39 protein-coding genes and 1 riboswitch are annotated in these 41420 nt (G+C 67.6%); of the genes, 17 read left to right on the top strand and 22 right to left on the bottom strand.

Annotation, left to right across the window (positions count from 1 at the left end):
• Both M503_RS15810 and rfbB read right to left on the bottom strand, forming a co-directional pair.
• Positions 1 to 155 (bottom strand): sugar phosphate nucleotidyltransferase (locus M503_RS15810; protein ID WP_037060662.1); only part of this gene is annotated, 155 nt, incomplete at its 3' end.
• Positions 156 to 178: 23 nt separating this feature from the next.
• A complete protein-coding gene (gene rfbB, locus M503_RS0106275) occupies positions 179 to 1234 on the bottom strand; it encodes a dTDP-glucose 4,6-dehydratase (protein ID WP_028928153.1) in 1056 nt (351 codons plus the stop codon).
• A 201-nt stretch (positions 1235 to 1435) separates the two neighbouring features.
• On the opposite strand from rfbB, the gene M503_RS0106270 reads away from it, so the two are divergent.
• The 8 genes from M503_RS0106270 to M503_RS17320 all read left to right on the top strand — a co-directional run bounded on the left by M503_RS0106270 (position 1436) and on the right by M503_RS17320 (position 9588).
• On the top strand, positions 1436 to 2182 hold the full coding sequence (locus tag M503_RS0106270) for an electron transfer flavoprotein subunit beta/FixA family protein (RefSeq protein WP_028919459.1): 747 nt from the start codon (positions 1436 to 1438) through the stop codon (positions 2180 to 2182).
• 105 nt (positions 2183 to 2287) lie between these two features.
• Positions 2288 to 3226: an electron transfer flavoprotein subunit alpha/FixB family protein gene (locus M503_RS0106265; protein ID WP_028919458.1), complete on the top strand. Its 939-nt coding sequence runs from the start codon at positions 2288 to 2290 to the stop codon at positions 3224 to 3226.
• Positions 3227 to 3639: 413 nt separating this feature from the next.
• Entirely contained in the window at positions 3640 to 5070 is a 1431-nt protein-coding gene (locus tag M503_RS0106260; protein ID WP_081720956.1) for a UbiA family prenyltransferase, read from the top strand.
• The gene (locus M503_RS0106255) at positions 5067 to 6377 is read left to right on the top strand and encodes an FAD-binding oxidoreductase (protein ID WP_028919456.1); all 1311 of its coding nucleotides are present in this window, start codon (positions 5067 to 5069) and stop codon (positions 6375 to 6377) included. The genes M503_RS0106260 and M503_RS0106255 overlap by 4 nt, the downstream gene beginning before the upstream one ends.
• A 2-nt stretch (positions 6378 to 6379) precedes the next feature.
• On the top strand, positions 6380 to 7111 hold the full coding sequence (locus tag M503_RS0106250; RefSeq protein WP_028919455.1) for an SDR family oxidoreductase: 732 nt from the start codon (positions 6380 to 6382) through the stop codon (positions 7109 to 7111).
• Positions 7108 to 7533 carry a GtrA family protein gene (locus M503_RS0106245; RefSeq protein WP_028919454.1) on the top strand — a complete coding sequence of 142 codons (426 nt, stop codon included), beginning with the start codon at positions 7108 to 7110 and terminating at the stop codon, positions 7531 to 7533. Before M503_RS0106250 ends, M503_RS0106245 begins: the two co-directional genes overlap by 4 nt.
• A complete protein-coding gene (locus M503_RS0106240) occupies positions 7530 to 9116 on the top strand; it encodes a hypothetical protein (protein ID WP_028919453.1) in 1587 nt (528 codons plus the stop codon). Before M503_RS0106245 ends, M503_RS0106240 begins: the two co-directional genes overlap by 4 nt.
• 205 nt (positions 9117 to 9321) lie before the next feature.
• Positions 9322 to 9588, top strand: a complete 267-nt coding sequence (locus M503_RS17320) for a hypothetical protein (RefSeq protein WP_155951975.1) — start codon at positions 9322 to 9324, stop codon at positions 9586 to 9588.
• Between the two features lie 374 nt (positions 9589 to 9962).
• Here the strand turns inward: M503_RS17320 and M503_RS15805 are convergent, their stop codons facing one another.
• The 13 genes from M503_RS15805 to M503_RS0106170 all read right to left on the bottom strand — a co-directional run bounded on the left by M503_RS15805 (position 9963) and on the right by M503_RS0106170 (position 24713).
• The gene (locus tag M503_RS15805) at positions 9963 to 10529 is read right to left on the bottom strand and encodes a D-glycero-alpha-D-manno-heptose-1,7-bisphosphate 7-phosphatase (protein WP_197017187.1); all 567 of its coding nucleotides are present in this window, start codon (positions 10527 to 10529) and stop codon (positions 9963 to 9965) included.
• Positions 10530 to 10552: 23 nt separating this feature from the next.
• Positions 10553 to 11257: a sugar phosphate nucleotidyltransferase gene (locus tag M503_RS0106230; protein WP_028919452.1), complete on the bottom strand. Its 705-nt coding sequence runs from the start codon at positions 11255 to 11257 to the stop codon at positions 10553 to 10555.
• Entirely contained in the window at positions 11247 to 11846 is a 600-nt protein-coding gene (locus M503_RS0106225; protein ID WP_028919451.1) for a D-sedoheptulose-7-phosphate isomerase, read from the bottom strand. The genes M503_RS0106230 and M503_RS0106225 overlap by 11 nt, the downstream gene beginning before the upstream one ends.
• The gene (locus M503_RS0106220; RefSeq protein ID WP_028919450.1) at positions 11831 to 12859 is read right to left on the bottom strand and encodes a dehydrogenase; all 1029 of its coding nucleotides are present in this window, start codon (positions 12857 to 12859) and stop codon (positions 11831 to 11833) included. Before M503_RS0106220 ends, M503_RS0106225 begins: the two co-directional genes overlap by 16 nt.
• Positions 12856 to 13815: a GDP-mannose 4,6-dehydratase gene (locus M503_RS0106215; RefSeq protein ID WP_028919449.1), complete on the bottom strand. Its 960-nt coding sequence runs from the start codon at positions 13813 to 13815 to the stop codon at positions 12856 to 12858. The genes M503_RS0106220 and M503_RS0106215 overlap by 4 nt, the downstream gene beginning before the upstream one ends.
• A complete protein-coding gene (locus M503_RS17725) occupies positions 13812 to 17810 on the bottom strand; it encodes a glycosyltransferase (protein ID WP_231472331.1) in 3999 nt (1332 codons plus the stop codon). The genes M503_RS0106215 and M503_RS17725 overlap by 4 nt, the downstream gene beginning before the upstream one ends.
• 3 nt (positions 17811 to 17813) lie before the next feature.
• Positions 17814 to 19196, bottom strand: coding sequence for an ABC transporter ATP-binding protein (locus M503_RS0106205; RefSeq protein ID WP_028919448.1), 1383 nt, complete (start codon positions 19194 to 19196; stop codon positions 17814 to 17816).
• Positions 19186 to 19983, bottom strand: coding sequence for an ABC transporter permease (locus M503_RS0106200; RefSeq protein WP_155951974.1), 798 nt, complete (start codon positions 19981 to 19983; stop codon positions 19186 to 19188). Before M503_RS0106200 ends, M503_RS0106205 begins: the two co-directional genes overlap by 11 nt.
• Before the next feature lie 8 nt (positions 19984 to 19991).
• Positions 19992 to 21176 carry a cystathionine gamma-synthase gene (locus tag M503_RS0106195; RefSeq protein WP_028919446.1) on the bottom strand — a complete coding sequence of 395 codons (1185 nt, stop codon included), beginning with the start codon at positions 21174 to 21176 and terminating at the stop codon, positions 19992 to 19994.
• Between the two features lie 71 nt (positions 21177 to 21247).
• On the bottom strand, positions 21248 to 22624 hold the full coding sequence (locus M503_RS0106190) for a pyridoxal-phosphate dependent enzyme (RefSeq protein ID WP_028919445.1): 1377 nt from the start codon (positions 22622 to 22624) through the stop codon (positions 21248 to 21250).
• 177 nt (positions 22625 to 22801) lie between these two features.
• Positions 22802 to 23017: a YdcH family protein gene (locus tag M503_RS0106185; protein WP_024868659.1), complete on the bottom strand. Its 216-nt coding sequence runs from the start codon at positions 23015 to 23017 to the stop codon at positions 22802 to 22804.
• Between the two features lie 407 nt (positions 23018 to 23424).
• A complete protein-coding gene (locus M503_RS0106175) occupies positions 23425 to 24318 on the bottom strand; it encodes an OmpA family protein (protein ID WP_028919443.1) in 894 nt (297 codons plus the stop codon).
• Positions 24315 to 24713, bottom strand: a complete 399-nt coding sequence (locus M503_RS0106170) for a DUF4398 domain-containing protein (RefSeq protein ID WP_024868662.1) — start codon at positions 24711 to 24713, stop codon at positions 24315 to 24317. Before M503_RS0106170 ends, M503_RS0106175 begins: the two co-directional genes overlap by 4 nt.
• Positions 24714 to 24821: 108 nt before the next feature.
• On the opposite strand from M503_RS0106170, the gene M503_RS0106165 reads away from it, so the two are divergent.
• Positions 24822 to 25958: a PilT/PilU family type 4a pilus ATPase gene (locus M503_RS0106165; protein ID WP_024868663.1), complete on the top strand. Its 1137-nt coding sequence runs from the start codon at positions 24822 to 24824 to the stop codon at positions 25956 to 25958.
• A gap of 39 nt (positions 25959 to 25997) precedes the next feature.
• On the opposite strand, the gene maiA is transcribed toward M503_RS0106165, so the two are convergent.
• Complete coding sequence (maiA, locus tag M503_RS0106160) at positions 25998 to 26675, bottom strand: maleylacetoacetate isomerase (protein WP_037060660.1); 678 nt, start codon at positions 26673 to 26675, stop codon at positions 25998 to 26000.
• 97 nt (positions 26676 to 26772) lie between these two features.
• A complete protein-coding gene (locus M503_RS0106155; protein ID WP_028919441.1) occupies positions 26773 to 27771 on the bottom strand; it encodes a fumarylacetoacetate hydrolase family protein in 999 nt (332 codons plus the stop codon).
• Between the two features lie 501 nt (positions 27772 to 28272).
• On the opposite strand from M503_RS0106155, the gene M503_RS0106150 reads away from it, so the two are divergent.
• The 3 genes from M503_RS0106150 (at position 28273) to M503_RS0106140 (ending at position 30645) form a co-directional block, all read left to right on the top strand.
• On the top strand, positions 28273 to 29661 hold the full coding sequence (locus tag M503_RS0106150; RefSeq protein WP_028919440.1) for a DEAD/DEAH box helicase: 1389 nt from the start codon (positions 28273 to 28275) through the stop codon (positions 29659 to 29661).
• 35 nt (positions 29662 to 29696) lie between these two features.
• The gene (gene queD, locus M503_RS0106145) at positions 29697 to 30050 is read left to right on the top strand and encodes a 6-carboxytetrahydropterin synthase QueD (RefSeq protein ID WP_028919439.1); all 354 of its coding nucleotides are present in this window, start codon (positions 29697 to 29699) and stop codon (positions 30048 to 30050) included.
• Between the two features lie 205 nt (positions 30051 to 30255).
• On the top strand, positions 30256 to 30645 hold the full coding sequence (locus M503_RS0106140) for a phasin family protein (RefSeq protein WP_028919438.1): 390 nt from the start codon (positions 30256 to 30258) through the stop codon (positions 30643 to 30645).
• A 104-nt stretch (positions 30646 to 30749) separates the two neighbouring features.
• Here M503_RS0106140 and bioD read toward each other — a convergent pair whose 3' ends face one another.
• Positions 30750 to 31439: a dethiobiotin synthase gene (bioD, locus tag M503_RS0106135; RefSeq protein WP_028919437.1), complete on the bottom strand. Its 690-nt coding sequence runs from the start codon at positions 31437 to 31439 to the stop codon at positions 30750 to 30752.
• An 88-nt stretch (positions 31440 to 31527) separates the two neighbouring features.
• On the opposite strand from bioD, the gene M503_RS0106130 reads away from it, so the two are divergent.
• From M503_RS0106130 to btuB, 3 genes are all read left to right on the top strand, one after another.
• On the top strand, positions 31528 to 32013 hold the full coding sequence (locus tag M503_RS0106130) for a GAF domain-containing protein (RefSeq protein WP_028919436.1): 486 nt from the start codon (positions 31528 to 31530) through the stop codon (positions 32011 to 32013).
• Complete coding sequence (locus M503_RS0106125; protein ID WP_028919435.1) at positions 32010 to 32402, top strand: TfoX/Sxy family protein; 393 nt, start codon at positions 32010 to 32012, stop codon at positions 32400 to 32402. Before M503_RS0106130 ends, M503_RS0106125 begins: the two co-directional genes overlap by 4 nt.
• Before the next feature lie 45 nt (positions 32403 to 32447).
• A riboswitch (cobalamin riboswitch) is annotated at positions 32448 to 32678 on the top strand.
• A gap of 120 nt (positions 32679 to 32798) precedes the next feature.
• Positions 32799 to 34646, top strand: a complete 1848-nt coding sequence (gene btuB, locus M503_RS0106120) for a TonB-dependent vitamin B12 receptor (RefSeq protein ID WP_028919434.1) — start codon at positions 32799 to 32801, stop codon at positions 34644 to 34646.
• 42 nt (positions 34647 to 34688) lie between these two features.
• Here the strand turns inward: btuB and gph are convergent, their stop codons facing one another.
• The 3 genes from gph to dinB form a co-directional block, all read right to left on the bottom strand.
• Positions 34689 to 35336: a phosphoglycolate phosphatase gene (gene gph / locus M503_RS0106115; RefSeq protein WP_028919433.1), complete on the bottom strand. Its 648-nt coding sequence runs from the start codon at positions 35334 to 35336 to the stop codon at positions 34689 to 34691.
• A 58-nt stretch (positions 35337 to 35394) separates the two neighbouring features.
• Positions 35395 to 35898, bottom strand: coding sequence for a hypothetical protein (locus tag M503_RS0106110; RefSeq protein ID WP_028919432.1), 504 nt, complete (start codon positions 35896 to 35898; stop codon positions 35395 to 35397).
• Between the two features lie 91 nt (positions 35899 to 35989).
• A complete protein-coding gene (gene dinB, locus M503_RS0106105; RefSeq protein ID WP_028919431.1) occupies positions 35990 to 37075 on the bottom strand; it encodes a DNA polymerase IV in 1086 nt (361 codons plus the stop codon).
• A 180-nt stretch (positions 37076 to 37255) separates the two neighbouring features.
• Here dinB and fabA point away from each other — a divergent pair, with 180 nt between their 5' ends.
• Together fabA and fabB are read left to right on the top strand one after the other, a co-directional pair.
• Positions 37256 to 37771 carry a 3-hydroxyacyl-[acyl-carrier-protein] dehydratase FabA gene (fabA, locus tag M503_RS0106100; protein WP_028919430.1) on the top strand — a complete coding sequence of 172 codons (516 nt, stop codon included), beginning with the start codon at positions 37256 to 37258 and terminating at the stop codon, positions 37769 to 37771.
• Position 37772: 1 nt separating this feature from the next.
• Positions 37773 to 38987: a beta-ketoacyl-ACP synthase I gene (gene fabB / locus M503_RS0106095; protein ID WP_037060650.1), complete on the top strand. Its 1215-nt coding sequence runs from the start codon at positions 37773 to 37775 to the stop codon at positions 38985 to 38987.
• 258 nt (positions 38988 to 39245) lie between these two features.
• On the opposite strand, the gene M503_RS0106090 is transcribed toward fabB, so the two are convergent.
• Complete coding sequence (locus M503_RS0106090) at positions 39246 to 41273, bottom strand: M3 family metallopeptidase (RefSeq protein ID WP_037060648.1); 2028 nt, start codon at positions 41271 to 41273, stop codon at positions 39246 to 39248.
• Positions 41274 to 41420 lie beyond the last annotated feature (147 nt).

Below are 41420 nucleotides of genomic sequence, written 5' to 3'. Positions count from 1 at the left end.
AGCACCTCGCGGATGCCGGCCAGCATCAGCACGCTGAGCGGGTAGTAGATCATCGGCTTGTCGTACACCGGCAGCAGCTGCTTGCTGACGCCCTTGGTGATCGGATACAGCCGGGTGCCGGAACCGCCGGCCAGGATGATGCCTTTGCGTGCCATCGTGGGTTCGTCCTTGATGTCGTTTACGCAGCCGTGCCGATGCGTTCGAGGCGGTAGCTGCCGTCGGTNACCCGCCGCACCCAGTCCTGGTGGGCCAGGTACCAGTCCACCGTGGCGGCGATGCCCTGCTCGAAGGTGTACTTCGGCTCCCAGCCCAGCTCGTTCTTCAGCTTGGAGGCGTCGATCGCGTAACGGCGGTCGTGGCCGGGGCGGTCGGCGACGTGGGTGATCTGGCTCTCGCGCGGCTGGCCGTCGGCGCGCGGGCGGCGCTGGTCCAGCAGGCGGCAGATCGTGCGCACCACCTCGATGTTCTGCTTTTCCGAGTTGCCGCCGACGTTGTAGGTCTCGCCCACCCTGCCCTTGGCCAGCACGGTGCGGATCGCCTCGCAGTGGTCGGCCACGTACAGCCAGTCGCGCACCTGCCTGCCGTCGCCATAGACCGGCAGCGGCTCGCCGGCCAGGGCCTTGGCGATCACCAGCGGGATCAGCTTCTCGGGGAAGTGGTACGGCCCGTAGTTGTTGGAGCAGTTGGTGGTCAGCACCGGCAGGCCGTAGGTGTGGTGGAAGGCGCGGACCAGGTGGTCGGAGGCGGCCTTGGAGGCCGAGTACGGGGAGTTGGGCGCGTACGGCGTGGTCTCGGTGAACCTGCCGGTCTCGCCGAGCGTGCCGTAGACCTCGTCGGTGGACACGTGGAGGAAGCGGAAAGCCGACTTCGACTCGCATTCCAGGCCCTTCCAGTAGTCGCGCACGGCCTCCAGCAGGGCCAGGGTGCCGACCACGTTGGTCTGGATGAAGGCCGCCGGGCCGTCGATCGAGCGGTCCACGTGGCTCTCTGCGGCGAAGTTGAGCACCGCATCGGGGCGGTGCTCGGCCAGCAGCTTGGCCACCAGCGCGCGGTCGCCGATGTCGCCGTGGACGAAGACGTGGTCCGGGTTGCCTTCCAGCGAGGCCAGGGTGTCCAGGTTGCCGGCGTAGGTCAGCGCGTCCAGGTTGATCACCCGGACCCCGCGGGCCACTGCATCCAGTACGAAATTGCCGCCGATGAAGCCGGCGCCGCCGGTGACGAGCCAGGTTGCCAAGCGATTCTCCAGTCCGGGGCGTGGGCGCCCGAGGGATGTGGGGGGGCGCCAAGGATAGCGTTCCCCACGGGGTTGCCGGCCGAACGGCGGCCTACCGGAAATCCACCATACCCAATCGCATGGTGGCCCTTTCGCCGGTAGAATCGGGGGTCTTGCCCGGTCGTCGGGCCGATCCGCACCAGCTGAAGGACTCCTTAAACGATGAAGATCCTCGTCGCCTACAAGCGCGTGGTGGACTACAACGTCCGCATCCAGGTCAAGCCGGACGGCTCCGGCGTGGTCACCGAGGGCGTCAAGCTCTCGCCCAATCCGTTCGACGAGATCGCCCTGGAGGAGGCCCTGCGCCTGCGCGACAAGGGCATCGCCACCGAGGTCGTCGTCGCCACGATCGCCCCTGCCGACGCCCAGGCGCACCTGCGCAACGGCCTGGCCATGGGCGCCAACCGCGCCATCCACGTGGTGACCGACCAGCCGGTGCAGCCGCTGGCCGCCGCCCGCACCCTGCTGAAGCTGGTCGAGAAGGAACAGCCGGACCTGGTGATCCTGGGCAAGCAGGCCATCGACGACGACGCTAACCAGACCGGCCAGATGCTGGCCACCCTGTGGGGCCGCCCGCAGGCCACCTTCGCCAGCAAGCTCGAAGTCGCCGGCGGCAAGGCCACGGTGACCCGCGAGGTCGACGCCGGCCTGGAGAGCCTCGAGGTCGACCTGCCGGCGGTGGTCACCACCGACCTGCGCCTCAACGAGCCGCGCTTCATCAAGCTGCCGGACATCATGAAGGCCAAGAGCAAGCCGCTGGAGACCCTGCAGCTGGCCGACCTCGGCGTCGAGGCCGGCCCGGAGCTGAAGACCACCGCCTACGCTCCGCCGCCGAAGCGCAGCAAGGGCGTGATGGTCAAGGACGCGGCCGAACTGGTCGCCGCGCTCAAGGCCAAGGGCCTGCTCTGATCCCGTGACCCGCCGGGACCGGCGCGCCGCTCCCGCCACGCACCCCGGGCCCCGCCAGGCCGACCCATGGTCGCCGCCGGGCCCACCAGACTCCGGAGAACCCGAATGTCCAAGGTCCTCGTCATCGCCGAACACCTCGGCGGCAAGCTCAACGCCTCCACCGCCCGCACCGTCAGCGCCGCGCTGGCGCTGCAGCCGGAAGCCGTCGACGTGGCCGTGCTGGCCGCCGACCCGGCCGCCGTCGCCGCCGAAGCCGCGCAGATCGCCGGCGTCAGCCGCGTCCTCACCGTCGCCAACCCCGCCAACGAGCACGCCGTCGCCCAGGTGCTGGGCCCGCAGGTGGCCGCCCTGGCCGCCGGCTACAGCCACGTGTTCGGCCCCTCCACCACCTTCGGCAAGGACCTGATGCCGGTGGTCGCCGCGCTGCTGGGCGTCAACCAGGTCTCCGACCTGATGGCGGTCGAGGGCGCCTACACCTTCAAGCGCCCGATCTACGCCGGCAACGCGGTGATCACCGTCGAGGCGCCGGAAGGCCAGACCGTGGTCGCCACCGTGCGCACCGCCTCCTGGCCGCAGGCCGCCGCCGGCGGCAACGCCGCGGTCGAAGCCGCCAGCGTCGAAGCCGCCCTGCCGTCGCACACCCGCTACGTCGGCCTGGCCGCCGGTTCGTCCGACCGCCCCGACCTGCAGAGCGCGCGCCGCGTGGTCTCCGGCGGCCGCGGCGTCGGTTCGGAAGAGAACTTCCGCATCGTCTACAGCCTGGCCGACAAGCTGGGCGCGGCGGTGGGCGCCTCGCGCGCGGCGGTGGACGCCGGCTATTGCCCGAACGAGATGCAGGTCGGCCAGACCGGCAAGATCATCGCCCCGGAGCTGTACGTGGCCATCGGCATCAGCGGCGCGATCCAGCACCTGACCGGCATCAAGGACGCCGGCACCATCGTGGCGATCAACAAGGATCCGGAAGCGGCGATCTTCGAGGTGGCAGACATCGGCCTGGTGGGGGATCTGTTCGCGATCCTGCCGGAGCTGGAAGCGGCGTTGTAGTTCGCGTACCGCCGCGCGCGGCTGCTGGCGGGCGTACTCCAGCAAGGCCTTGGCTCGCTTGTCGCCGCAGCGAAACCCGCGCGAATTGCGGCATTCGTACGATCTCGTACGGCGCCTTCTCAACCGCGATCACCCGCGACGCAGACCGCTCTGCAGGAGACGGACCCCGGTCCCGACGCGCGCCGCAACGCCTGACGCGCTGCCCTATCCATCTTCCCCCCAGCGAAGCAAAAATAATAATAGGGGCATGGGCCGCACGCGCTCCCGGTCACGCGAGGGGGCACAGCTCTATCGCCCATCTACCGTCACATCCAGCCGTGCCGCGCCCTAGAATCGGCACAACCGGCAGGAGTCGCGAAAGCGGCTCCGCGGAAGTGCAGGCCGGACCAAAGTCACCACAAGACCTCGTCTATATGCAGCCTTCCACTTCTGAGACTCAACGCGCACTTTGCATCGACCTGGACGGCACGCTGTTGCGCACGGATCTGCTGCATGAGGCCGTGCTGGCCCTGCTATCCCGCAACCTGCTCTATCTGTTCGTACTGCCGTTGTGGCTGTTGAAGGGCAAGGCCCCCTTCAAGCGGGAGATCGCCCGTCGGGTCAGGATAGCCCCGGAAACGCTGCCTTATGACGAGCGCGTTTTGGAATGGCTGCGCACTACGTCGCAGCGCCCGCGCGTACTATGCACGGCATCCGACGTCCTGTTGGCGGAACCCATCGCCCGGCACCTGGGCCTGTTCGAAGAAGTCATGGCCAGCGACGGCCGCACCAACCTCGGCGGCAGTGCCAAAGCGGCGATGCTAGTAGAGCGCTTCGGCACCCGAGGGTTCGATTACGCAGGCAACACTCTGGTAGACATGAAGGTCTGGGCGCACGCGGCTACCGCGATCGTGGTCAACGCCCCCGGACGCTTGGCGCGTGCCGCCTCGAAGGTGACCCAGCTCGCTGGCCACCTTGCGCGTACGCCTCCGACCCTGCGCGCGTGGATCAAGGCCCTTCGACTGCACCAGTGGCTTAAGAATCTGCTGATATTCGTACCGCTGCTGACCGCACACCGTTTCCTGGATCCAGCCGCGATCACGCAGGCGGCAGGTGCGTTCCTCGCCTTCGGACTCTGCGCGTCGGGCACCTACATCCTCAACGACCTGCTCGACCTCAGCGCAGACCGCGTGCATCCACGCAAGCGCCTGCGGCCATTCGCTTCCGGCGCGATCCCGATCAAGTACGGCCTGTTGGCGATCCCGTTGATGATGCTCGCGAGTGTCGCCGTAGCTCTGGCGATAAACCCGGTGTTTTTGCTGGCACTCCTGGGCTATTGCATCATGACCCTGGGCTATTCGTTCCGGCTCAAGCGCATCATAATGGTGGATGTGGTGATGCTAGCTGCGCTTTACACTGTACGCATCATCGCCGGCGCGATGGCCATCGACCAGACGCTGTCGTTCTGGCTGCTGGCCTTCTCCATGTTCATCTTTCTCAGCCTGGCCCTGCTCAAGCGCTATACGGAGCTGGAAGGCTTGCGCACCAGCGGCAAGCAGAAGGCCGTTGGACGCGGCTACGCCACTGCGGACCTGCCGCTGCTCCAGTCGCTCGGTGCGGCCGCAGGCTACATCTCGGTGCTGGTGTTAGCTTTGTACATCAACAGCGAGGAGAGCGTCGCGCTGTATTCGCGCCCGCAGATGCTGTGGCTGCTGTGCCCGCTGCTGCTGTATTGGATCAGTCGCGCCTGGATCATCGCCCACCGCAACCAGATGCACGACGACCCGGTCGTGTTCGCAGCGACTGACCGCGTCAGCCAGGTCATCGGCCTGCTGGTCGTGGTCGTGGCCCTGGCCGCGCTATGAGCGATCACTCCCACTCCTGGGGCCGTTATCCGGACCCTGGCATCCAGCGGCACCGCTGGATCCACGACCGCAACGCACGGCCCGTCCTCCCCGACGAGGGCCGCGTGCTGCCCCGCGGCAACGGCCGCAGCTACGGAGACAGTTGCCTCAATCCGGGCGGGACCCTACTGCACTCACGGTGGCTGGACCGCTTCATCGCCTTCGATCCCGCCACCGGCCTCCTACGCTGCGAGGCCGGGACGACTCTGGCACAGATCGTCGATCTCACCCTGCCGCAGGGCTGGTTCCTGCCGGTGACGCCGGGCACGCGCTTCGCGACGGTAGGCGGGGCCATCGCCAACGACGTACATGGAAAGAACCACCATCGCATGGGCAGCTTCGGCCACCACGTGCGGCGCCTGGAACTTGTCCGCAGCGATGGATCGAGACACGAGCTGATCCAGGGGACCGGCGACGCACTGCTTGCCGCGACCATCGGCGGGCTGGGCCTAACCGGCTGCATTACCTGGGCAGAGCTGCAACTGCGCCGGGTAGCGGGGCCCTGGCTGGAGGGAGAGTCCATCCGTTTCGACAGCTTGGACGACTTCTTCTCGCTTTCGACCGAATCCGCGGGAACCCACGAGTACACCGTAGCCTGGATCGATTGCCTAGCCCGCGGCGAACGCCTGGGACGCGGCCATTTCCTCCGCAGCGACCACGCCCCGACCGCGGTGGACGAACAACCGCGGGTGCGCGACAAGCGTCGGGTGATGCCGCTCACTCCTCCGTTTTCGTTGGTCAATCGCCTGAGCCTGCGCGCCTTCAACACGCTTTACTACTGGCGGCAACCGGCCCGGCGGAGGCGGCTGATAGCGCACTACAAGCCCTATTTCTATCCACTAGACGGTATAGAGCACTGGAATCGCATGTACGGCAGGCGCGGTTTCATGCAGCACCAGTGCGTGCTGCCGCCAGAGCACGCACGCGACGGCGTGGCCGCCCTGTTGCAGGAGATCGCCCGCAGCGGCCACGGCTCGTTCTTGGCGGTGCTGAAAGAGTTCGGCCCAGCGCTCTCCACCGGCATGCTGTCCTTCCCCAGGCCTGGTACGACGCTGGCACTGGACTTCCCCAACACCGGGCCTGAGGTATTGCGGCTGCTGGATCGACTGGACGCCGTCGTCATGGAAGCGGGCGGTGCTATCTATCCTGCCAAGGACGCACGCATGTCCCCGCAGGTATTCCGCCGCGGCTACCCTCGCCTGGATGAGTTCTCCCGCCACATCGACCCGGCTTTCTCTTCCGGCCTCTGGCGCCGGCTCATGGAGTGAAGATGCAGCGCATCCTGATCATTGGTGCCACCTCCGCCATCGCGGAACACGTGGCACGCCGTTACGCCCAACGTGCCGCGCGGCTGATGCTGGTCGGCCGCAACCTGGATCGCCTCCAGGTCATCGCCGACGACCTCCGTGTCCGCGGCGCCGAAAGCGTCCACGTGCACGCCATGGACGTCAACGACCTTCCCGCCCATGAGCCGATGCTGGATGCGGCGCTGCAAGCGCTGGGCAGCATCGACGTGGTCTTGGTCGCCCACGGTACCCTGCCCGACCAGGTCGCTTGTAATGCATCGGTGGAACTGTCGCTGCGCGAGTTCGCCACCAATGGAACCTCCACCATCGCCTTGTGCGCACTGCTGGCTCGGAGGCTGGCTTCCGGCGCGACCCTGGCGGCGATTTCCTCGGTCGCAGGCGACCGCGGCCGCGCCAGCAACTTCCTCTACGGCAGCGCCAAGGCCGCGGTGAGCGCGTACCTGAGCGGCCTCGGCCAGCACCTGCATCCATCCGGGGTCAACGTGCTGACCGTCAAGCCTGGGTTCGTCGATACGCCTATGACCGCAGCCTTCCGCAAAGGGTTGCTATGGGCCAAGCCGGACGTCGTCGCCCGCAGCATCGTGCGTGCCATCGACCGACGCAAGGCCGTGGCCTATGTGCCCGGGTTCTGGTGGGCCATCATGCAGGTCATACGCCACATTCCCGAGCCGGTGTTCCGGAGGATCCGACTGTGACGGGCCCCCGGCTGGCCGCGCTGTATGTATTCTTCGCCGTTCTTTCCACGCTGGCCAACATCGCATCGCAGTGGATCACCGCGCAGCTGGCAGCCGGCCTGCGTCATGAGATCTACCTATCCATGGTCGTCGGCACGATCGTGGGCCTGGTGGTCAAGTACGCGCTCGACAAACGCTGGATATTCCAGTACAGCACCCACGATCGCTTGCACGATGCTCGCACCTTTCTTCTGTACACGGCCATGGGCGGGCTCACCACCGTGGTCTTTTGGGCCATGGAACTGGCATTCGATGCCTTCTTCGAAGATGGCAGGATGCGCTACGTCGGCGCAGCCATCGGGCTGGGCATTGGTTACCTGCTAAAGTATCGATTAGACAAACGGTTCGTTTTCGTCCCCGTCAAGGATCCGTCTTCCCCATGAGCACCGCCCCCACCGCGCTCCGCCAACGCCCGGCCAGGCTCGCATTTGGCGCGCAATTGCCGGCATGGATAGCGTTCGCAGCGGCCTTCGCGTTCTGCGCCCACTATTATTTTGACCTGAAGAAGGGCTTCTTTGACGACGTCTACATCTACTTGGCCATCGCGCGAAACGCCCTCGATTACGGGACCTGGCAGTATTATCCCGGACCTATTGAACGGGAAGCCCTGCTGGCATCTTCGCCGGCTCGCATCTTCGTTCTCGCCATCGCAGCCGCGATCTCCAAATTGCTGGGTTATGGTGACAGGAGCCTCTACGATGCCAAGGTCACGCTGCTGATCAGCGGCTTGGTCACCTGGGCCGTCTTCGCGCCCTTTTGGCGAAACAGAATGGGCGCATACGCATGGATCGGCGCAGCTCTTTCGTTCCTGGCTGTTGCCATGGACACCATCTTCGAGTTCGAAGGCGGCCTGCTGCTGCTTTGGATGGCGACGCTGGCCATGCTCATCACGGACCACCAGAAGAATTTGCGAGCGATCGGCTGGCTATTGCCCATAGGGCCGCTCATTCGTCCCGATCTGACTCTGCCGATACTGATTCTCATCGTAATCCACCTGGCCGCCCAGCAAGGAAGGCTTCTACCCCAGATCAAGGCCATGATCATCCCGGTCGGGGTGCTTGCGACGACATGGATAGTCCTTTGCGCGCTATTGGACGTGTGGCCTATACCGGTCACTTATTGGGGCAAGTCGGCGATCCCGTTCCTTTTCGAAAACGAGTCGATGCTTTCCAAGCTTGCGGAGCGGCTTGGGGCCTCGCTCTTGCTCGATTTCGGACTATCGCCCACGGGATTCGCCGTGGCCGGCTGGACCTGTATCGTCGCCACGTTGATTGGGCTAGGACTGACGCGTCCACGCATTTCCTGGCTGGCCATTGCAGCGATGGCCCTGGTGTACGCTTTGCTCTTCTCCCGGATGCCGGCGAATTTTGCGTGGTACTACCAGAATCTTCTGAGCCTTGTTTTCGGCCTGGTCTTGGGCAGGGCCTTCGCCACTACCCCCTGGACTCCGCAACGCATAATTGCAGCCGCCTCCGCCGCGGTACTGTTGGGCGGCATTGCACTGGGCCGCGTGCCCAATGACGGACCGGGTCAATGGCGCACCGCCAGTCAATCCCGTGCACAAGGCTACCTTTCGCTAGCGATCGCTAGCACTGAGCGTGGTACGTTCTATTTGCCGGAAATTGGGGAGTTCATCCTACGCAATCCAGAGATCGGCATGATCTCTTACTACTCGAAAAAGCCTATCTTCCAGTGGGATTCAGCGGGCTTGGCGCAACCGGTCGATGACCCGAAAGTGGCCAACAGCTCCATGCGTCACTTCTACCCGAAGTCGCTCCGCCGCCTAGCACAAGCCGACGCGCAGCAGATCGTGGACCAAGTCGGGCGGCCTCTGCCGGTGCTGTCGGTCTGGGCGATGGAGGACCGCAACTACGATGCCGCCCGCAAGGCGTGCCGCTGGGTGATCCCTCATCGCGCGTTGTGCATCAATCAAGACATGATCTTGACCCCTTCACGTGAGGACTGACATGCGACCCCTACTGGCGATACTGGCGGTGGCTGCATTCGCCCCAATGCTGTCGGGATGCGAGAAGCCGCCGAGCGACGCACATGCACTGCTTGCACAGAATCCCCCGCCTCCCGACACTTCTTCCACCGCACTGCCACCGCCTCCCGACTTGCCGGCTCCGTCACGTCAAGAGCCCTTGCATCTGGAAGGCTCGAATGGTCTCTTGAAAGCGAAGTTCCCGGCTCCGTCTTGCAACAATCGGGGAGCCGGCCAGGTTACTTGGGACGTCGCACCAGCCCAGCTCGACGCGGCGGAGCTATGGGTAGGTTCGGAGAACGATCGACAGATCGTCAGTGCCGGTGGTGTCACGCACACCACGGATATCCAGGGATGGGCCGGGCCGGGCGAGATCTTCACCTTGCGTGAGCAAGGTGGCGGGAAGGAACTTGATCGAATTACGCTTCCTGGCGAGCCTTGTTTGGACAAGTGATCTCGCCGTTCCAAGTAGCGCGTTGCACGGTGGTGCGGCCGATGACGCAGTTAGCCGCTGCTCGGCGTCGTTCGGGGCAAGGTGAAAACCACGCACAGCGACAAGCCATCGCCGTGTCCGCGCGACCAAGCGAATCGGCCCGGAACGACCTTGTCCTCGATGCGCCGGAGGAGGCCCTGCACGATCGAAGCAAGCTACTATCAGCGGGCCCTGGCTCACCATGGTGGCGTGACTCACCCCAGCAACGAGTATTCGGGATTGCCGGGCTGGTTGACGAATCTGCTGCCATGGTCCCGCCGGCAACCTGTCACCGGCAGAGTACGAACGGCGCTACATGCACAGCACTCCCGAGCGCTTTTGGAAGCTGAGGCGTTTCAGGTAGACGACTGATCCAACAACCACTGCATGGCAGCGTGCATCGTGGCCTGCGGCCTGGTGGGATCCAGTTCGAACGTGCACCCCACTCCTGCAGCCTGCGCGGCTTGCAGGTCCGTCTCGGAATCTCCCAAGAGCAGCGACCCGGCCATGTAGATATCGAAGCGCCGTGCAGCAGCCAGGAGCATGCCCGGCCGTGGCTTGCGGCAATCGCACGCCGCCTTTAGTTCGCCTCGACCCGCCTCGGGATGATGCGGGCAGTAATACGTCGCCAGCAAAGGCGCCCCCTCGGCTTCAAAACGTGCATGCATCCACAAGGTATAGCTCCGGAACTGCTCCTCGTCGTAATACCCCCGAGCAATCCCAGCTTGGTTGGTCACCACCACCAGTACGTAACCGGCGGCACGCGCCGCGCGTGCGAGGTCGAAAATGCCCGGCATCCATTCGGTCTGCTCCGGCGTATGGACGTAGCCATGGTCCACGTTGATCACGCCGTCGCGATCGAGGAACAGTGCTCTGTACGGCCCAGGCCCGACCAGCCCGGCAGCCTCCGGCGTAACGCTCACCACAGGCTCACGTATGGACAAGCTCATCGTGGCGAAAACAAGCGTTGCGCCCGGGCATAGTCCTCTGGCACGCCGATGTCGATGAAGTCCGACGTCTCGTCGAACGCGGCCACTTTCCCAGCTTCGCTCCATGGGCGCAGGACGCACTCTTCGAACGACCAGCCCGCTCCGTCCAAGGACGGCAGTCGTTCGAATCCGTCGGCTGCGAGGAAATAGCTCCCGGCGTTGACCAGGCCCGGCCCATGGCCCCCCTTCTCGCGAAAGCCCATGACTCGGCCGCTGGCGACTTCGATGGCTCCGTATCGTGCTACGTCGTCAACCTCCGCCAAAGCAATGCCCAAGTCGCAACCCTGGTTGCGGGTAGCCGTTTCCAGCGACACGGGATCGTAGCGCAGGAATGTGTCGCCGTTGGCCAGGTGAACGCCATCTCCCTGCACGCGGGCCAGCGCCTGGCGGATGGCCCCCCCCGTCCCGAGCGGGGCCTGCTCTACCGAGTAGATTACCTCCATCCCACGCCACGACGTGCCCATTGCCTGCTCGATTTGCCGGGAACGGTAGCCTGTCGCGAGAATCACCCGGCGCAGACCTGCATCGGCATAAGCGTCCAGTAGCCAAGCCAGGAAGGGCCTTCCTGCCACCGGGGCGAGCGGCTTCGGCAGATCCGGGACGACTTGGCGCAAGCGCGTCCCCAACCCACCCACCAAGACGATGACTTCCTCAGCGGGCATCTTGCGGGAATACTTCCGATTCGATCAGAGCGCACAGCAAGTGGCCGATGAACTCGTGCCCTTCCTGGATGCGCGGCGTCTCCGTGGAGGGGATCTTGAAGCACACCTCGCAACGCGTGGCCATGTCCCCCCCAGTCGCGCCGGTGAAGCCGATCACCTTCATGCCTTTCTGTTCGGCCGCATCCAGCGCCCGCATAACATTCTTCGAGCGCCCGGAAGTGGAGATGGCTACCAGAACATCGCCGGCCTGGCCAAGCGCTTCGATCTGGCGCGCGAAAGTGTAGTCGTAGCCGTAATCGTTACCTATCGCGGTGAGGATCGAGGTGTCGGTGGTCAACGCGATCGCCGGCAGGCCAGGCCGGTCGTAGTAGAAGCGACTGACCAGCTCGCCAGCCCAGTGCTGGGCGTCGGCCGCGCTGCCGCCGTTGCCGCAGAACAGTAGCTTGCGGCCGCCCTGCAGCGCTTCCACGCAAAGCACCACCGCCTTCGAGATTTGCTCGCGCAGGCCGGCGTCGTCCGCCATTGCCTTGAAATTGGCCAGGCTCTTCTCGAACTCTACCTGGACGAACTGGTTTATCCGATTTTCCAAGACGTGGCTCCGTGTGGGGCGAAATGGGCATCGTATACGGTACCACCAGCACCGGCCAGCGCATTGACCAGCCTGACCCGTTCGGCCGGGTCGCACACGAACATCATGAATCCGCCGCCGCCGGCGCCGGACACCTTCGTGGCCTTGGCACCATGCTCGAAGGCCAGCGCCTCGATCCTGTCGATCAACGGATTGGTGATGCTGGATGCGCTCATTTTCTTGGCCTGCCAGCCGGACTGCATGACATCGGCGAACCGACGCAGGTTGCCGCGCAGCAACGCTTCTTTCATCTGTACCGCTTCCTGCTTGAGCCGATGCATGGCTTCCAGGGACTGGCTCTTGCCCTCGCGAACATTGCGGGACTGCTCGTCGATGATAGCCGCCGATGCACGCGACACGCCCGTGAAGTAAAGCACCAGGCTGGCCTCCAGCTCGCACCAGACCCAATCCTTGATCCGCAACGGGTTCACGATGACGCGGTCATCCGCGTAGAACTCCATGAAGTTGAACCCGCCAAATGCCGCGGCATATTGGTCCTGCTTGCCGCCGGACAGCCCGAGGTCATTGCGTTCGATCTCATAGGCGAGGTGGGCAATCTCGTACTCGCCCAAGGCCAACCCGAAGTACTCGTTGAACGCCGTGACCAAAGTTACCACCATGGTCGAGGACGATCCCAGGCCCGATCCCGGAGGCGCATCGGAATGCGCACGAACCCTAACCGCAGGTCGCCGACCACCGAGCAGGCGATCCGCCACGTGCAGATACACGCCCCGCATGAGCTGCTGCGGACCGGCCGAGAGATCGACCTCGTCCGGGTCGAGAACTTGTTCCGACCGTGCGTCCAAGGCGTGGAACTCCGCCTTTCCGGACGGAGATGGATCGATGGTGGCATAGGCGAACTTGTCGATGGTCACGTTCATCACGTAACCGCCGTGCTGTTCGCTGAAGGGCGAAATGTCGGTGCCGCCCCCTGCGAGGCCAAGGCGCAATGGCGCGCGAGACCGGACGATCATGGCTTCACCGCTGCCAGCGTGCGCCGCCAATAGTCCATCATGTCCCCCACCGTCTGTTCCAGGCTCACCTCCTGGCTCCAACCAGTCGCCTGGATCAGCTTCGTCGAGTCCCCGAAGATCACCTTCTCGTCGCTGGGCCGCAGCAGCGCCGGATCGACCCATGGCTTCAGTGGAACCTTGGCGTGCGCTTGAACTAGATCGACGATTTCCCGTACCTGGTAGGTGCGCGAACCGCTGATGTTGTACACCTCTCCCGGCGTGCCTTTTTCGGCAAGCAGTTCGAGCGCGCGGGCGAGGTCGCGGACATCGGTAATGGCGCGCCAGGTATCCAGATTGCCGACCCTCAGCACCGGCTCGTCCAGCCCCATCTCGATGCGCACGGTGCGCTGGGTGAAGTCGGCGCAGACGTCTCCCGTTTTGCGCGGTCCGGTGGTGTTGAAGATACGAGCACAGACGCTGCGGATGCGGTTGTTCGCCCAGTACTGCAGGGCTAGCATCTCCGTCGCCACCTTGCTGATCCCGTACGGATGCAGCGGCCGGAGCGGATGCGACTCCTTCACTGGAATGTCGCCCTCGGCGACGTCGCCATACTCGGCGCTCGAGCAAGCGACGATCACGACTGGATCAGTGCCGGAGGTCTTGATGGCCTCATATACATTGGCCGTGCCCAGCACATTCGTTTCCAGTGTCTCTATGGGGGCGCGCCAAGAAAGGGCGGGATAGCTCTGCGCCGATAGCAGGTAGATGACGTCCGGCCGAGTCGTATCGATGACTTCCTGCACCTGCTCGCGATAGCGGATGTCGCAGCGCACCAACCGATCCTGGAACCCTGCGTAGTCACTGCTCGCAATAGTGGCATTGTAATCAGTCCCGACCACATCGCGGCCGGCGGCCAAGGCCCTTTCCAGCAAATAGCTACCGACGAATCCGGTTGCGCCGAGTATCAATACCTTCATGACACGTTCCCCTTGGGTTTCGCATGTGCAATCCGTGCGCGTCGCGCAGATACCGAAGGATATGGCGCCGGATCCACGTCCTGCTGTACGACGCGCCACAATGCGGCGTCGGAAAACCGGTCCCGCGCAAACCCTTGCGCGGCGCGCGATGCCGCCACCCAGGCGGCATCGTCTTCGAGAAAGCGCAGCACCGCTTCGGCAAAGCCGACCGGGTCCTCGGCCACGGCCAGGAACTCGCCCACTCCGTCGAAACCTTGCGCTCCGGCCGGGGTCGTCACGCACGGCAGCCCGAAACGCATGGCCTCCACCACCTTGCCCTTCATGCCGCCACCATAGCGCAGCGGCGCGACCGCAACCCGCGCGTTGCGGTAACGGTCCGCCAAGACCTCGTCCGATACGAAACCAGTGACCTCGATCACGTCGCTCGCCAACGCACGGACCGCTTCGGTCGGATTGGACCCGATCAGGCTAAGGCGCAGGCCCCTATGGCGCTCCTGGAGCAATGGCCACACTTCATTTACGAACCACACTGCGGCACCCGAATTCGGTGGGTGGCCAAAACCGGCCACGAATACTATGCCGTCGCGGTCAGCGAGATTGCTCCAGGGGGCATCCGGGAAGCTGTCGAACGCGTAAACGGGAATCGTCAGTGCCTTGGCGGCATTACCGTGAGCCTCCAGCCATCGCCGCACCAGACCGGTTTCGACATCCGACGGGTAATAGATGGTATCCACCCGGGCCCAAAGGGCCTGCTCCCACTGCTCGAAACGCTCGATCTCGCGCGCGAGGTTGTCGTCCTGCTCGAGCCTGTGCTGCTCTCGCATGCGAAGGTGATGGATGTCGTGACCGTAATAGAGGATGGTGGCGGCGCTGTGCCGCCGCAGGGCCTCGATGTAGCCGATGGAGATATGTGGGCGGCTTAGCAGCACATAGTCTATGGCCGCACCGTTCTCTCCTATCCATTCCTCGAATCGTCCAGCGTACTCAGGGCCGTAAAACACCTCGACGCCCGCCTGCTGCAGCAGCGGCGTGTATGCCGGATCGCGCCACAGGTTGTCCGGCCAGAACTTCACGGACATGCCGTGCCGCAGGAACATCTGCATGAACTGCCACATCGTCCGCGACCCAGCATCCCGGTCCGGCTGCGGAACGTAATGGTCGATGACCAGGATGGTCTTCTTCAGTTGCGAACGATCCCGCGCCAGGAAGGGCAATTCCGCGTTTGCGAAATGCTCCGCTTGAAGTACATCGGCCCACCGCTCGCGGAACTTGTTCTGGTTGACCACTTGATAGGTCTTGATCCCTTGACTGATGTCGGTGCCGTGCGAGATTCCCTCGTGATGCACCACCACAGACTCGGGCTGGAAATAAACCTTCAACCCCTTCTCGCGCACCCGGAACGCCAAGTCCGTATCCTCGCAGTACGCGGGGACAAAGCTCTCGTCGAAGCCGCCCATCTGCTGGAACAATGCTGTCGGCAGCATGATGGCCGCGCCCGAAATGTAGTCCACTTCCTTGACGTAGTTGAACTGGGACGCAGCTGGATCTTGGAGGCGACCAAAGTTCCAGGCCGAGGCATCGTTCCAGACGATGCCGCCTGCCTCTTGCAGGCGCCCATCCGGGAAGACCAGCTTCGATCCGACCAACCCGGCATCGGCCCTGTCGCGAAACACCGCCACCAAGGCGTCCAGCCAGCCGGGCATCACTTCGGTATCGTTGTTGAGAAAAACCAGATACTGGCCGCGCGCCGCCTCAGCGGCCTTGTTGCAGGAGCGCAGGAAACCCAAGTTATGCGGATGCTGCATATAATGCAGCCCTGGCACATTCTTCAGCGAGGGCATCAATTCGTCGCCGGACGCGTCTTCGGCGACGATCACCTCGAAGTTCGCGGACTCGCCGCTGCGCATCAACGATCGCAGGCAGGCCACCGTGTAGTCGTACTGTCCATATGCGGGAACGATCACCGTAACCAAAGGCTGGGCATGGCGCGGGAACGCCAGTCCTGCGAGTGCATCCTCACGGTTGGCGGCTACGACCTCTAGCTCGGTCGGCATGGGCGCCACGGGCTTGCGAGGCCGCCGCGCAAGCCATCGCGACACCGGCCCGCGCAACGGGGCCAACCAGCTGACGTTCGCCAGCGGCGAGCGGCGCAGCGATTCGCGGACCGCCTCCCAATCACCGCGCAACATACGCCCCGCCACGCGTAAAGGCCGGGTCATCCGCCACGACCGCGAGGAAAGGATCGTTTGCAGCACGTCGCCCATCTCGTCGGTGGCGCGTCGCGCTTCCTCCAGGTTTCTCAGGAGCGCGGCCCGATCAGCCTGCTGCACCGATGGCGGGGACTGGACTCCAGCACCCCAACCGATGGCAACGCGTGCTGCTCCCAAGCGCTGGGATACTCCGCCGTAGAGTCCAGCGAGCAACTCGTGCAACGCCTGTTCCCACAACTGGATGGCGCCGGCCTCGCCGTCGTACTTGGTCTGCAGCGACCGATAAGCCTGTTCGATCTGAGCGATCCGCTGCTCCATGTCCGCCCTGAACTCGATTGCCGCCTGCAGTTCCGACTCCAGGCGGCGATTGGCAGCGTGAGCATCCTCCAGCTGCGCCCGCAGCACCAGCACCTCCTCCTGGTTTTTGTCCTGGATCGCCAAGAAGGACTGCTCCATGCGCATCATCTTTTGCTCCATGTCCGCCCTGGACTCGGTCGCTCCCTCCAGCTGCGACTCCAGCCGCCGATTGGCGGCGTGAGCATCGTCCAGCTGCGCCTGCAGCGCCAGCACCTCCCGGTGGTGCTTGTCTTGCAGCGCCAAATAGGATTGCTCCATCTGGGCCAACCTTTGTTCGGCCTCGGCCCTGTACCCGGTAGCTGCCCTCAGATCCGAGTCCAGCCGGCGATTGTTTCCTCGGGTCTCCTCAAGCTCGGCTTGAAGGTGCTCGAATTGCGTCTTCAGCAGATCCACGACGCCATGCAGGGACTTGACGAAAGCCGAGCGTTCCTGCAACTCACGTTCCAGAAACTCGCGCTCCTTGCGCAGGCCCTGAAGCTCGTTATCCAGTGACAGGCTCCAGGCGCCTCGCTGGTCCAGCTCGGCCTGCAAGCGCGTCACCTCGGAGCGCGCGGCCTGTAGCTCGGCTTCCGACTTCTGCGCCCACAGAGTGCGCTCCTGGGATTCAGCCTCGAGCTTCGCGCACCGCTCGCGCAATGAGGCAATTTCGGCGTCCTGATCCTTGGCCCACTTGGCCACCGCGCGGTGATGTTCGTAGAGGTCTTCGCTTTCCGACAGCAGGATCGAGGGCTGCAAATCCGGCAGCAGGTGCTCGGCCGCCGCCGCGACCGCGATAAAGTACACTGGCTCCTCGCAGACGGCGACACGCTGTTGTACCGAGCCATCGCATTCCGTCAACGCCTGCCACGTGACCAATTCGCGATCGGGGACCAGACCGGTGATGGTCGACGTCACCGACAGCCTCTGCCCTACGTAGCGGACGGCACCGAAGTATTGGCCAAGCAGTGCCGCCAGCTCATCGAAGTCCAGCTCGCGTACGTGGAACTGGTTATGGTGGCCCGCCTTCTCGGAATACACCTTCCTATTGGGCGAGGAAAGGATCAGGCAACCGTCCGGACGCAGTACACGCCGTATCTCGCTGATCATCTCCTGCTGCTCGTGCAGGTGCTCCAAGGTCTCGTAGGAGACGACGACATCCACGGACGCGTCTGGCAGCGGCAATGCCGCAGCCGAACCTTGTTCGAATCGCAGGTTTCCTATGCCGGCGTACTGGCGCCGCGCGTGTTCGATCGCTTCATGGGACACGTCGACGCCGACTACCGAGCGCGCCAACTTGGCGATGGCGGCGCTGCCGTAGCCCTCTCCCGAGGCCACGTCGAGGACATCCTTGTCGGCCACGGCCGGAAGACACCATGCATAGCGATGAAGGTGCTCCTGGCGGATCTCGCCCGCCTCGGTCGGAACGAAGCGCTCACCAGTAAATTTCATCATTCATCGCCCGTGCGTGCGCGTGATCTCTATGGCGGCCATCGGGATGCCCACCAGCCCGTGGCGCATGGTTTCATCGATGGCGCGGAACTCGAGCGCATCGTGCAACCAGTGTTGCTGCGTATGATCCTCCTGGCTACCGGAAGCCACCGCAGCGTCGATCATGTAGCTGCCCGAAGGCAGAATCGGCATACGGAAGCGGAAATTGGCTTCGAGGATATCGCCGGCAGCCATCGATGTATCCGCATCGCGGTAAACCAAGTAGGTGTTGTCGCCGAAAAGCCGCTGTCCCAGGCGGTCTTTTACGTAGAACCCCACTATCGCCGATTCGAGCGGCTGATTGGCCCGCACCTTGATCCTCAGATTGACCAGTTCGCCGCCCGACAGCAGTGGCGCGGCCTTGCCCTCGGCATCGAGCAAGGCGACGTCAACGATCTTCGCGCCGCCCGCGCCGAACTGGGCGCCGGCCAGTTCCGGATCAAATTCGAACACCGCCAATCGGTTGGAGATCCCGAGATCGTCCCACATCTTCTTGCGCAAATCCGCCTCAGCAGCATCCTGCCGACTGTTGGGGTTCTCGGTAGGCGCGATATCCACACGAATGACGTCACCCGTCGCATCCGCACGCCCACGGGCGTGCTGCTGCGCCATGTAGGCCTCTACCACCGCGCGGGCGCTGCCCTGCATGCGTATCACGCCCTCCTCGAGCCAGACGGCCCGGGAACACAGGTTGGTCACGGCCACCGCGTCATGGCTTACGAAAAGCAAGGTGCCGTGCTTCTGGAAATTGCGCAGAAAGCGCATGCATTTCTGGGAAAAGAACGCGTCGCCCACCGACAGCGCCTCGTCCACGATGAGGATGTCCGCGTCCACGTGCGCGATCACCGCGAACGCGAGGCGCACGGCCATGCCGCTGGAGTAGCTGCGCACGGGCTGATCGATGAACTCGCCGATGTCGGCGAAGTCCAGGATGGCTTGCATCCTGTCTTCGATCTGCGCGCGGGTCAGGCCAAGGATGGCGCCGTTCAGGTAGACGTTCTCGCGGCCAGTGAAGTCCGGGTTGAAGCCGCTTCCCAACTCCAGCAACGCGGCTACCTTGCCATTCACCTGGCACGTGCCGGTAGTCGGCTTGAGGGTTCCGGCAATGATCTGCAAGAGGGTCGACTTGCCCGAACCATTGCGGCCGATGATGCCCACGGTCTCGCCACGGCCAATCTGGAACGAAACATCGCGCAGCGCATGGAACTCGCGATGTTCGGTTTCGCGCCCGATCAGCGCCTGCCACAGGCGGTGAGAGGGCTTTTCATACATCCGATAGCTCTTGCCCACGCCGTCGACCCGGATGATCGGGTCGTCGGTCCTGGGGCCGAGGCGTTCAGAGGACATCGCCGAACCCCCCTCGCATCCTGCGAAAGAGGCCCAACGCCAGTATCGCCAGCACCGTCACGCAAACGGTGTAAAGACCCAGCGCCCCCCAGTCCGGCATCCGCCCCCAGATCACCACTTCGCGCGCCTGGTCGATGATGAGCGTCAGTGGATTGGCGTAGAACACCCAGCGGTAATTTTCGGGGACGCTTTGCACCGGCACGATCGCCGAGGAGAGGAACAGCATCGCCGTCGCCAAGACCCCCACGATCTGGCCGATGTCGCGCAAATAGACCCCGAGCGCCGAGAGGAACCAGCCCACGGCGATGGCGAGGATGACCAGCGGCGCGACTACTATCGGCAGCAACAGGACATGCCAGGACAGGTCACCGTGCCAGAACCACTTCAACGCAACCAGCACCAGCGAGTTCATGCCGAAATGGAACAGCGCCGTCAGCGCCATGCTGCAGGTCAGCAACTCCAAGGGAAACACGACGCGCTTCACGTAGCTGGGATTGGACAGTACCAATTGTGGCGCCCGGATAAGACATTCGGCGAAAAACCCATGGATGATCAAGCCCACGAAAAGAATCAGGGCAAAGTCCGTAGTCGAGCCCGAGGTCCCGGGCCATCGGCTCCTCAATATGTACCCGAAGGCCAGGGTGTAGACCATCAGCATCAAGAACGGGCTGATCAGCGACCAGAACATGCCGATCGTGGCGCCTCTGTATCTGCCCAAGATCTCGCGCTTGGTCAGCTCGACCAGCAACGACCGGTACTGAAAGAATGCAGGCGGGAATGGACTCATCGTGCCCATTATTGCAGCGCGCCTTGCAAATCGTCACGCAGGTCCTCCACCCCCTCGACCCCTACGCTCAGCCGCACCAGCGCGTCCGAGATCCCCAGCCGCGCCCGCCGCTCGGGCGGGACCGACGCATGGGTCATCACCGCGGGGTGGTTGACCAGGCTCTCCACGCCGCCGAGGGACTCGGCCAGGGTGAACAGGCGGGTGCGTTCGCAGAATCGCCGCGCTGCCTCGAACCCGCCCTTGAGCACGACCGAGACGATGCCGCCGTAACCCTGCGGCATCTGGCGCGCGGCGAGCGCGTGCTGCGGGTGCGATTCCAGCCCCGGGTAGATGACCTTCTCCACCGCCGGGTGCGACTGCAACCATTGCGCCAGGGCCAGCGCGTTGTCGCAGTGCGCGCGCATGCGCAGCGGCAGGGTCTTCAGCCCGCGCAGGGCCAGGAAGCTGTCGAACGGCCCCTGCACCGCCCCGACCGAGTTCTGCAGGAAGGCCATCCGCTCGGCCAGTGCCTCGTCGCCGACCACCACCATGCCGCCGACCATGTCCGAGTGCCCGTTGAGGTACTTGGTGGCCGAGTGCAGCACCAAGTGCGCGCCCAGTTCCAGCGGGCGCTGCAGGATCGGCGAGGCGAAGGTGTTGTCCACCGCCACGATCAGGCCGTGGCGCCGCGCGATGGCCGCGACCGCGGCGATGTCCACGATCTTCAGCATCGGGTTGGTGGGCGTTTCGATCCACACCATCTTCGTCTTCGGCGTGATCGCCGCTTCGAATGCGGCCGGGTCGGTCAGGTCGACGAAGCTGAAATCCAGGCCGGCGGTGCGGCGGCGCACGCGCTCGAACAGGCGGAAACTACCGCCGTAGATGTCGTCCATCGCCACCACGTGGCTGCCGGCGTCGAGCAGTTCGATCACCGTCGAGGTCGCGGCCATGCCGGAGGCGAATGCAAAGCCGCGGCTGCCGCCTTCCAGCGCGGCCACGCAGCGCTCATAGGCGAACCGGGTCGGATTGTGGGTGCGCGAATACTCGAAGCCCTGGTGCACGCCGGGGCTGGACTGCGCATAGGTCGAGGTCGCGTAGATCGGCGGCATCACCGCGCCGGTGCTCGGGTCCGGCGACTGGCCGCCGTGGATGGCCAGGGTGGCAAGCGACAGGCTGCGCCCGCCTTCCTGGCTGCGTGAATGCTGGTCCGTCATGGTGCTTTCCGGCTCAAAGGGGGGGGGAATTCTACCGGGCCGGGCTGAACCGGCCGTTCCGGCGTCCGCAATCACTGCACCCGCCGGCGCAGGAAGTTCAGCAGGTCGATCCGGGTGATCAGTCCCAGGAAGCCGTCGCCGTCGGTGATGATCGCCACCTGGCCGCGGTCGAACACCGGCAGCAGCGCCTCGATCGGCGACTTCACGTCCAGCTTCTCCAGCTTGCTGACCATGGCCACCGACACCGGGTCGCGGAAGCGGGCCTCGTCGCCGTACACGTGCAGCAGCACGTCGCTCTCGTCGATGATGCCGACCAGCTGGTCGCCGTCCATCACCGGCAGCTGCGAGACGTCGTACAGCTTCATCCGCTGGTAGGCGGTGGTGAGCAGGTCGGCCGGGCCGACCACGACGGTGTCGCGCTGGCTGTACGGACGCAGGATCAGGTCGCGCAGGTCGCCGTGCTGCGGCCGCTCGAGGAAGCCGTTGTCCAGCATCCAGTAGTCGTTGTACATCTTCGACAGGTACTTGTTGCCGGTGTCCGGCACCAGCACCACGACCTTCTTCGGTTCGGTCTGTTCGCGGCAGTACTTCAGCGCCGCGGCGAGCAGGGTGCCGGTGGACGAACCGCCGAGGATGCCCTCCTTCGCCAGCAGCTCGCGCGCGGTGTGGAAGCTTTCCGCGTCGGAGATCGCGTAGGCCTTCTTCACCCGCGAGAAATCGGAGATCGACGGCAGGAAGTCCTCGCCGATGCCCTCCACCAGCCAGCTGCCGGACTTGTCGCTGAGCACGCCCTCGTTGATGTACTGGGCGAGGATCGAGCCGACCGGGTCGGCCAGCACCAGTTCCACGTCCGGCGCCTTCGCGGCGAAGCAGCGCGACAGGCCGGTCATGGTGCCGGAGCTGCCGCAGCCGAACACGATCGCGTCGAAGCCGCCGACCTCGGCCATCTGCTCGATGATCTCCGGGCCGGTGCCGGTCTCGTGCGCCTTCGGGTTGTCCGGGTTGCCGAACTGGTTGATGAAGTACGCGCCCGGGGTGCGGTCGGCGATCGCCTTGGCCAGGTCCTGGTAGTACTCCGGGTGGCCCTTGCCCACGTCCGAACGGGTCAGCACCACCTCGGCGCCCATCGCCTTGAGGTTGAAGATCTTCTCCCGGCTCATCTTGTCCGGGACCACCAGGATCAGGCGGTAGCCCTTCTGCTGGGCGACCAGGGCCAGGCCGATGCCGGTGTTGCCGGCGGTGCCTTCGACCAGGGTGGCGCCGGGTTTGATGTCGCCGCGGGCCTCGGCCGCCTCGATCATCGACAGGCCGATGCGGTCCTTGATCGAGCCGCCGGGATTGGCGTTCTCCAGCTTGAGGTAGAGCTCGCAGACGCCGGTGTCCAGGCGCTGCGCCTTCACCATGGGCGTGCGCCCGATCAGTTCGAGCACGGAATCGTGCGGGGCCATGTCAATCCGGTACTGGGGCCGCACTGCGCGGCGGAACCGGGATTATCGACGGTATTGGCCGGGCCGGGAAACGGCGGTTGCGCCGCGCCGGCGGGGGATTGCGTGGGCGGTGGCGGGCCGACGAGGAAACCCGCCACCGCCCACGGCGTGAACCTTGAAGGTCCAGGAACGACCGGGTCAGTGGGCCCGGTCGTAGATGCGCAGCAGCTTTTCCTTGGCCGCCAGCTTCTCGCGCTTCATCTGCCCGAGCGTGACGTCATCGATCGGCAGGACCCCGAGCTCCGCGTCCGCCACCTTCTTGTCCAGCGTCCGGTGTCGCTGGTAGAGCTGCTTGAACTCGGGGTCGCGCTTCATCAGCGCTTCGATCTCGGCCTGCGGTTGCCCTTCGAACATGTCTGCACCTCCTGGGGGTCAACTGGCGTCCCTGCCGGAAACGGACCGGCCCGCCTGGCCGGCCCCTGAAAAGCAGACGCCCCGGACCTGCGCGGACCGGGGCGTCGCATTGTCGGAGCACGGGAACTGCGCGGCGGCGGCCGTGCCACCGGACATCTCCCGGCGGGCCACCCTCGGCCCGTCGGCGATCTCCAGTGGTACGTACAGCGACTGCATCGGCAGGGTGCTCCGGTCAGCCGGATGGTGGAAAACCACCCGGGTATCCGACCCTACTCCTGCCTTCCGGAGGCGGCAAGCCACCTGCCAAGCCATTGATCCGGCAAGGAAAACCGGTTGTCGGCGGAAGCGGCGGACGGCGCCGCGAAAGCCTCGCGGCACCGTGTAAGCGCCTGATGTAACTGCAGTTTCTACTGCGCAACGACCACTTCGGCGGCCTTTTTCGCGGTCGCGGCAGTGGCCTTGCCGGTGGCGGTGATCTGGGCGGCCGGCACGCCACCGGCGACCAGCGCCGCCTTGATCGCCTCGGCCCGCGCCCTGGCGAGCTTGGCGTCCTTCTCGAAGGCCTCGACCCGGACCTTGCCGCGCTTGCCGATCTGCAGGTACGTGGCCAGCGCGCCGGCCGCGGCCTTGCCGTCCTCGGCCAGGGCCGGCTTGCCGGAGGCGAAGCTCGCCGCCGGCAGCACGAACACCTCGCCGCGCGACTCGAAGCTCGACGGCGGCAGCTTGGCCCCGCTCACCAGCTCGGCCTCCTGGCGCGCCAGCGCCGCTTCCTTGCGCCGCGCCGCGCTCAGCTGCGCGGTCTGCTTGCCAGCCACGCTGGTGAGCGCCTGCTCGGCTTCGGTGCGGGCGGCTGCCTCGGCCTCGGCGGCCAGGCGCAGGCGCTCGGCCTCCTCGGCCTGGATCTGCGACTGGATGCGCAGGCGCTCGGCTTCCTGGCGGGCGCGCTCGGCGTCGCGCCGGCTGGCCTGCAGCAGGAGTTCGGTGCGCTGCAGGTCCAGCGCGCCCAGCTCGCGGCGGGCGGCCTCGGTGATCGCCGCGCTCTCGGCGATCTCGACCCGGCGCTCGGCGATGTACAGCGCGCCGGGGCGGTCGTTGCGGCGGGCCTGGGCCAGGGCGTCGATCGCCTGGCGGGCCTCCATCTGTTCGAACGCGGCCAGGCGCCCGATCAGCGGGTCGTTGCGCAGGGCGGACAGGCGCGCCTGCAGGCGCACCACGTCCGGGTCGTCCGCGGCCAGGGCCAGGGACGGGAAGGCGATGGCCGCCAGCAGGCAGGCCGGGAGGAACTTCGAACGCAGGCTCATGGGGTGCCCTCCGCCGGCAGGCCCAGCGACTGGCGCAGCTCGGCCACCTCGGCGCGGCGCTGCTGCAGCGCCGCCTCGGCCTGGGCGCGTTCGCTGCGGGCGCGGGCCAGGTCGGCGTCCACCGCCACCCGGCGGGCCAGCTCCTCGGCCTCGCGGCGCTCGCTGCGGCTGCGCGACATGGCCCCGGCCTGGGCCTGGACCAGCCCGGCGCGGGCGGCGTCCATCAGCTCGGGGGCCCACTGGTCGGCATCGGCCTGCTGGGCCTGCAGCACGGCCTCCTCGGCCCGCTGCACGTCCGGGGAGGCGACCTGGGCATGGGCTGTGACCGCCAACCCGGTTGCGACGAACAGCGCGTACAGGCGCCGGCGGAAGTGTGCGAAGCTAGGCTCGTTCATCGGGGAAGGTCGTGTCCTTAAGCGGCGCGGCCATTGTCTGAAGCCCGCGCCGCGCATGCAACGCCGGCCCGGGGCCACGTAAATCGAGCAGTTGGGGATCGTTGCGTAATGGATATCGGCTACTTCCTGAAGCTGATGACCGAGAAGAATGCCTCGGACATGTTCCTGACCACCGGGGCACCGGTGTACATCAAGATCGAAGGCAAGCTGTATCCACTGGGCAATACCGGCCTGCCCCCAGGCATGGTCAAGAAGATCGCCTACTCGCTGATGGACGAGGGCCAGGTGCCCCAGTTCGAGCGCGACCTGGAACTGAACATGGCCATCGCGGTGGCCGACGCCGGCCGCTTCCGCGTCAACGTGTTCAAGCAGCGCGGCGAGGTCGGCATGGTGATCCGCGCGATCCGCAGCGTGATCCCCTCGATCGAGGAGCTGAACCTGCCGGAAGTGCTGAAGGACATCATCAGCACGCCGCGCGGCCTGGTCCTGATCGTCGGCTCCACCGGCTCGGGCAAGTCGACCTCGCTGGCGTCGATGATCGACTACCGCAACAGCAACATGACCGGGCACATCCTCACCATCGAGGACCCGATCGAGTACCTGCACAAGCACAAGAAGTCGATCGTCAACCAGCGCGAGGTCGGCCTGGACACCCACGCCTTCCACAACGCGCTGAAGAACGCGATGCGAGAGGCGCCGGACGTGATCCTGATCGGCGAGATCCTCGACGCCGAGACCATGGAGGCGGCGATCGCCTTCGCCGAGACCGGCCACCTGTGCCTGGCGACGCTGCACTCCAACAACGCCGACCAGACCATCGAGCGCATCCTCAACTTCTTCCCCGAGAGCGCGCACAAGAACGTGCTGATGAACCTGGCGCTGAACCTGCGCGCGGTGGTGTCGCTGCGCCTGGTCAAGGGCGTCGACGGCCGCCGCCTGCCGGCGACCGAGGTGCTGCTCAACACGCCGATGATCCGCGACCTGCTGCGCCGCGGCCAGGTGCACGAGATCAAGCAGGCGATGGAAAGCTCGCTGGAGGAAGGCATGCAGAGCTTCGACCAGTGCCTGTTCCGGCTGGTCAAGCAGGGCAAGATCGAGCAGGAGGAGGCGCTGCGCGCGGCCGACTCGCGCGATGGCCTGGCGCTGAAGTTCCGCCTGTCCGAAGGCGCCGACGGCGAGCACGATCCCTACGCCGACCTCAGCGGCGGCGGCGGCTCGGCCACCATCAGCCACGGCTTCGGCTGACCGGCGGCGCCCCTCGCGGGCGCCGCTTCGTCTGATCGCTCAAGACTGGCGCGGCGCGTCCGGCTGCGCTTCGGGCGCGGCCGCGCGGAACGCCGGCAGTTCCATGCAGGCGCGCTCGATCCGCGCCAGGGTCGGCCAGCGCGCCAGGTCGATGCCGAAGCGGCGCGCGTTGTACAGCTGCGGCACCAGGCAGCAGTCGGCCAGGCCAGGCAGGTCGCCGTGACAGAAGCCGCCGGTGGACGGGTCGTCGGCGACCAGCGCCTCGAACGCGTCCAGCCCGTCGACGATCCAGTGCCGCACCCAGTCCTCGCGCTCGGCCTGCGGCACGTTCCACTGGTGCTCGAAGAACTGCAGCACGCGCAGGTTGTTGAGCGGGTGGATGTCGCAGGCCACCAGCAGCGCCAGCGCGCGTAACCGTGCGCGTTCGCGCGCGGTGTCCGGCAGCAGCGGCTCGGCGTCGGGCCAGGTCTCGTCGATGTATTCGAGGATCGCCAGCGACTGGCGCACGGCGCGGCGGCCGTGCATCAGCAGCGGCACCAGCTGCTGCGGGTTGAGCGCGGCGTAGGCGGGCGAATGCTGCTGGCCGCCGCCCTCGAGCAGGTGCACCGGCTGGATCTCGTACGGCAGGCCCTTGAGGCCCAGGCCGATGCGCACGCGGTAAGCGGCGCTGGAGCGCCAGTACGAGTACAGCCGCAGGGTTTCCTCGTTCGTCGCCATCGCCTCCCCTCCCGATGCGTGCCGGCGCGACGCACGATAGCGCGCGCCACAGCCGTCGTGGCGGCCGCCCATCGCGGGCGCCGCGCCGCCTGCCGGCTCAGCCCTGGCCGGGCAGCGGCTGGCGCTCGATCTTCTGCTCGATCGCGCCGAACAGGCTGCGGCCCTCGCGGTCCAGCATCTCGATCCGCACGCGGTCGCCGAACTTGAGGAACGGGGTGCTCGGCTTGCCGTCGCGCAGCGCCTCGACGGTGCGCTTCTCGGCGAAGCAGGAGGCGCCGCGGGACACGTCCTGGTTGGCGATGGTGCCGGAGCCGACGATGGTGCCGGCCGCCAGCGGGCGGGTCTTCGCCGCATGCGCGACCAGCTGGGCGAAATCGAACTGCATGTCCTCGCCGGCTTCCGGCGCGCCGAACCATTCGCCGTTGATGTGGGTCAGCAGCGGCAGGTGCAGCTTGTTGCCGCGCCAGGCCTCGCCCAGCTCGTCGGGCGTCACGAACACCGGCGACAGCGCCGAACGCGGCTTGGACTGCAGGAAGCCGAAGCCCTTGGCCAGTTCGGCCGGGATGAGGTTGCGCAGCGAGACGTCGTTGACCAGGCCGACCAGCTGGATGTGCGCGGCGGCCTGTTCCGGAGTCGCCGCCATCGGCACGTCGTCGGTGATCACCACGATCTCCGCTTCCAGGTCGATGCCGTAGTCCTCGCTGACCACGCGCACCGGGTCGCGCGGGCCGAGGAAGCCGGCGCTGGTGGCCTGGTACATCAGCGGGTCGGTGTAGAAGCTCTCCGGCACCTCGGCGCCGCGGGCGCGGCGCACGCGCTCGACGTGCGGCAGGTAGGCGCTACCGTCGACGAACTCGTAGGCGCGCGGCAGCGGCGCGGCCAGGGCGTCGAACTCCAGTTCGAAGGCGCCTTCGGCCTCGCCGGCTTCCAGCGCGGCGGCCAGGGCGACCAGGCGCGGGGCGGCGCGCTGCCAGTCGTCCAGGGCCTGCTGCAGGGTGGCGGCGATGCCGGTGGCGCGCACGGCGCGGGCCAGGTCGCGCGATACCACCACGAGGGTGCCGTCGCGGCCGCCTTCCTTGAGGGATCCGAGCTTCATCGCCTACTCCTGCTGCTGGGGCCGCGGATTGTAGCGGCTCCGAGGCGATTGTTTCATTCGAAACGCTTTGGTACGGACCTGGACTCCCGGGCAGGGCCTTCCCGGAGGGGTGGCGGGCTAAAGCGGCGGAAAGGTCGCGTAGGGGTCCGCCGTGCCGCAGCGGGCCCTTCCGCCAGCTCGCCGCCCTATCCGCGGGCACTCGATGAGACAGCCGGAAGCCCTCTCCCCTGAACGATCCGGCCAGGCGTACGGGCGGGAACGGCCGGCTTCGCGTAGAATCGGCGGCCTGGTTGCCAGGCGGCCGTCCGTTTCCCTCGGGGAACGGCAGCCCCGGAACTCCCCGGCGCGCCGTCCCACTCCGACGCCATTCGCCAGGCAACCGGGCCGATTCCGGCCATCCACTTCTCGCAGCGCGGTTCACGGGAACGCTCCGAGTCACCGATCGCATGACCGATCAGCCCGCAGGCGCGAGCCTCCGCGGGTTTTGCCATGGAGCTTCCAATGTCGTTTGAAACCCTGGGCCTTGCGCCCTTCCTGCTGCGTGCGCTGGCCGAGCAGGGCTACGAGAACCCCACCCCGATCCAGCAGCAGGCCATCCCGCTGGCACTGCAGGGCCACGACCTGCTGGCCGGCGCGCAGACCGGCACCGGCAAGACCGCCGCGTTCGGCCTGCCGCTGCTGCAGCACCTGGGCACGAAACCGCAGGCGGTCAACGGCCCGCGCCGCCCGCGCGCGCTGGTGCTGGCCCCGACCCGCGAACTGGCCACCCAGGTGCATGACAGCCTGCGCGGCTACAGCAAGTACCTGCGCATCCCCAGCGCGGTGATCTACGGCGGCGTGGGCATGGGCAACCAGCTGGACGCCCTGCGTCGCGGCGTGGACCTGGTCATCGCCTGCCCGGGCCGCCTGATCGACCACATCGAGCGCCGCAGCATCGACCTGTCCGGGATCGAGGTGCTGATCCTGGACGAGGCCGATCGCATGCTCGACATGGGCTTCCTGCCCTCGATCAAGCGCATCCTGGCCAAGCTGCCGAAGCAGAACCGGCAGACCATGCTGTTCTCGGCGACCTTCCCGGAGTCGATCAAGCAGCTGGCCATGGAGTTCATGCGCAGCCCGCGCGAAGTCCAGGTCACTCCGCAGAACACCGTGGCCGAGACCATCGCCCACCGCGTGCATCCGGTCGACGCCGGCCGCAAGCGCGAACTGCTGCTGCACCTGCTGGGCCAGGACACGCGCGTGCAGACCCTGGTGTTCGCCAAGACCAAGCACGGCAGCGACAAGCTGGCCACCCATCTGGAGAAGGCCGGCATCCAGGCCGCCGCGATCCATGGCAACAAGAGCCAGGGCCAGCGCCTGCGCGCGCTCAGCGACTTCAAGTCCGGCAAGGTCAAGGTGCTGGTGGCGACCGATATCGCCGCGCGCGGCATCGACATCGACCAGCTGCCGCGGGTGATCAACTACGATCTGCCGATGGTGGCCGAGGACTACGTGCACCGCATCGGCCGTACCGGCCGCAACGGCGCCACCGGCGAGGCCCTGTCGCTGGTGTCGCAGGACGATGCCAAGCTGCTGCGCCAGATCGTGCGCCTGCTCGGCCGCGACATGGAGATCCGCGACCTGCCGGGCTTCGAGCCGCAGGTGCCAATCCGCTGGGGCAACAGCGCCCCGGGCAAGGCCGAGGTGCCGGGCGGGCAGCGTCCGCCGCGTCGCCACGCGCGCCGTCCGCACGGCGATGCGCCGCGCCACGCGCACGCCGGTCCGAAGAAGTCCGCAGGCGGCCAGCCGCAGCGCGAAGGCGGCAAGGCCGCGGCCAACCCGGGCCGTCGCCAGCAGCCGCACGGCCGCGGCCCGCGCCGCAGCCACACCAGCAATCACGCCCCGGCGTGATTGCCGGGTTCCACTCCGCGTAACAGAATCCACGCATGGACATCTTCAAGGTCTTCACCCTCGAAGCCGCGCACCGCCTGCCGAACGTGCCTGAAGGGCACAAGTGCGCGCGCCTGCACGGGCATTCGTTCCGGGTGGAAATCCATGTTTCCGGCGAGGCCGATCCGCACACCGGCTGGGTGATGGACTTCGCCGAGATCAAGTCCGCGTTCAAGCCACTGTACGAGCAGCTGGACCACCACTACCTCAACGAGATCGAGGGCCTGGAAAACCCGACCAGCGAACGGCTGGCGGCGTGGATCTGGGCCCGGCTCAAGCCGGCGCTGCCGCTGCTGAGCGAGGTCGTGGTCCACGAGACCTGCACTTCCGGCTGCCGCTACCGGGGCTGAGGCCCCGGCCCGCGGGGCCCTTCACGCGCAAATCCCGCCCTCCGGGCCGCCCAGGCGGCCCCGGGGGCGTGGCCGTGCGCAACCAAGTCCTTGAATCCAAAGGATCCTGAACGAAGGGAAAAATATCTGCCGGATCTTGTTGCATTGCAACAAAGACCGCTGTATGCTGCACCGCATCATCAGGCAATCCGTAACGGAGACCGCCATGTCGTACCAGTTCAATGACCAGTTCAGCGCCTATACCCACCAGCTCGCCGCTGTGGCCACGCGTGTGAACCGCCTGGCGCTGGAAAACGCCGAGACCGTCTTCGGCGTGCAGCTGCGGACCTTCGAGAAGAACATCGACGCCACCACCAGCTACCTCGGTGAGCTGGCCGAAGCCCGCGACCTGGAGGCCTACAAGAGCCTGTTCCCGAAGGGCCTGCAGGTTGCCCGCGACAACGCCGAGCGCGTCGCCGCCGCCGGCCAGGAAGTGTTCGGCCTGACCCTCAAGACCAGCGAGGCCCTCGGCCAGCTGGCCAAGAGCCAGTTCGAGGCCGCCACCGAGCAGGCCCAGGCCACCGTGGCCAAGGCTGCGAAGGCCGCCAAGCGCTGATCGCGCCACCGCGCGCCTGGCGCGCGGGCGACAACTGAATTTGCGCGGATCCCCTCCCCCGCGCAAACCCGGACCCGGCAGATCCCTCCCTCTGCCGGGTCTTTTTATGCGCGCGCGCCCAGCGCGAGGCGCGATGCCAGCGCCGCCGGCTGCGGGTCCGGCGAATACGGCAGGTGGCCCACGCACGGCGCCGGCAGCCGCTGCGCCAGCAGCGCCAGGTTCTCCTCGCGGCAGGCCATGTCCGGGTCGACCTCGCTGGCGATCCAGCCCACCAGTTCGCAGCCGTCGGCGGCGATCGCCGCGGCGGTCAGCCGCGCATGGTTGAGGCAGCCCAGGCGCAGGCCCACCACCAGCACCACCGGCGCCTGCAGCGCGCGCACCAGATCCGCCTGGTCGAGGTCGCCGGCCAGCGGCGCGGCCCAGCCGCCCACGCCCTCCACCACCACCACATCGGCCTGCGCACGCAGGCGGGCGAAAGCCTCCAGCAGCGGCGGCAACGCCACCTCGATCCCGGCCGCGCGGGCGGCGAGTTCCGGCGCCAGCGGTTCGGGCAGCGCGTACGGGTTGAGGTCGGCGTAGTCCGGGCGCGGATCGCTGGCCGCCTGCAGGGCCAGCGCGTCGGCATTGCGCCAGGTGCCCTCGACCCGTTCGCAGCCGCTGGCCACCGGCTTCATCCCCACCGCGCGCCGGCCGCCGGCGCGCAGCGCGTGCAGCAGGCTGCAGCTGGCCAGGGTCTTGCCGGCGCCGGTGTCGGTGCCGGTGACGTAGCAGCGGTCGGGGATGGCGAGGTCCATGGCGGCCGGGAACGGGAAAGGCCCCGCATCATACGGGCGCGCCGCGCCCCGCCTGCGGGCCCGGCGCCCGAAGCGGTACCATGCGGCCATGTCCTTCGACGCCATCCCCCTCGCCGGCGACAAGCCGGCCCAGTACGAGCAGCTGCTCGCCCAGGCACGCGGCCTCCTCCATGGCGAACGCGACCGCGTCGCCAACGCGGCCAACCTGTCGGCGCTGGTCTACCACGCCCTGCCCTCGCTGAACTGGGTGGGCTTCTACTTCTACGACGGCACCGAGCTGGTGGTCGGCCCGTTCCAGGGCCTGCCGGCCTGCGTGCGCATCCCGCTGGACAAGGGCGTGTGCGGCGCGGCCGCGTCGACCCGCCAGACCCAGCGCGTGGCGGACGTGCACGCCTTCCCCGGGCACATCGCCTGCGACCCGGCCTCGCGCTCGGAACTGGTGGTGCCGCTGGTCCACGACGGCGAACTGGTCGGCGTGTTCGACCTGGACAGCCCGGAACCGGACCGCTTCGACGCCGACGACCAGCGCGGCCTGGAAGCGATCGCCGCGGCCTTCGTCGAGTCGCTGCAATGAGCACGGCGCAGCTGCGCAACATCGGCCCCAAGAGCGCGGCGTGGCTGCGCCAGGTGGGCCTGCGCAGCGCCGAGGACCTGGCCGCCGCCGGGGCGGTGCAGGCCTTCCTCAAGGTCCGCCGCGCCGGCTTCAAGCCCAGCCTCAACCTGCTCTACGCCCTCGAGGGCGCCCTCACCGGCTGCCACTGGCACGACGTGCCCGAGGACCGGCGCCAGCAGCTGCTGGCCGAGCTGGAACAGCTCACCGCGGCGCTGCCGCCGGCGCGTGGGCGCCCGGTCGGCGGGCCGGTGACCACCGCCTTCTACGACAGCAATGGCGAAGTCCGCGCCGAGGGCGACGACGCGGTGGCCGACGGCCCCGCGGACGAAGGCGACGACCTCCCGGCCTGAGCGGCCGGTCGCAGATCGGCGGCCCCGGTGCCCGGGGCGATGACCTACAATCCCCGCACGCAAGGTGACCTTGCCGGCAGCCGCCGGCCGGGTTGAAACGGGAAGCCGGTGCGTCCGCAAGGACAAGGCCGGCGCTGCCCCCGCAACGGTAAGCGAACGCAACGCCGCGACATCCGCCACTGTGCCCAGGCACGGGAAGGCGTCGCGGTTGGAGCCCGGCACCACGCCGCGTTCCCGGTCGCGAGCCCGGAGACCGGCCTTGCGGACCCAGGTTGCGATGCGGAGGGCGTCGCGGCGTGCCGGCGCCGCCGTGCGCCTGTCCGCTTCCATGCGTCCTCCCGCGCGACTCCCACTCCCTGGCGCCGGGTGCGGCGCCAAGTACGCATGGAGCCATCGATGATCTTCCGTCCGCTCGCCGCCGCCGTCGCCCTGGCGCTGGCAGCTTCCCTCCCCGCTTTCGCCCAGGATCCGGCCACCGAACTCGACGAGGTGCTGGTCACCGCCACCCGCACCGAGATCGCGCTGCGCGACAGCCTTTCGCCGGCGCAGGTGATCGGCCGCGCCGAGATCGAGCGCAGCCAGGCCACCTCGCTGCAGCAGCTGCTCGCCGGCCGCGCCGGCATCAACCTCACCAACACCGGCGGGCTGGGCAAGCAGACCTCGCTGTTCCTGCGCGGCGCCGGCTCCAACCAGCTGCTGGTGCTGGTCGACGGCGTGCGCATGGGCTCGGCCACCGCCGGCCTGGCGGCGCTGCAGGACCTGCCGGTCGAGCAGATCGAGCGCATCGAGATCGTGCGCGGGCCACACTCGAGCCTGTATGGCGCCGATGCGATCGGCGGGGTGATCCAGGTGTTCACCCGCCGCGACCGCGACGGCCTGCAGCCGCGCGCGATGCTCGGCGCCGGCAGCAACGGCCTGCGCGAAGCCAGCGCCGGCCTGGGCGTGGGCAACGAGCGCGGCTGGTTCGGCGCCGACGTCGCCCTGCTGCGCACCGATGGCATCAACGCCTGCGACGGCACCACCGCCGGCTGGGGCGCAGGCTGCTTCGCCGAACAGCCCGACCGCGACGGCTACCGCAACCGTTCGGCCAGCGTGCGCGGCGGCGGTCGCCTCGGCGAGGCGTGGACGCTGGAAGGCAGCGCGCTGCGCGCCGACGGCTACAACCACTACGACGGCAGCTGGGCCGACTATTCGGAAACCGTACAGCAGGTGCTCTCCGGCAAACTGCGCTACGCGCCGAACGCACGCGTCGCGCTGCAGGCCAGCCTCGGCCGCAACGACGACCGCTCCGACGACTACAGCCCCTTCGGCCTGGCCGGCAGCCTGGAGACGCGCCGCGGGCAGGCCGCGCTGCAGGGCGAGTTCGTGCTGGCCGAAGGCCAGCAGCTGATCGCCGGCGTGGACTGGGCCGAGGACCGCATCACCGGTACCACCACCTATGTCGCCGACAGCCGCGACAACACCGGCGCCTTCGCCGAGTACCACGGCCGTTTCGGTGCGCAGCAGCTGCAGCTGGGCCTGCGCGGCGACGACAACGAGCAGTTCGGCAGCCACACCACCGGCAATGCCGGCTGGGGCTGGAAGTCCAGCGGCGGCCTGCACCTGTCGGCGCGCTACTCCACAGGCTTCCGCGCGCCGAGCTTCAACGACCTGTACTACCCGAACTACGGCAATCCGGCGCTGCGCCCGGAGGAATCGCGCAACCTCAACCTCGGCATCGCCGGCGGGGGCGACGGCTGGCGCTGGACCGTGGACCTGTACCAGAACAACGTGGACGACCTGGTCAGCTACGACTCCACCACCGCGCTGCCGGGCAACATCGACACCGCGCGCCTGCGCGGCGGCGAGGCCACGATCGCGACTTCCGTCGCCGGTTGGGACCTGCAGGCGCAGTACAGCCACGTCGATCCGCGCAACCGTTCGGCCGGCCCGAACCACGGCAAACTGCTGCCGCGCCGTTCGCGCGACACCGGCCGCATCGACCTGGACCGCAGCTTCGGCGCGCTGGCCATCGGCGCCACCTTCAACACCGCCGGCCACCGCTACGACGACGCCGCCAACCTGGTGCGCGTGGGCGGCTATTCCACGCTGGACCTGCGCGTGGAATACGTCTTCCACCCGGACTGGACGGTGCAGGCGCGCGTGACCAACGTCGGCGACCACGACTACGAGCTGATGGACTGGTACAACCAGCCCGGGCGCGAGTTCGGGATCAACCTGCGCTGGAAGCCGAAGGCGCGCTGAGGCGCCGGTCCCGGGCCGCGCGATCGCGCGGCCCGGCGTTGTTCAGAGCAGCGATTGCAACTGGCGCAGGTCGTCGAGCACGGCGACCGCGCCGGCGTTTTCCAGGTCCATGCCGCGCGGATAGCCGTAGCGCACCAGCGCCACCGGCATTCCCGCGGCCACGGCCGCGTCGCGGTCGGTGGCCGAGTCGCCGACCATCAGGCAGTCGCCCGCCTCCACGCCCAGCAGGCCGGCCAGGTGCAGCAGCGGCGCCGGATCGGGCTTGCGCTGCGGCAGCGTGTCGCCGCCGGCGAAGGCGCGGAAGAAACCGGCGATGCCCAGGTGCCCGAGCAGTGGCTCGACCATCGCCTGCGGCTTGTTGGTGCACACGGCCATCGGCAGGCCGCGTTCGCGCAGCAGTTCCAGCCCTTCGGCCACGCCCGGGTAGAGCACCGGCGAGCGCAGCAGGCACTGCCGGTAGTGGACCATGAAGCCGTCCATCACCGCTTCGGGTGCGCGCTCGTCGCCGGCATGGCGCAGCGCGGTGGCCACCAGCTGGCGCACGCCCTCGCCGATCCAGCCGCGTACCGTGGTTTCCGGCACGCGCGGATGGCCCAGCGATTCGAGGGTGCGGTTGAGCGCCTCGGCGATGTCGCTGGCGCTGTCCACCAGCGTTCCATCCAGGTCGAACAGCACCGCCTTCGTCGCCACGCCACGCTCCGCTTGCGCAAAGCGCGCATTGTAGCGGGCGGGTGCAGGCGATCCGTCGTCAGTGGATACGCGTGCCGCCCGCCGGCGCTGGCGCCAGCGTCAGGCTGACCGCGTGGCCTTCCCACGCCGGGACCTCGCGCACCGCGCGCAGCACCTGCACCAGTTCGCGGTAGGTGCTGGCCAGGCGCGAGAACAGCGCGGCGGTGGCGCTGCGCCCGCCTTCGGCCACGTCGCGGTACGCGCCGCGGCCCAGTTCGATGAAGTAGTCGACGCTGACGCGGCGGCGCTGGGCCAGGCCCGGGAACAGGCCGGCGATCAGCAGGCAGCGGTCGCCTACGTCCTGCAGGGCGTCGATGCGCGCGCTGCCGACCTGGGCCTGCGCGTTGAGCCATTCCAGCGCCTGGGTATAGGCGAGCAGCTGCGGATCGCGCTGGTGCCGCAGCAGGGCGAACACCAGGTAGGCCTCGCAGGTTTCGTCCAGCGACTGGCCGCTGCGCCGGCAGGCATCGAGCACCAGTCCCTGCCAGACCTCGGCGGCCGCGCCGGTACGGATCGACGACATGGCAACCTCCGCGTGTTGGATCACGCCCCGAGGCTAGCGCGAACGGAAAAGCCGTGCTGGCAGCAGCCGGCGGCGCCTGCTGCCAGTCCGCTCAGGAGAACAGCGACGCCTGCGGGGTGATGTCCTCCGGATCGCACAGCCCGCCCAGGCCCACGCCGACCAGCCGGTAGCGGGTCGAGGCCGGCAGGTCGACCCGCGCGCGCAGCGCCAGCGCAATCGCGGTCAGTTCCTGCACCGAGGCCGGCGGCACCTCCGGGGTGTGGCTGCGGGTGAGGATGCGGAACTGCGCGGTCTTCAGCTTCAATACCACGGTGCGGCCGACCCGCCCGGTGCGCCGGCTGCTGTTCCAGACCTTCTCCGCCAGCGCGCCGATCGCCTCGTCGAACTCGCCCAGGCGCAGGTCGCGCTCGAAGGTGTCCTCGGCGGAGACCTGCTGCACCGGCTGGTCCGGTGTCACCGGCCGCTCGTCGATCCCGCGGGCCCGCCGGTACAGGCTGTGGCCGAAGCTGCCGAACAGCGCCTCGAGCCGCTCCAGCGGCAGCTCGCGCAGCTGGCCCACGGTCTGCACGCCCAGGGCGGCCAGCTTCGCTTCCATCACCTTGCCGACGCCCGGCACGCGGTTCACCGGCAGCGGGGTCAGGAACAGCTCCACCCGCGACGGCGGCACCACGAACTGGCCGTCCGGCTTGCGCCAGTCCGAGGCGATCTTGGCCAGGAACTTGTTCGGCGCGATCCCGGCCGAGGCGGTCAGCGAGGTGGCCTCGCGGATCTGCGCGCGGATGGTGCGGGCGATCTCGGTGGCGATGCCGCCGCAGGTGGGCGAGTCGGTGACGTCGAGGTAAGCCTCGTCCAGCGACAGCGGTTCCACCAACGGGGTGTGGGCCAGGAAGATCTCGCGGATCTGCCGCGACACGGCCTTGTAGCGGGCGAAGTCCGGCGGCACGAACACCGCGTCCGGGCACAGCCGCTCGGCGCGCAGGGCCGGCATCGCCGAGCGCACCCCGAACCTGCGCGCCTCGTAGGACGCCGCACACACCACCGAGCGCGCGCCGCGCCAGGCCACCACCACCGGGCGCCCGCGCAGCGCCGGGTCGTCGCGCTGCTCCACCGACGCGTAGAACGCGTCCATGTCCACGTGGATGATCTTGCGCTGCGGCGGGACGGCATCGTGCGTCACCCAGGTATTGTGCGGCGCGCCGGCGCCCGGCGCCGCGTCGACGTGCGTCTCACGGCACCCGCGCCAGCATCGGCGACGGGCCGCCCTGCGCCGCAACACACGCCCGCGTATGTCTGAAGCATTTGATTGAAACGATCCTCGTCAGGCACGCTTTGGCGGTTTGCCTTTTCCGGAACCCTCATGAATCGCGCTTCCTCGTTCACCCGCGAGCAACTGGTCGCCAGCGGCCGCGGCGAACTGTTCGCCTCGGGCGATGCCCGCCTGCCCGCCGATCCGATGCTGATGTTCGACCGGATCGTGGAGATCAACGACCACGGCGGCGCCCATGGCAAGGGCCTGGTCCGCGCCGAACTCGACATCCGCCCGGACCTGTGGTTCTTCCAGTGCCATTTCATCGGCGACCCGGTGATGCCCGGCTGCCTGGGCCTGGATGCGATGTGGCAGTTGGTGGGCTTCTACCTGACCTGGCTGGGCGCTCCCGGGCGTGGCCGCGCCCTGGGCTGCGGCGAGGTCAAGTTCACCGGGCAGGTGCTGCCCACCGCCAGGCTGGTCACCTACGAGGTCGACATCAGCCGCGTGATCAACCGCAAGCTGGTGATGGCCCAGGGCGACGCCCGCATGCTGGTCGACGGCCGCGAGATCTACACCGCCAAGGACCTGCGCGTCGGCCTGTTCACCTCCACCGAGGATTTCTGACATGGCACGCCGCATCGCCATCACCGGCATGGGCATCGCCTCGTGCCTGGGCAATGACCTCGACACCGTCTCCGCCTCGCTGCGCGAAGGCCGTTCCGGCATCCGCCACCTGCCCGAGGCCGCCGAGCGCGGCCTGCGCAGCCAGGTCGGCGGCGCGGTCGACCTGGACCTGGACGCCGCCATCGACCGCAAGCTCAAGCGCTTCATGAGCGACGCGGCCGCCTACAGCTACGTCTCCATGCGCGATGCGATCGCCGACGCCGGCCTGGACGAGGCGCAGGTCAGCAACCCGCGCACCGGCCTGGTCGCCGGCTCCGGCGGCGGCTCCAGCCACTGGCAGGTGGAGACCGCCGACCTGCTGCGCGAGAAGGGCGTGCGCAAGGTCGGCCCGTACATGGTCCCGCGCACGATGTGCTCGACCGTGTCGGCCAACCTGGCCACCGCGTTCAGGATCAAGGGCCTGAGCTACTCGATCAGTGCCGCCTGCGCGACTTCCGCGCACTGCATCGGCGCGGCCGCCGACCTGATCCGCCACGGCGCCCAGGACATCGTCTTCGCCGGCGGCGGCGAGGACCTGCACTGGACCATGAGCGTGATGTTCGACGCCATGGGCGCGCTGTCGTCCTCGTTCAACGACACCCCGGAAAAGGCCTCGCGTCCGTACGACGCCGACCGCGACGGCTTCGTCATCGCCGGCGGCGGCGGCATGCTGGTGCTGGAGGACTGGGACCACGCCATCGCCCGCGGCGCGCGCATCCACGCCGAGCTGGTCGGCTACGGCGTGACCTCCGACGGCGCCGACATGGTCGCCCCCTCGGGCGAGGGCGCGGTGCGCTGCATGCGCATGGCCCTGCAGGGCCTGGAGCACCGGCGGGTCGACTACCTAAACACCCACGGCACCTCGACCCCGCTGGGCGACGTGACCGAACTGCAGGCGGTGCGCGAGGTGTTCGGCGACGACATGCCGCCGATCTCCTCGACCAAGTCGCTGTCCGGCCACTCGCTGGGCGCGGCCAGCGTGCACGAGGCGATCTACAGCCTGCTGATGATGCGCGACGGCTTCATCGCCGGCTCGGCCAACATCGAGAAGCTGGACGAGCGCGCCGAAGGCTTCCCGATCGCGCGCGAAAGCCGCGACGCCCACCTGGACCTGGTGATGTCGAACAGCTTCGGCTTCGGCGGCACCAACGCGACGCTGGTGTTTGCGCGGCCCTGATCGCGGCCCGATGCAAAACGGAAAAGCCCGGCTCCGGCCGGGCTTTTCTCTTGTAGCCCCTCTCCCGAACGCCCGCGTCCCATGGCTGTGGGCCGGAGCGCGGAGCGGGGTTGGGAGAGGCCCGGGTGTCGGCAAGTGGCAGCGTCCTCACGGACACCCGATTTCCCGATCAGCGGACTTCGGACGGAGCCGCGGCAGCGCACTGGGCACCCGCCCCTCACCCCGTTCCCTCTCCCGGTGGGAGAGGGGTGAACAGCATCACGCCGCCATGCCGCTGTGCCGCAGCAGCGCGTCGATGCTCGGCTCGCGGCCGCGGAAGGCCTTGAAGTTCTCCAGGGCGCTGCGGCTGCCGCCGCGCGAGAGCACCTCGGCGAGGAAGCGCGCGCCGGTTTCGGCCAGCTGGTCCGGCGCTTCCTCGAACGCGGCGTAGGCGTCGGCGCTTAGCACCTCGGCCCACTTGTAGCTGTAGTAACCGGCCGCGTAGCCGCCGGCGAAAATGTGGCTGAACTGGTGCGGGAAGCGATGCCATGCCGGCGGGCGGTTCACCGCCACTTCGTCGCGCACCCGCTCCAGCAGCGCCATCACGCTGTCGCTGGCCGGATCGAAGCGGCTGTGCAGCTCCATGTCGAACAGGGCGAACTCCAGCTGGCGCACGGTGAACATCCCGCTCTGGAAGTTCTTCGCCGCCAGCATCCTGTCGAACAGCTCGCGCGGCAGCGGTTCGCCGGTGTCCACGTGCGCGGTCATCGCCTGCACGCGCTCCCACTCCCAGCAGAAGTTCTCCATGAACTGGCTGGGCAGCTCCACCGCGTCCCACTCCACGCCGTTGATGCCGGCCACCGGCAGCTCGCCGATCGCGGTCAGCAGCTGGTGCAGGCCGTGGCCCATCTCGTGGAACAGGGTGGTGACCTCGTTGTGGCTGAAGGTCGCCGGCTTGCCGTCCACGCCCTTGCCGAAGTTGCACACCAGGTAGACGAGCGGCGTCTGCTCGGCGCCGCCGCGCACGCGCCGGTTGCGGCAGTCGTCCATCCACGCGCCGCCGCGCTTGCCCTCGCGCGCATACAGGTCCAGGTAGAACTGGCCCAGCAGGCGCCCCTGCGCATTCTCGACGCGGTAGAAGCGCATGTCCTCGTGCCACGCCGGCGCGCTGTCCGGCTTCACCTTCACCTGGTACAGCGACTCGATCACGCCGAACAGGCCGGCCAGCACCTTCGGCTCGGTGAAGTAGCGCTTCACCTCCTGCTCCGAATAGCTGTAGCGCGCCTGGCGCAGCCTGTCGCTGGCGTAGGCCAGGTCCCAGGGCTGCAGCTCGCTGATGCCCAGCTGTTCGCGGGCGAATTCCTCCAGCTCGGCACGGTCGCGGCGCGCGAACGGCAGCGCGCGGCCGGCCAGGTCGCGCAGGAAGCCGAGCACCTCGGCCGGCGACTGCGCCATCTTGGTGGCCAGCGAATACTCGGCGTAGCTGGCGAAGCCCAGCAGCGAAGCCAGCTCGGCGCGCAGCACCAGGATGCGGTCGATGTTGCCGCTGTTGTCCAGCTCCGCCGGACCGGCCTCCGACGCGCGCAGGCCGTGCGCCCGGTACAGCGCCTCGCGCAGCGCGCGGTCCTCGGCATAGGTCTGCACCGGCAGGTAGCACGGCATCTGCAGGGTCAGCTTCCAGCCCGGCTTGCCGTCCTGCTCCGCCGCCGCGCGGGCCGCGGCGACCACTTCGGCCGGCAGGCCGGCCAGCCGCGCCTCGTCCTCCACGTACAGGGCGAAGGCATCGGTGGCGTCGAGCACGTTCTGCGAGAATTTCGCCGACAGCGCGGCCAGTTCCTCCTGTACCGCCGAGAAGCGCGCCTTGGCTTCGTCGGCCAGCTCGGCGCCGCCCAGGCGGAAATCGCGCAGCGCGTTCTCCACCACCTTGCGCCGCACCGCGTCGTAGCCGGCGTATTCCGGCGACTCCGACAGGGCCTTGTACTGCGAGTACAGCGCCAGGTTCTGGCCCAGCGACGAGGCGAAGCGGGTCACCTTCGGCAGGTTGGCGTTGTAGGCCTCGCGCAGCTCCGGCGTGTTCACCACCGCCTGCAGGTGGCCGACCTGGCCCCAGGCCCGCCACAGGCGCTCGGTGGCGTCCTCCAGCGGGGTCACGAAGCTGTCCCAGGTCACCGGCGAGACGGTCTCGGCCTGCTTCACCGCCGCCTCGGCGCGGGCCAGCAGCTGGTCGATCGCCGGGCCGATGTGTTCGGGCCGGATCGCATCGAAGCGGGGAAGACCGGAGAAGTCGAGCAGCGGGTTGTCCTGCATGGGGCACCGGGGATGGGAAGTCACCTGGATAGATGCGCCCCCGGCATCCCGAAATCAACCCACGGAAGCATGAACTCCTGCCCCGGGCGCATGCCGAAGCCGCGCCGCGCCGAATGATTGCTGCACCCCTCGTAGAGTCGGGCCTGC

Source organism: Pseudoxanthomonas suwonensis J47 (assembly GCF_000513955.1).
In the GTDB taxonomy this organism is placed as follows: Bacteria; Pseudomonadota; Gammaproteobacteria; order Xanthomonadales; family Xanthomonadaceae; genus Pseudoxanthomonas; species Pseudoxanthomonas suwonensis_C.
This window is presented reverse-complemented; position numbering and strand designations above follow the sequence as displayed.

Coding starts and splice junctions, on each gene's coding strand:
- M503_RS0106150 (WP_028919440.1), top strand. CDS start 28,273: ATGTCGTTTGAAACCCTGGGCCTTGCGCCCTTCCTGCTGCGTGCGCTG.
- M503_RS0106170 (WP_024868662.1), bottom strand. CDS start 24,713: ATGAACGAGCCTAGCTTCGCACACTTCCGCCGGCGCCTGTACGCGCTG.
- M503_RS0106200 (WP_155951974.1), bottom strand. CDS start 19,983: ATGAGTCCATTCCCGCCTGCATTCTTTCAGTACCGGTCGTTGCTGGTC.
- M503_RS0106255 (WP_028919456.1), top strand. CDS start 5,067: ATGAGCGATCACTCCCACTCCTGGGGCCGTTATCCGGACCCTGGCATC.
- fabA (WP_028919430.1), top strand. CDS start 37,256: ATGAATCGCGCTTCCTCGTTCACCCGCGAGCAACTGGTCGCCAGCGGC.
- M503_RS17725 (WP_231472331.1), bottom strand. CDS start 17,810: ATGAAATTTACTGGTGAGCGCTTCGTTCCGACCGAGGCGGGCGAGATC.
- M503_RS0106165 (WP_024868663.1), top strand. CDS start 24,822: ATGGATATCGGCTACTTCCTGAAGCTGATGACCGAGAAGAATGCCTCG.
- M503_RS0106250 (WP_028919455.1), top strand. CDS start 6,380: ATGCAGCGCATCCTGATCATTGGTGCCACCTCCGCCATCGCGGAACAC.
- M503_RS0106270 (WP_028919459.1), top strand. CDS start 1,436: ATGAAGATCCTCGTCGCCTACAAGCGCGTGGTGGACTACAACGTCCGC.
- M503_RS0106205 (WP_028919448.1), bottom strand. CDS start 19,196: ATGTCCTCTGAACGCCTCGGCCCCAGGACCGACGACCCGATCATCCGG.
- M503_RS0106110 (WP_028919432.1), bottom strand. CDS start 35,898: ATGTCGTCGATCCGTACCGGCGCGGCCGCCGAGGTCTGGCAGGGACTG.
- M503_RS0106190 (WP_028919445.1), bottom strand. CDS start 22,624: ATGGCCCCGCACGATTCCGTGCTCGAACTGATCGGGCGCACGCCCATG.
- fabB (WP_037060650.1), top strand. CDS start 37,773: ATGGCACGCCGCATCGCCATCACCGGCATGGGCATCGCCTCGTGCCTG.
- M503_RS0106195 (WP_028919446.1), bottom strand. CDS start 21,176: ATGACGGACCAGCATTCACGCAGCCAGGAAGGCGGGCGCAGCCTGTCG.
- M503_RS0106220 (WP_028919450.1), bottom strand. CDS start 12,859: ATGATCGTCCGGTCTCGCGCGCCATTGCGCCTTGGCCTCGCAGGGGGC.
- M503_RS0106265 (WP_028919458.1), top strand. CDS start 2,288: ATGTCCAAGGTCCTCGTCATCGCCGAACACCTCGGCGGCAAGCTCAAC.
- M503_RS0106185 (WP_024868659.1), bottom strand. CDS start 23,017: ATGTTCGAAGGGCAACCGCAGGCCGAGATCGAAGCGCTGATGAAGCGC.
- M503_RS0106155 (WP_028919441.1), bottom strand. CDS start 27,771: ATGAAGCTCGGATCCCTCAAGGAAGGCGGCCGCGACGGCACCCTCGTG.
- M503_RS0106130 (WP_028919436.1), top strand. CDS start 31,528: ATGTCCTTCGACGCCATCCCCCTCGCCGGCGACAAGCCGGCCCAGTAC.
- M503_RS0106125 (WP_028919435.1), top strand. CDS start 32,010: ATGAGCACGGCGCAGCTGCGCAACATCGGCCCCAAGAGCGCGGCGTGG.
- bioD (WP_028919437.1), bottom strand. CDS start 31,439: ATGGACCTCGCCATCCCCGACCGCTGCTACGTCACCGGCACCGACACC.
- M503_RS0106215 (WP_028919449.1), bottom strand. CDS start 13,815: ATGAAGGTATTGATACTCGGCGCAACCGGATTCGTCGGTAGCTATTTG.
- queD (WP_028919439.1), top strand. CDS start 29,697: ATGGACATCTTCAAGGTCTTCACCCTCGAAGCCGCGCACCGCCTGCCG.
- M503_RS0106240 (WP_028919453.1), top strand. CDS start 7,530: ATGAGCACCGCCCCCACCGCGCTCCGCCAACGCCCGGCCAGGCTCGCA.
- M503_RS0106260 (WP_081720956.1), top strand. CDS start 3,640: ATGCAGCCTTCCACTTCTGAGACTCAACGCGCACTTTGCATCGACCTG.
- maiA (WP_037060660.1), bottom strand. CDS start 26,675: ATGGCGACGAACGAGGAAACCCTGCGGCTGTACTCGTACTGGCGCTCC.
- btuB (WP_028919434.1), top strand. CDS start 32,799: ATGATCTTCCGTCCGCTCGCCGCCGCCGTCGCCCTGGCGCTGGCAGCT.
- M503_RS0106090 (WP_037060648.1), bottom strand. CDS start 41,273: ATGCAGGACAACCCGCTGCTCGACTTCTCCGGTCTTCCCCGCTTCGAT.
- M503_RS0106230 (WP_028919452.1), bottom strand. CDS start 11,257: ATGCCCGCTGAGGAAGTCATCGTCTTGGTGGGTGGGTTGGGGACGCGC.
- M503_RS0106175 (WP_028919443.1), bottom strand. CDS start 24,318: ATGAGCCTGCGTTCGAAGTTCCTCCCGGCCTGCCTGCTGGCGGCCATC.
- M503_RS0106140 (WP_028919438.1), top strand. CDS start 30,256: ATGTCGTACCAGTTCAATGACCAGTTCAGCGCCTATACCCACCAGCTC.